53 protein-coding genes (1 of these 53 cut by a window edge) are annotated in these 54,418 nt (G+C 65.9%); 15 read left to right on the forward strand and 38 right to left on the reverse strand.

The features are described from left to right. Window positions 1-32 carry the 3' portion of a restriction endonuclease gene (locus tag HNP48_RS28035; protein ID WP_184863426.1) on the forward strand. It extends 682 nt beyond the left edge of the window, so the window shows 32 of its 714 coding nt (coding positions 683-714); its start codon lies beyond the left edge, outside the window; the stop codon is at window positions 30-32. Window positions 33-171: 139 nt separating this feature from the next. Here HNP48_RS28035 and HNP48_RS28040 read toward each other — a convergent pair whose 3' ends face one another. The 7 genes from HNP48_RS28040 to HNP48_RS28070 all read right to left on the reverse strand — a co-directional run bounded on the left by HNP48_RS28040 (window position 172) and on the right by HNP48_RS28070 (window position 6,261). Next, window positions 172-1,482 carry a citrate synthase gene (locus HNP48_RS28040; RefSeq protein ID WP_184863428.1) on the reverse strand — a complete coding sequence of 437 codons (1,311 nt, stop codon included), beginning with the start codon at window positions 1,480-1,482 and terminating at the stop codon, window positions 172-174. A 58-nt stretch (window positions 1,483-1,540) separates the two neighbouring features. Continuing rightward, the gene (locus HNP48_RS28045) at window positions 1,541-1,867 is read right to left on the reverse strand and encodes a succinate dehydrogenase assembly factor 2 (RefSeq protein WP_184863430.1); all 327 of its coding nucleotides are present in this window, start codon (window positions 1,865-1,867) and stop codon (window positions 1,541-1,543) included. Between the two features lie 35 nt (window positions 1,868-1,902). After that, complete coding sequence (locus HNP48_RS28050; protein WP_184863432.1) at window positions 1,903-2,604, reverse strand: succinate dehydrogenase iron-sulfur subunit; 702 nt, start codon at window positions 2,602-2,604, stop codon at window positions 1,903-1,905. Between the two features lie 28 nt (window positions 2,605-2,632). Continuing rightward, on the reverse strand, window positions 2,633-4,438 hold the full coding sequence (gene sdhA / locus HNP48_RS28055) for a succinate dehydrogenase flavoprotein subunit (RefSeq protein WP_184863434.1): 1,806 nt from the start codon (window positions 4,436-4,438) through the stop codon (window positions 2,633-2,635). A 31-nt stretch (window positions 4,439-4,469) separates the two neighbouring features. After that, entirely contained in the window at window positions 4,470-4,835 is a 366-nt protein-coding gene (gene sdhD, locus HNP48_RS28060) for a succinate dehydrogenase, hydrophobic membrane anchor protein (RefSeq protein WP_184863436.1), read from the reverse strand. A gap of 69 nt (window positions 4,836-4,904) precedes the next feature. Beyond that, window positions 4,905-5,339 (reverse strand): succinate dehydrogenase, cytochrome b556 subunit, encoded by a 435-nt coding sequence (gene sdhC, locus HNP48_RS28065; RefSeq protein WP_184863438.1) that lies wholly within the window; start codon window positions 5,337-5,339, stop codon window positions 4,905-4,907. Between the two features lie 133 nt (window positions 5,340-5,472). After that, entirely contained in the window at window positions 5,473-6,261 is a 789-nt protein-coding gene (locus HNP48_RS28070) for a GntR family transcriptional regulator (protein ID WP_184863440.1), read from the reverse strand. Between the two features lie 257 nt (window positions 6,262-6,518). Here HNP48_RS28070 and HNP48_RS28075 point away from each other — a divergent pair, with 257 nt between their 5' ends. The 5 genes from HNP48_RS28075 (at window position 6,519) to acnB (ending at window position 12,692) form a co-directional block, all read left to right on the forward strand. Beyond that, on the forward strand, window positions 6,519-7,505 hold the full coding sequence (locus HNP48_RS28075) for a malate dehydrogenase (protein ID WP_184863442.1): 987 nt from the start codon (window positions 6,519-6,521) through the stop codon (window positions 7,503-7,505). 20 nt (window positions 7,506-7,525) lie between these two features. After that, complete coding sequence (tam, locus tag HNP48_RS28080; RefSeq protein ID WP_184863444.1) at window positions 7,526-8,308, forward strand: trans-aconitate 2-methyltransferase; 783 nt, start codon at window positions 7,526-7,528, stop codon at window positions 8,306-8,308. Next, window positions 8,308-9,315, forward strand: coding sequence for a CoA ester lyase (locus HNP48_RS28085; protein WP_184863446.1), 1,008 nt, complete (start codon window positions 8,308-8,310; stop codon window positions 9,313-9,315). The genes tam and HNP48_RS28085 overlap by 1 nt, the downstream gene beginning before the upstream one ends. Window positions 9,316-9,336: 21 nt before the next feature. Further along, on the forward strand, window positions 9,337-10,014 hold the full coding sequence (locus HNP48_RS28090; protein WP_184863448.1) for a hypothetical protein: 678 nt from the start codon (window positions 9,337-9,339) through the stop codon (window positions 10,012-10,014). 92 nt (window positions 10,015-10,106) lie between these two features. Continuing rightward, window positions 10,107-12,692 carry a bifunctional aconitate hydratase 2/2-methylisocitrate dehydratase gene (gene acnB, locus HNP48_RS28095; RefSeq protein ID WP_184863450.1) on the forward strand — a complete coding sequence of 862 codons (2,586 nt, stop codon included), beginning with the start codon at window positions 10,107-10,109 and terminating at the stop codon, window positions 12,690-12,692. A gap of 198 nt (window positions 12,693-12,890) precedes the next feature. On the opposite strand, the gene HNP48_RS28100 is transcribed toward acnB, so the two are convergent. Both HNP48_RS28100 and HNP48_RS28105 read right to left on the reverse strand, forming a co-directional pair. Then, entirely contained in the window at window positions 12,891-13,184 is a 294-nt protein-coding gene (locus HNP48_RS28100) for a DUF4148 domain-containing protein (RefSeq protein WP_184863452.1), read from the reverse strand. 56 nt (window positions 13,185-13,240) lie between these two features. After that, window positions 13,241-13,534, reverse strand: coding sequence for a DUF4148 domain-containing protein (locus HNP48_RS28105; RefSeq protein ID WP_184859606.1), 294 nt, complete (start codon window positions 13,532-13,534; stop codon window positions 13,241-13,243). 306 nt (window positions 13,535-13,840) lie between these two features. Here HNP48_RS28105 and HNP48_RS28110 point away from each other — a divergent pair, with 306 nt between their 5' ends. Beyond that, entirely contained in the window at window positions 13,841-16,447 is a 2,607-nt protein-coding gene (locus tag HNP48_RS28110; RefSeq protein WP_184863454.1) for an ankyrin repeat domain-containing protein, read from the forward strand. 15 nt (window positions 16,448-16,462) lie between these two features. Here HNP48_RS28110 and HNP48_RS28115 read toward each other — a convergent pair whose 3' ends face one another. Further along, complete coding sequence (locus tag HNP48_RS28115) at window positions 16,463-17,602, reverse strand: hypothetical protein (protein WP_184863456.1); 1,140 nt, start codon at window positions 17,600-17,602, stop codon at window positions 16,463-16,465. After that, a complete protein-coding gene (locus tag HNP48_RS28120) occupies window positions 17,599-18,519 on the reverse strand; it encodes a LysR substrate-binding domain-containing protein (protein WP_184863458.1) in 921 nt (306 codons plus the stop codon). Before HNP48_RS28120 ends, HNP48_RS28115 begins: the two co-directional genes overlap by 4 nt. A gap of 204 nt (window positions 18,520-18,723) precedes the next feature. Between HNP48_RS28120 and HNP48_RS28125 the strand changes: the two genes are divergently transcribed. After that, window positions 18,724-19,572 carry a sulfite exporter TauE/SafE family protein gene (locus HNP48_RS28125; RefSeq protein ID WP_184863556.1) on the forward strand — a complete coding sequence of 283 codons (849 nt, stop codon included), beginning with the start codon at window positions 18,724-18,726 and terminating at the stop codon, window positions 19,570-19,572. Window positions 19,573-19,725: 153 nt separating this feature from the next. On the opposite strand, the gene HNP48_RS28130 is transcribed toward HNP48_RS28125, so the two are convergent. The 5 genes from HNP48_RS28130 to HNP48_RS28150 are packed head-to-tail and all read right to left on the reverse strand — an operon-like array spanning window position 19,726 to window position 23,298. Further along, the gene (locus HNP48_RS28130; protein WP_184863460.1) at window positions 19,726-20,715 is read right to left on the reverse strand and encodes a tripartite tricarboxylate transporter substrate binding protein; all 990 of its coding nucleotides are present in this window, start codon (window positions 20,713-20,715) and stop codon (window positions 19,726-19,728) included. Between the two features lie 41 nt (window positions 20,716-20,756). Beyond that, window positions 20,757-21,821: a maleylacetate reductase gene (locus HNP48_RS28135; RefSeq protein WP_184863462.1), complete on the reverse strand. Its 1,065-nt coding sequence runs from the start codon at window positions 21,819-21,821 to the stop codon at window positions 20,757-20,759. Continuing rightward, the gene (locus HNP48_RS28140) at window positions 21,814-22,158 is read right to left on the reverse strand and encodes a Dabb family protein (RefSeq protein ID WP_184863464.1); all 345 of its coding nucleotides are present in this window, start codon (window positions 22,156-22,158) and stop codon (window positions 21,814-21,816) included. Before HNP48_RS28140 ends, HNP48_RS28135 begins: the two co-directional genes overlap by 8 nt. Next, window positions 22,155-22,457: a YciI family protein gene (locus tag HNP48_RS28145; protein WP_184863466.1), complete on the reverse strand. Its 303-nt coding sequence runs from the start codon at window positions 22,455-22,457 to the stop codon at window positions 22,155-22,157. The genes HNP48_RS28140 and HNP48_RS28145 overlap by 4 nt, the downstream gene beginning before the upstream one ends. A gap of 4 nt (window positions 22,458-22,461) precedes the next feature. Further along, window positions 22,462-23,298, reverse strand: a complete 837-nt coding sequence (locus tag HNP48_RS28150; protein WP_184863468.1) for an intradiol ring-cleavage dioxygenase — start codon at window positions 23,296-23,298, stop codon at window positions 22,462-22,464. 123 nt (window positions 23,299-23,421) lie between these two features. On the opposite strand from HNP48_RS28150, the gene HNP48_RS28155 reads away from it, so the two are divergent. After that, window positions 23,422-24,351 (forward strand): LysR family transcriptional regulator, encoded by a 930-nt coding sequence (locus HNP48_RS28155; protein WP_184863470.1) that lies wholly within the window; start codon window positions 23,422-23,424, stop codon window positions 24,349-24,351. A 162-nt stretch (window positions 24,352-24,513) separates the two neighbouring features. On the opposite strand, the gene HNP48_RS28160 is transcribed toward HNP48_RS28155, so the two are convergent. The 5 genes from HNP48_RS28160 to HNP48_RS28180 form a co-directional block, all read right to left on the reverse strand. Then, the gene (locus HNP48_RS28160; RefSeq protein ID WP_184863472.1) at window positions 24,514-26,610 is read right to left on the reverse strand and encodes a UvrD-helicase domain-containing protein; all 2,097 of its coding nucleotides are present in this window, start codon (window positions 26,608-26,610) and stop codon (window positions 24,514-24,516) included. A gap of 88 nt (window positions 26,611-26,698) precedes the next feature. Further along, window positions 26,699-28,066, reverse strand: a complete 1,368-nt coding sequence (locus HNP48_RS28165; protein ID WP_184863474.1) for a S9 family peptidase — start codon at window positions 28,064-28,066, stop codon at window positions 26,699-26,701. Beyond that, a complete protein-coding gene (locus HNP48_RS28170; protein ID WP_184863476.1) occupies window positions 28,066-29,958 on the reverse strand; it encodes a hypothetical protein in 1,893 nt (630 codons plus the stop codon). The genes HNP48_RS28165 and HNP48_RS28170 overlap by 1 nt, the downstream gene beginning before the upstream one ends. Before the next feature lie 157 nt (window positions 29,959-30,115). After that, window positions 30,116-30,799 (reverse strand): TetR family transcriptional regulator, encoded by a 684-nt coding sequence (locus tag HNP48_RS28175; protein ID WP_184863478.1) that lies wholly within the window; start codon window positions 30,797-30,799, stop codon window positions 30,116-30,118. A 95-nt stretch (window positions 30,800-30,894) separates the two neighbouring features. Further along, the gene (locus HNP48_RS28180) at window positions 30,895-31,929 is read right to left on the reverse strand and encodes a SecDF P1 head subdomain-containing protein (protein ID WP_184863481.1); all 1,035 of its coding nucleotides are present in this window, start codon (window positions 31,927-31,929) and stop codon (window positions 30,895-30,897) included. 74 nt (window positions 31,930-32,003) lie between these two features. Here HNP48_RS28180 and HNP48_RS28185 point away from each other — a divergent pair, with 74 nt between their 5' ends. From HNP48_RS28185 to HNP48_RS28195, 3 genes are all read left to right on the forward strand, one after another. Further along, the gene (locus HNP48_RS28185) at window positions 32,004-32,417 is read left to right on the forward strand and encodes an ankyrin repeat domain-containing protein (RefSeq protein ID WP_221480380.1); all 414 of its coding nucleotides are present in this window, start codon (window positions 32,004-32,006) and stop codon (window positions 32,415-32,417) included. Between the two features lie 107 nt (window positions 32,418-32,524). Further along, window positions 32,525-33,568: a purine nucleoside permease gene (locus tag HNP48_RS28190; protein ID WP_184863485.1), complete on the forward strand. Its 1,044-nt coding sequence runs from the start codon at window positions 32,525-32,527 to the stop codon at window positions 33,566-33,568. A gap of 532 nt (window positions 33,569-34,100) precedes the next feature. Next, window positions 34,101-36,422 (forward strand): restriction endonuclease, encoded by a 2,322-nt coding sequence (locus tag HNP48_RS28195; protein ID WP_184863487.1) that lies wholly within the window; start codon window positions 34,101-34,103, stop codon window positions 36,420-36,422. Window positions 36,423-36,444: 22 nt separating this feature from the next. On the opposite strand, the gene HNP48_RS28200 is transcribed toward HNP48_RS28195, so the two are convergent. The 7 genes from HNP48_RS28200 to cyoA form a co-directional block, all read right to left on the reverse strand. Next, window positions 36,445-37,041: a response regulator transcription factor gene (locus HNP48_RS28200; RefSeq protein WP_260420409.1), complete on the reverse strand. Its 597-nt coding sequence runs from the start codon at window positions 37,039-37,041 to the stop codon at window positions 36,445-36,447. A 51-nt stretch (window positions 37,042-37,092) separates the two neighbouring features. Beyond that, window positions 37,093-38,448: an ATP-binding protein gene (locus HNP48_RS28205; protein WP_184863489.1), complete on the reverse strand. Its 1,356-nt coding sequence runs from the start codon at window positions 38,446-38,448 to the stop codon at window positions 37,093-37,095. 9 nt (window positions 38,449-38,457) lie between these two features. Further along, window positions 38,458-39,273: an SURF1 family protein gene (locus HNP48_RS28210; RefSeq protein ID WP_184863491.1), complete on the reverse strand. Its 816-nt coding sequence runs from the start codon at window positions 39,271-39,273 to the stop codon at window positions 38,458-38,460. A 116-nt stretch (window positions 39,274-39,389) separates the two neighbouring features. Next, window positions 39,390-39,830, reverse strand: a complete 441-nt coding sequence (cyoD, locus tag HNP48_RS28215; RefSeq protein ID WP_184863493.1) for a cytochrome o ubiquinol oxidase subunit IV — start codon at window positions 39,828-39,830, stop codon at window positions 39,390-39,392. Further along, window positions 39,830-40,489 (reverse strand): cytochrome o ubiquinol oxidase subunit III, encoded by a 660-nt coding sequence (cyoC, locus tag HNP48_RS28220; RefSeq protein WP_184863495.1) that lies wholly within the window; start codon window positions 40,487-40,489, stop codon window positions 39,830-39,832. The genes cyoD and cyoC overlap by 1 nt, the downstream gene beginning before the upstream one ends. After that, on the reverse strand, window positions 40,482-42,488 hold the full coding sequence (cyoB, locus tag HNP48_RS28225) for a cytochrome o ubiquinol oxidase subunit I (RefSeq protein ID WP_184863497.1): 2,007 nt from the start codon (window positions 42,486-42,488) through the stop codon (window positions 40,482-40,484). The genes cyoC and cyoB overlap by 8 nt, the downstream gene beginning before the upstream one ends. A 34-nt stretch (window positions 42,489-42,522) precedes the next feature. Next, on the reverse strand, window positions 42,523-43,599 hold the full coding sequence (gene cyoA, locus HNP48_RS28230; protein ID WP_184863499.1) for a ubiquinol oxidase subunit II: 1,077 nt from the start codon (window positions 43,597-43,599) through the stop codon (window positions 42,523-42,525). A 312-nt stretch (window positions 43,600-43,911) separates the two neighbouring features. Between cyoA and HNP48_RS28235 the strand changes: the two genes are divergently transcribed. Further along, window positions 43,912-45,252 (forward strand): MFS transporter, encoded by a 1,341-nt coding sequence (locus HNP48_RS28235; RefSeq protein WP_184863501.1) that lies wholly within the window; start codon window positions 43,912-43,914, stop codon window positions 45,250-45,252. 107 nt (window positions 45,253-45,359) lie between these two features. Here the strand turns inward: HNP48_RS28235 and HNP48_RS28240 are convergent, their stop codons facing one another. Further along, complete coding sequence (locus tag HNP48_RS28240) at window positions 45,360-45,737, reverse strand: type II toxin-antitoxin system VapC family toxin (RefSeq protein ID WP_184863560.1); 378 nt, start codon at window positions 45,735-45,737, stop codon at window positions 45,360-45,362. Next, window positions 45,737-45,940, reverse strand: a complete 204-nt coding sequence (locus HNP48_RS28245) for a type II toxin-antitoxin system VapB family antitoxin (protein WP_184863503.1) — start codon at window positions 45,938-45,940, stop codon at window positions 45,737-45,739. The genes HNP48_RS28240 and HNP48_RS28245 overlap by 1 nt, the downstream gene beginning before the upstream one ends. A gap of 152 nt (window positions 45,941-46,092) precedes the next feature. Here HNP48_RS28245 and HNP48_RS28250 point away from each other — a divergent pair, with 152 nt between their 5' ends. Then, window positions 46,093-46,704: a TetR/AcrR family transcriptional regulator gene (locus tag HNP48_RS28250; protein ID WP_184863505.1), complete on the forward strand. Its 612-nt coding sequence runs from the start codon at window positions 46,093-46,095 to the stop codon at window positions 46,702-46,704. A 55-nt stretch (window positions 46,705-46,759) separates the two neighbouring features. After that, window positions 46,760-47,047, forward strand: a complete 288-nt coding sequence (locus tag HNP48_RS28255) for a YciI family protein (RefSeq protein ID WP_184863507.1) — start codon at window positions 46,760-46,762, stop codon at window positions 47,045-47,047. 51 nt (window positions 47,048-47,098) lie between these two features. Here the strand turns inward: HNP48_RS28255 and tolA are convergent, their stop codons facing one another. The 8 genes from tolA to ribBA all read right to left on the reverse strand — a co-directional run bounded on the left by tolA (window position 47,099) and on the right by ribBA (window position 54,119). Then, window positions 47,099-48,073 carry a cell envelope integrity protein TolA gene (gene tolA, locus HNP48_RS28260; protein ID WP_184863509.1) on the reverse strand — a complete coding sequence of 325 codons (975 nt, stop codon included), beginning with the start codon at window positions 48,071-48,073 and terminating at the stop codon, window positions 47,099-47,101. 125 nt (window positions 48,074-48,198) lie between these two features. After that, a complete protein-coding gene (locus tag HNP48_RS28265) occupies window positions 48,199-48,624 on the reverse strand; it encodes an ExbD/TolR family protein (protein ID WP_184863511.1) in 426 nt (141 codons plus the stop codon). Between the two features lie 35 nt (window positions 48,625-48,659). Further along, window positions 48,660-49,370 (reverse strand): protein TolQ, encoded by a 711-nt coding sequence (tolQ, locus tag HNP48_RS28270; protein ID WP_184863513.1) that lies wholly within the window; start codon window positions 49,368-49,370, stop codon window positions 48,660-48,662. After that, complete coding sequence (locus tag HNP48_RS28275; RefSeq protein ID WP_184863515.1) at window positions 49,367-49,819, reverse strand: tol-pal system-associated acyl-CoA thioesterase; 453 nt, start codon at window positions 49,817-49,819, stop codon at window positions 49,367-49,369. The genes tolQ and HNP48_RS28275 overlap by 4 nt, the downstream gene beginning before the upstream one ends. 819 nt (window positions 49,820-50,638) lie before the next feature. Beyond that, window positions 50,639-51,823, reverse strand: coding sequence for a pyridoxal phosphate-dependent aminotransferase (locus HNP48_RS28280; protein ID WP_184863517.1), 1,185 nt, complete (start codon window positions 51,821-51,823; stop codon window positions 50,639-50,641). A gap of 88 nt (window positions 51,824-51,911) precedes the next feature. Next, window positions 51,912-52,514 (reverse strand): transcription antitermination factor NusB, encoded by a 603-nt coding sequence (nusB, locus tag HNP48_RS28285; protein WP_184863519.1) that lies wholly within the window; start codon window positions 52,512-52,514, stop codon window positions 51,912-51,914. Next, complete coding sequence (gene ribH, locus HNP48_RS28290) at window positions 52,511-52,975, reverse strand: 6,7-dimethyl-8-ribityllumazine synthase (protein WP_184863521.1); 465 nt, start codon at window positions 52,973-52,975, stop codon at window positions 52,511-52,513. Before ribH ends, nusB begins: the two co-directional genes overlap by 4 nt. A gap of 22 nt (window positions 52,976-52,997) precedes the next feature. Next, window positions 52,998-54,119, reverse strand: coding sequence for a bifunctional 3,4-dihydroxy-2-butanone-4-phosphate synthase/GTP cyclohydrolase II (gene ribBA, locus HNP48_RS28295; protein ID WP_184863523.1), 1,122 nt, complete (start codon window positions 54,117-54,119; stop codon window positions 52,998-53,000). Window positions 54,120-54,418: the final 299 nt, after the last annotated feature.

The following is a 54,418-nucleotide window of genomic DNA, read 5'->3' on the forward strand; positions in this document are numbered from 1 at the left end:
TTATTGCCTTCCAAAACCAAGCCAAAGAATAGAAAATCTGTCAGGTGCGAGAGGTTTATTGCCGACCCACCCCTCGTGCTACCAACGAATACTTGCAATAAAAAAGCCCGCCGAAGCGGGCTTTCCTGTCTGTGCCAAGAAGACCGAAGCCTTCTTCGCGCAACCAAACGCTCAGCGCTTGGCCAGTGGCGGCACGTCGCGGCGCACGGAGCCCGTGAACAGCTGGCGTGGGCGGCCGATCTTGTACTCGGGGTCGCCGATCATTTCGTTCAGCTGGGCGATCCAGCCGACGGTGCGGGCCAGGCTGAAGATGCCGGTGAACAGGTTCACGGGGATGCCGATGGCGCGCTGCACGATGCCGGAGTAGAAGTCCACGTTCGGGTAGAGCTTGCGCTGCACGAAGTAGTCGTCTTCCAGGGCGATCTTTTCCAGTTCTTTGGCCAGCTTGAACAGCGGGTCGTTTTCCAGGCCCAGTTCGGCCAGCACTTCGTTGCAGGTTTCCTGCATGAGCTTGGCGCGGGGGTCGTAGTTCTTGTACACGCGGTGGCCAAAGCCCATGAGCTTGACGCCGGAGTTCTTGTCCTTGACCTGCTTGATGAACTCGCCGATCTTTTCCACGCCGCCTTGGGCCTGGATGTCGTACAGCATGTTCAGGGCTGCTTCGTTGGCGCCGCCGTGGGCAGGGCCCCACAGGCAGGCCACGCCGGCGGCGATGGCTGCGAACGGGTTGGTGCCCGACGAGCCGCACAGGCGCACGGTGGAGGTCGATGCGTTCTGCTCGTGGTCAGCGTGCAGGATGAAGATGCGGTCCAGCGCGCGTTCCAGCACGGGGTTGACCTTGTACTCTTCGCAGGGCGTGCCGAACATCATGCGCAGGAAGTTGCCTGCGTAGCTCAGGTTGTTCTGCGGGTACATGTAGGGCTGGCCCACACCGTACTTGTACGCCATGGCCACCAGGGTGGGCATCTTGGCGATCAGGCGGATAGCGGCGATCTCACGGTGCTGCGGGTTGTTGATGTCCGTGCTGTCGTGGTAGAAGGCCGACAGGGCGCCCACCAGGCCGGTCAGCACGGCCATGGGGTGCGCGTCGCGGCGGAAGCCACGCAGGAAGAACTGCATCTGCTCGTTGACCATGGTGTGGTTGGTCACGCGGCTGGTGAAGTCGGTCTTCTGGGCTTCGTTGGGCAGGTCACCGTACAGCAGCAGGTGGCAGGTTTCCAGGAAGTCGCAGTTCTGTGCCAACTGCTCAATGGGGTAGCCGCGGTACAGCAGTTCGCCCTTGTCGCCATCGATGTACGTGATGGCCGACTGGGTCGCTGCCGTCGACAGGAAGCCCGGGTCATAGGTGAACATGCCCGTTTGCGCGTACAGCTTGCGGATGTCGATGACGTCCGGGCCAATACTGCCCTGGTAGACCGGCAGGTCCACGCTGGGGCTGCCGTTACTGAACGACAGGGTGGCTTTGTTGTCAGCTAGCTTCATTGTTACTTTCCTTGGGTAGGTTGCCGGAATTCCGGTGGTAAGGGGCCCTGTCTCCAGATCAGGCCCGGGGCCGCGCTGCGCCACCACTGAGCCGCAGCATGCCGAGTACTTCACGCACTTCTTCTGTATCGAGAGGACCTTCGGGCTCGCGGCGAGCAAGCACCAGGTCCAAAAGGTCGTTGTCTGCCAGGTTCATCAGCTCGGTCATGCCGTAGGCCTGGCGCCAGTTGAGGCTCGCCCCGTGCAGCGCGAAGAAGTTCTCGATGTAGAGATCGTTCTCCAGCAGGCCGCGCCGTGAACGCCAGTGCAGCTTGGCGCGTTCGCGGTCGTCCAGCAGGTCGGTCGGAGCCGGCGTGCGGGCGAGGGGGGGCGAGGTCTCGGACATGGCAGGGTTCGCTCGTTCGTTCGCTCTTCTTCAGATCAGACGGCGCGGCGCACCATCAGTTCCTTGATCTTGCCGATGGCCATCGTGGGGTTCAGGCCCTTGGGGCAGACGTCCACGCAGTTCATGATGGTGTGGCAGCGGAACAGGCGGTACGGGTCTTCCAGGTTATCCAGGCGCGCACCCGTGGCTTCGTCGCGGCTGTCGGCGATGAAGCGGTAGGCCTGCAGCAGGCCGGCGGGGCCCACGAACTTGTCGGGGTTCCACCAGAAGCTGGGGCAGCTCGTGGAGCAGCTGGCGCACAGAATGCACTCGTACAGGCCGTTGAGCTCTTCGCGCTCTTCGGGGCTCTGCAGGCGTTCCTTCTCGGGGGCCAGGTCTTCGGTGATCAGGTAGGGCTTGATCGAGTTGTACTGCTTGAAGAACTGCGTCATGTCCACGATCAGGTCGCGGATCACCGGCAGGCCGGGCAGGGGCTTCAGAACAATGGTGCCCTTGAGGGTGTTCATGTTCGTCAGGCAGGCCAGGCCGTTCTTGCCGTTGATGTTCATGGCGTCCGAACCGCACACGCCTTCGCGGCACGAACGGCGGAACGACAGGCTGGGGTCTTGCTGCTTGAGCTTGACCAGGGCGTCGAGCAGCATGCGCTCGTGGCCATCGAGCTCGATCTCGATGGTCTGCATGTAGGGCTTGGCGTCCTTGTCCGGGTCGTAGCGGTAGATTTGAAAGGTGCGCTTCATGTTGTTCTTTCGTGAGGCTGCTGGTTCTTCAGAACGTACGGACCTTGGGAGGCACGCTGTCCACCGTCAGGGGCTTGAGGTTGACGGGCTTGTAGGTCAGGCTGTTGTCTGCGCTGTGCCACAGGGTGTGCTTCATCCACTCCTTGTCGTTGCGGCCCAGCGGGAACTCGGCGTGGTCGGCAGGGTGCTCGTAGTCGTACACCGTGTGCGCGCCGCGGCATTCGCGGCGGGCCGCGGCCGAGGTCATCGTGGCCTGGGCCACTTCGATCAGGTTGTCGACTTCCAGGGCTTCCATGCGGGCCGTGTTCCAGACCTTGGACTTGTCCTTCAGGGTCACGCCGCTCACACGTTCACGGATGGCGTTGATCTTGACCACGCCTTCGTCCATGCTGGCCTGCGTGCGGAACACGCCGGCGTGCTGCTGCATGCTCGAGCGGATGTCGTTGGCCACGTCCTGGGCGTAGATGCCTTCGGTCGAGTCCTGCAGCTGGTTCAGGCGGGCCAGGGTGCGGTCGGCACCGTTGGCGGGCATGGGCTGGTGCTCGCCCGAGCCCTTGACGAAGTTCACGATGTGCTTGCCGGCCGACTTGCCGAAGACCAAGAGGTCCAGCAGCGAGTTCGTGCCCAGGCGGTTGGCGCCGTGCACCGAGACGCACGAGCACTCGCCCACGGCGTAGAGGCCGTTGACGATGTTGTTCTGCTGGCCGTCGTGCACCACGACCTGGCCGTTGATGTTGGTGGGGATGCCACCCATCTGGTAGTGGATGGTGGGCACCACAGGAATCGGTTCCTTGGTGATGTCCACGTTGGCGAAGTTGTGGCCGATCTCTTCCACCGATGGCAGGCGCTTGCGGATGGTGTCCGCGCCCAGGTGGTCCAGCTTCATCAGGATGTAGTCCTTGTTCGGACCGCAGCCACGGCCTTCCTTGATTTCCTGGTCCATCGAGCGCGACACGAAGTCGCGTGGTGCCAGGTCCTTCAGGGTGGGCGCATAGCGCTCCATGAAGCGCTCGCCATTGCTGTTGAGCAGGATGGCGCCTTCACCGCGGCAGCCTTCGGTCAGCAGCACGCCCGCGCCGGCCACGCCGGTGGGGTGGAACTGCCAGAACTCCATGTCCTGCAGCGGGATGCCGGCACGTGCCGCCATGCCCAGGCCGTCGCCGGTGTTGATGAAGGCGTTGGTCGATGCCGCGAAGATGCGGCCCGCACCGCCGGTGGCCAGCAGCACGGCCTTGGCCTGCAGCTCGTACAGGTCGCCGGTTTCCAGTTCGAGTGCGGTCACGCCGACCACGTCGCCCTTGTCGTTGCGGATCAGGTCCAGCGCCATCCACTCCACGAAGAAGTTGGTCTTGGACTTCACGTTCTGCTGGTACAGCGTGTGCAGCATGGCGTGGCCGGTACGGTCGGCAGCGGCGCAGGCGCGCTGCACGGGCTTCTCGCCGTAGTTGGCGGTGTGGCCGCCGAAGGGGCGCTGGTAGATGGTGCCGTCGGGGTTGCGGTCGAACGGCATGCCGAAGTGTTCGAGCTCGATCACCACGTTCGGTGCTTCGCGGCACATGAACTCGATGGCGTCCTGGTCGCCCAGCCAGTCGGAGCCCTTGATGGTGTCGTAGAAGTGGTAGTGCCAGTTGTCCTCGCTCATGTTGCCCAGCGAGGCGGACACGCCGCCCTGCGCCGCCACCGTGTGCGAGCGGGTGGGGAAGACCTTGGACAGGCAGGCCACGTTCAGGCCTGCGCGGGACAGTTCCAGCGATGCGCGCATGCCGGAGCCGCCGGCGCCGACGATGACGACGTCGAACTTGCGCTTGGTGATGTTAGCTTTGGTGTAGCTCATTGTTGTTTGCCTTCAGTCGCGGGGGGATCAATCAGAGACGCCACAGAACCTGGATGCCCCAGCCGGCGCAGCCGACGAGCCAGACGATGGTGAAAACCTGCAGCGCCAGGCGCAGGCCCACGGGCTTGATGTAGTCCATCAGGACTTCGCGCACGCCCACCCAGGCGTGCCAGGCCAGCGAAATGATCACGGTGAAGGTCAGCACCTTCATCCATTGGGCCGAGAAGATGCCGGCCCACTTGTCATAGCCGATGGGGCCCTTGTTGAAGATGACCTGCACCAGCAGGGCCAGCGTGAACAGCGCCATCAGCACTGCCGTGACGCGCTGGCTCAGCCAGTCGCGCAGACCATAGTGGGCGCCGACGACGACGCGCTTGGAACCGTAATTGACGGACATGGATGTTTTTCCTCTTGTTATGTGGGGGGCACTGGGTGGCAGCGGCCGCCGCCTTTTTTATTGGATGGGTCAGTACAGGCCGAACAGCTTGGCGCCCAGCACCAGGGCCAGGGCGATGCTGATCACGAACACGGTCAGCGCCGAACTCTTGCCGAACTGCTTGTTCACGGCGCTGTGGCTCACGTCCATCCACAGGTGGCGCACACCGGCCGTGAAGTGGTGCAGGTACGACCAGATCAGCGCCAGGGCCACGAGCTTGATGAACCAGCCGGGCACGAAGCCGATGCCGATGTTGAATGCCGCCGTGAATTTGGCGAACGAGATTTCGGACGACACCGAGGTGTCGAACATCCAGATGATGAAAGGCAACAGCAGGAACATGATCAGCCCGCTGGCGCGGTGCAGGATCGACACCCAGGCCGCAGGCGTCATGCGGTAGGTGGTGAGGTCCTTGAAGGCATTGATGTTGCGGAATTCAGGCCGTTTTTTGGCGAGCTCGGTCATGTTGAGTGCTTTCGTGGATGTAACTTCTTTGTAATTCGGACATGCAAAGAACGCAAAATTCTATTGCAACGCAACACACAGAGGGTCAATGGTCCCTAAAGATCGACATTTCCGCTCAGGTGCCAGGGTGGTGTCAGCTCAATTCATTACGGTAGTGGTGCGTGTCCGTGAGGTACAGCCCGCGCCGTAACTCCATAGGAACATCGTTGTAGGTATACGCAATGCGCTCCACGCTGAGCAGCGGCGTGCCCGGTGCCACCTTTAGCACCGCAGCCTGTTCGGGGTCAGGCAACACGGCTCGTATTTTCTCCTCGGCGCGCACCATGCGCACGCCGAAATCGATTTCGAACATCGCATAGGTCGGGCCCTGGTAGCTGGCCAGCTGGTCGGCCGTCAGCCCCTTGAAAGCCTGGCCCGGCAGCCAGATGTCTTCGAGAATGGTCGGTACGCCCACGAACGACAGCACGCGCCGGGCCTGGATCACCGGGTCGGCGCTGCGCAGGGCCAGGGCGCGCGCCACATCGGCCGTGGCGCGCACGCGCTTGCAGTCGATCACCTGGCGCTGGGCGCGGCCCTCGCCGCGGGCGTCACCGGTGTCGGGCATGAGCTTCAGAAAGCGGTACTGCACATGCTGCTCGGCATGCGTGGCCACGAAGGTGCCCTTGCCCTGGCGGCGCATCACCAGGTTCTCGGCGGCCAGCTCGTCGATGGCCTTGCGCACCGTGCCCTGGCTCACGCGAAAGCGCGCGGCCAGCTCCATCTCGCTGGGAATGGCCTCGCCCGGCTTCCATTCGCCCTGCTGCAGGCTCTGCAGGATCAGGCCCTTGATCTGCTGGTACAGCGGGCTGAACGCCGGCGTGGCAGCGCCCGTACCAGCCGCGGGCTGTGCAGGGTTGTCGGCGTTGAGCGGGATCGAGGACATGGCGGTCGGCTGGTGGGCGGTGTCGGGGGCTCTGTGGGGCTCGGTGCGGGTGCTGCGAACGGGCAGGCGCACACCTTGCCCAGTTTCTTTTTCAGGGCTCCGATCATATCTTATATAAGACATAAGACAAATTGACCGGGGTATTGAATCGGCGGTACACTCCAAGGCTGTTTTGCGGGGCACGGGCTGCTGGTAACAGGCGCTGGTGCTTGCGTTGCACACACCCCTGATTTCCTCACTTCCCTGGAGTTCTCACCATGAGCAAGAAGCCCGTTCGCGTTGCCGTCACCGGCGCCGCTGGTCAAATCGGTTACGCACTGCTGTTCCGTATCGCCTCCGGCGAAATGCTGGGCAAGGACCAACCGGTCATTCTGCAACTGCTCGAAGTGCCTGTCGAAGGCCCCCAGAAGGCGCTTAAGGGCGTGATGATGGAGCTGGACGACTGCGCGTTCCCGCTGCTGGTCGGCATGGAAGCCCACAGCGACCCGATGACCGCCTTCAAGGATGCCGACTACGCGCTGCTGGTCGGCTCGCGCCCCCGCGGCCCTGGCATGGAACGTGCCGAACTGCTGGCCGTCAACGGCGCCATCTTCACGGCACAGGGCAAGGCCCTGAACGCCGTGGCTTCGCGCAATGTGAAGGTGCTGGTCGTCGGCAACCCTGCCAACACCAACGCCTACATCGCCATGAAGTCGGCACCTGACCTGCCACGCAAGAACTTCACCGCCATGCTGCGCCTGGACCACAACCGCGCTGCCAGCCAGATCGCTTCCAAGACCGGCAAGGCCGTGGCCGACATCGAGAAGCTGACCGTCTGGGGCAACCACTCGCCCACGATGTACGCCGACTACCGTTTCGCCACCATCAACGGCGAAAGCGTCGCCAAGATGATCAACGACCAGGAATGGAACGCCAACACCTTCCTGCCCACCGTGGGCAAGCGCGGCGCCGCCATCATCGAAGCACGCGGCCTGTCTTCGGCTGCCTCGGCTGCCAACGCCGCCATCGACCACATGCGTGACTGGGCCCTGGGCACCAACGGCAAGTGGGTCACCATGGGCATCCCATCGGACGGCCAGTACGGCATCCCCAAGGACACCATGTTCGGCTTCCCTGTCACCTGCGAAAACGGCGAGTACAAGATCGTCGAAGGCCTGGAAATCGACGCCTTCTCGCAAGAGCGCATCGACAAGACCCTGGCCGAGCTGCAAGGCGAGCAAGACGGCGTCAAGCACCTGCTGTAATCCGCAGACCAAGTCCTTCAATGGCCGACTGGAACCCCGCGCTCTACCGCCGCTTCGAGGACGAGCGCACGCGCCCGGCCGATGAGCTGCTGGCGCGTGTTCCCCTGGCCCAGGCCACCCACGTGGTGGACCTGGGCTGCGGGCCGGGCAATTCCACCGAGCTGCTGGTGCGGCGCTTTCCACAGGCGCAGGTCACCGGCATCGATACTTCCGAAGCCATGCTGGCCAGCGCGCGCGAGCGCCTGCCCGGCACGGCCTTCGAGCGTGGCGACATCGCCACGTGGGTGCCCGCCGTGGCGCCCGACCTGATTTACGCCAACGCTGCCCTGCAATGGGTGGCGGGGCACGAAACCCTGGTTCCCCGGCTGTTCAGCCTGCTCGCCCCCGGCGGCGTGCTGGCCATCCAGATGCCCGACAACCGGCAGGAACCCTCGCACCGCCTGATGCGTGCCGTGGCCGGCGAAGCGCCCTGGCGCGAGCCCATCGGCGACGCCGATGCCGTGCGCACCGAGCTGGCCACCATCGCCGGCTACTACGACATGCTGGCCCGCGATGCCGCCAGCGTGGACGTGTGGCACACGGTCTACCAGCATGTCATGCCCTCGGCCGGCTCCATCGTCGACTGGCTGCGCAGCACCGGGCTGCGCCCCTTCCTCGATGCGCTGCCCGATGACGCGCTGCGCGCCGGCTTCCTGGCCGAGTACGAGCGCCGCATCGCCGAGGCCTACCCCGAGCGCAGCGACGGCAAGCGCCTGCTGGCCTTCCCGCGCATGTTCATTGTGGCGCAACGCCGCCCCGCATGATGACGAGCAACGCTACCTCCGCGCACCCCGCCACTGTACTGCTGGGCGCCCAGGCCGCTGCCAGCCGCCTGCCCGTGTGCGACCACTACAGCGGTGTCGAAGCGCGCATGAAAAAAAGCCTGCAGCTGCAGGCTGAGATGGCGGCCGAGTTCGGCCACTGCGTGTTCGACGTGACGCTCGACTGCGAAGACGGCGCCCCTGTGGGCCAGGAGCGCGAGCACGCCCGCCTGGTCGCATCGCTGGCGCTGAATGCCGCCGAGGGCGCGCGCGTGGCCGCCCGCGTGCACACCGTGGACCATGCGGCTTTTGCCAACGACATGGCCACCATCGCGGGCGAGGCCGGCCACCGGCTCTCGCACATCATGGTGCCCAAGGTCGAGTCGGTGGACGACGTGCTGCACGCCGAGAAGGCGCTGCTTGCCGCATCGGCCGGCCACCTGCCGCTGCATGTGCTGATCGAATCGCCCGCCGCCGTGCACCGCGCCTTCGAGATCGCTGCGCACCCGCGCGTGCAGAGCATCAGCTTCGGGCTCATGGATTTCGTCTCCGCGCATGGCGGGGCCATCCCTTCGTCGGCCATGGGCTCGCGCGGCCAGTTCGAGCACCCGCTGGTGGTGCGCGCCAAGCTGGAGATCGCCGCCGCCTGCCACGCGCATGGCAAGGTGCCCTCGCACTGCGTGGTGACCGAGTTTTCCGACACCGCTGCCATGCAGGCCGCCGCCACCCGCGCCAGCGCGGAGCTGGGCTACACCCGCATGTGGAGCATTCACCCCGGCCAGATCCGCCCCATCCTGCAGGCCTTTGCGCCGCAGCAGGACGAGATCGCACTGTCCGCCCGCATCATTGCCGCTGCCGCGCAGGCCGACTGGGCACCCATCAGCCACGATGGCAGCCTGCACGACCGCGCCAGCTACCGCTACTACTGGCAGGTGCTCGAACGTGCCCACCAGACCGGGCGCACGCTGCCGCCCGAAGTGGCCCACTGGTTTGCTTCCCCCCACGCCTGAAACCTTTCCAGGACCTTTCCCATGAAATCTCTGATTCTCACCTCCGCCCTGATGCTGGTGGCCCCTGGCCTTGCCCTGGCGCAGGCCGCTGCAGAGCCCGCCAAGAAGAGCGCGCCCGCCGCCAAGAAGGAAGCTGCTCCCAAGAAAGAAACCGCCGCCGCCAAGCCGGCAGCCAAGCCCGCCACCAAGTCGGCCGAGGCCAAGGACAAGGCCCCTGCCAAGAAGACCGCCAAGGCTGAGCCCACGAGCAGCCGCCAGCAGCTGAACACGGCGGCCAACCAGGTGGCCTCGGGCCTCATCGCGGCCGATGCCGCCCTGAGCCCTGAAGAGCAGGCCATTGCCCAGAAGGTGCACACGGGCCGCATCGCCTGCGAACTGGGCGCCGTTGTCAACGTGACGGCCGACCCCGCCATCCCCGGGCGCTTCCACATCGAGGGCAAGGGCTTCAAGTACCACATGACTCCCGTGGTCACCAGCACCGGCGCGGTGCGCCTGGAAGACCAGAAGGCCGGCGCCGTGTGGCTGCAGATCGCCAACAAGTCCATGCTCATGAACCAGAAGCTGGGCCAGCGCCTGGCCGACGAGTGCATGAGCGCCGAGCAGACCCTGGTGGCCGAGGCCGCCAAGAAGGCGCCGCCCCAGAGCGTGTTCGATCCCGCGCCTGCCGCCACGGCAGCGACGGCCACCGCCACCAAATAACCAGAGCCGACGAGACACGGTACCCCCGCGCCGCCTGGCCCTAGCAGCCCCGGCGCAACCACCCCACTTTAGAACGCAACCGGAGAAAAATGATGTTGAAAGCCTACCGTGACCATGTGGCCGAGCGCGCCGCGCTGGGCATCCCGCCGCTGCCCCTGACGGCCAAGCAGACGGGCGAGCTGATCGAGCTGCTCAAGAACCCGCCTGCAGGCGAAGGCGAGACGCTGGTGGACCTGATCACCAACCGCGTGCCGGCTGGTGTGGACGATGCCGCCAAGGTCAAGGCCAGCTACCTGGCTGCCGTGGCGCACGGTACCGAAGTGTGCACGCTGATCGGCCGCGAAAAGGCCACGCAGCTCTTGGGCACCATGCTGGGCGGCTACAACCTCACCCCCCTGATCGACCTGCTGGACGACGCAGCCGTGGCCTCCGTCGCTGCCGAAGCGCTCAAGAAGACGCTGCTGATGTTCGATCAGTTCCATGACGTCAAGGAAAAGGCCGACAAGGGCAACACCTTCGCCAAGGCCGTGCTGCAAAGCTGGGCCGATGCCGAGTGGTTCACCAGCCGCCCCGAAGTGGCCCAGAGCATCAAGCTCACCGTGCTCAAGGTCACCGGCGAAACCAACACCGACGACCTGTCGCCCGCGCCCGACGCCTGGAGCCGCCCCGACATCCCGCTGCATGCCCTGGCCATGCTCAAGAACAAGCGCGACGGCATCACGCCCGAAGAAGACGGCAAGCGCGGCCCCGTGAAGTTCATCGAAGACCTGCGCGCCAAGGGCAACCTGGTGGCCTACGTGGGCGACGTGGTGGGCACGGGCTCCAGCCGCAAGTCGGCCACCAACAGCGTGCTGTGGTTCACGGGCGAAGACATCCCCTTCGTGCCCAACAAGCGCTTCGGCGGCGTCTGCCTGGGTGGCAAGATCGCCCCCATCTTCTACAACACCATGGAAGATGCCGGCGCACTGCCCATCGAGCTGGACGTGAGCCAGATGAACATGGGCGACGAGATCGAACTGCTGCCTTACGCCGGCAAGGCGCTCAAGGACGGCCAGGTCATCGCCGAGTTCGAAGTCAAGAGCGACGTGCTGTTCGACGAAGTGCGCGCCGGCGGCCGCATTCCGCTGATCATCGGCCGTGGCCTGACGGCCAAGGCCCGCGAGGCCCTGGGCCTGGCGCCTTCCACGCTGTTCCGCCTGCCGCAAGTGCCTGCCGCCACCGGCAAGGGCTTCACGCTGGCCCAGAAGATGGTCGGCCGCGCCTGCGGCCTGCCCGAAGGCCAGGGCGTGGTGCCCGGCACCTACTGCGAACCGCGCATGACCTCGGTCGGCTCGCAGGACACCACCGGCCCGATGACGCGCGACGAACTGAAGGACCTGGCCTGCCTGGGCTTCAGCTCCGACCTGGTGATGCAGTCCTTCTGCCACACGGCCGCCTACCCCAAGCCCGTGGACGTGAAGATGCACCACGAGCTGCCCGACTTCATCAGCACGCGCGGCGGCATCTCGCTCAAGCCCGGCGACGGCATCATCCACAGCTGGCTCAACCGCATGCTGCTGCCTGACACCGTCGGTACCGGCGGCGACTCGCACACCCGTTTCCCCATCGGTATCAGCTTCCCCGCCGGCTCCGGCCTTGTGGCGTTCGCCGCTGCCACGGGCGTGATGCCCCTGGACATGCCTGAATCGGTGCTGGTGCGCTTCAAGGGCAAGATGCAGCCCGGCGTCACGCTGCGCGACCTGGTGCACGCGATTCCGCTGTACGCCATCAAGGCCGGCCACCTCACCGTGGCCAAGCAGGGCAAGAAGAACATCTTCTCGGGCCGCATCCTGGAAATCGAAGGCCTGCCCGACATGAAGGTCGAGCAAGCGTTCGAGCTGTCCGACGCATCGGCCGAGCGCTCTGCCGCCGGCTGCACGGTGCGCCTGAACAAGGAACCCGTGATCGAGTACATCAACTCGAACATCGTGCTGCTCAAGAACATGATCGCCCAAGGCTACGCCGACGCACGCACCATCGGCCGCCGCATCAAGGCCATGGAAGCCTGGCTGGCCAACCCCCAGCTGCTGGCCCCCGATGAGAACGCCGACTACGCCGCCATCATCGAGATCGACCTGGCCGAGATCACCGAACCCATCGTCTGCTGCCCCAACGACCCCGACGACGCCAAGACGCTGTCGGACGTGGCTGGTGCCGCGATCGACGAAGTGTTCATCGGTTCGTGCATGACCAACATCGGCCACTTCCGCGCAGCCTCCAAGCTGCTCGAAGGCAAGAAGGACATCCCCGTCAAGCTGTGGATGGCCCCGCCCACGAAGATGGACGCGCACCAGCTCACCGAAGAAGGCCACTACGGCGTGTTCGGCGCGGCCGGCGCCCGCATGGAAATGCCCGGCTGCTCGCTGTGCATGGGCAACCAGGCCCAGGTGAAGGAAGGCGCTACCGTCATGTCCACCAGCACCCGCAACTTCCCCAACCGCCTGGGCAAGAACACCAACGTGTACCTGGGCTCGGCGGAACTGTCGGCCATCTGCTCCAAGCTGGGCCGCATCCCCACCAAGGAAGAGTACCTGACCGACATCGGCGTCATCAACCAGAACGGCGACAAGATCTACCAATACCTGAACTTCGACAAGATCAGCGAGTTCAAGGAAGTGGCAGACGGCGTCACCGCCTGATCGGTTGACGGATCGCCCGGCCCCATTCGGGGTTGGGCGGGTACGTTCCCCAAAGCAAAACGGGCTCCCAGATGGGAGCCCGTTTTGCTTTTGGATGCAGGGGAAACACTTCCACATGGTGGCGGTGCCCACGACCGTGAAACACCACCACCATGGGAAGGCCCGCAACTGGCGAGCCTTGCTTGAAGGCCCTTGCTCTTACAGGGCGCTGATCTCGCCCGAAGGGATCTGGCCGGTGCGCACGGCTTCGGCAGCCGCAGCACGCACGGCAGCGCGGTCAGCCGTGGACTTGTAGGTCACGACGCGCGAGCCAGCAGGTTCCAGGCTGCGGGTCTGGGCAACCGTAGCAGCTTCGGCAGCCACTTCGGCACGGGTGCGGTTCGTGTCGAACTTCAGCGCGAACTGCGAGGCATCGGCTTCGTCAGCGTGGGCGCCAAAGGCAGAGAAAGCAGCCACAGCGGCGATGGACAGGAAACGTGCGGTCTTGTTCATGGTGATACTCCGATCGAATTCAAAAAATGAGGGGGCTGGTCTGTTCAGGCAGGTGCTTACAGGGCACCGATCTCGCCGGAAGAGATCTGGCCGGTGCGCACAGCGTCAGCCGCCTGGGCACGCACGGCAGCGCGGTCAGCGGTCGACTTGTAGGTCACCACGCGGGAACCAGCGGGTTCCAGGCTGCGCGTCTGGGCGACGGTGGCGGCTTCAGCGGCCACTTCAGCGCGGGTGCGGTTGGTTTCGAACTTGGTGGCGAATTGCGAAGCATCGGCTTCGTCGGCGTGGGCGCCGAAAGAAGCGAAAGCGGCTACAGCGGCGATGGAGAGGAAACGTGCGGTCGTGTTCATGATGAAAGTCCTTTGGGTAGAAAAAGCGTCTCAAAAAAACCGGAGCGAAAACAACTTCAAACCGGGTTCGGTGAGTCGCCTTGCGGGTTCGGCTCATCGATGGGTTGAACTGTACGCCTCGTGTGTTCAGAGAAAAACTACCCAGTCACGAACTGTCTGTTCCAGTTTTGGAAATAGTTGCGGGCATGGAGGAGGCCAGCCAGGTCATGTTGCAGACACGCCATTGCCTTGTGTTTGTCATGCAAATGTCATGATGGCGGCGCATTCTTGGCCCATAACAACAACAAAGGAAATGGAGGTACATCCATGGCAAGAGAGGAAAATTCCACCAGCGGCAAGGCCGCAGACAGCCTGGGCAAGCGCCTGGTGCTGCTGCTGTTCAGCGCGGTGTTCGCAGTGGCCTTTGGCCTGGGCGGCTACGCCGCCGGCCTCAAGCCCCTGGTGCAGACGCTGCGCCTGGCGCTCGACGCACGCAGCTGGCAGCCCGTGCAGGCCCAGGTGCTGTCGGCCGAGCTCAAGACCCACACCAGCAGCGACGGCCCGAGCTACGAGGCCCTGGTGCGCTACCGCTACGAAGTGGGTGGCCGCTCCTACCAAAGCACCCAGCTGGGGCTGGACCCCGCGGGTTATTCCGACAACATCGCCGCCGACTGGTCGCGCGACTGGGCCCGGCGGCTGCAGGCCGCGAAGGAGCGGGGCCAGCGCATCACCGTGCTGGTCGATCCGCACGACCCGGCGCGCGCCCTCATCGACCCGTCCATCCGCTGGCAGCTGCAGCTGTTCCGCCTGCCTTTTGCCCTGGTCTTCACCGGGGTGGGGGTGGTCGCAGCCGGCTTCTTCGTGGTCCTGCTGCTGGGCCTGGGCCGAGGCCGGGGTGGCGATGGCTCCGAAGCGCCGCGCTCCTCCCTGGGGGCTGCCCCCGGCGCTCTGGTGAAGGGCGGCGCCAGCAAGTCGGTCGGGGCCATCTGGTTCTTCGCCTTCTTCTGGTGCGGCATCGCCTTCCCCATGGCGGGCATGCTGTGGACCAGCAGCGGCGCGCCCTGGTACGCCAAGGCCTTCATCTCGATCTTCGTGATGGTGGGGGTAGGCCTGATCGGCCTGGCACTGCACCAGACCCACATGGCCTGGCGCTACGCGGGCTCGGTGCTCACGCTGCTGCCCTCGCAGCCGCGTGGTGGCCACGCGCTGGAGGCCACCCTGCTGCTGCCCGAGCGTGCCGCGGCCTACCAGCAGGACCAGGCCCTGCAGCTGCGCCTGGCCCAGTACCGGGTGGACGAGTCGAGTTCGGGCTCGCCCGAGCGCTGCGTGGAGTCGTTCACCGAGGCCGCACGCGTGCAGCGCACGGCCGATGCCGGCCTGCGCGTGAGCGCTCGCTTCAACCTGCCGGCCGATGCACCCCCGCACGGCGCGCAGCGCTCGGGCGAACGCGTGGACTGGCGGCTGGAGCTGCTGCACAGCCCCGGGGGTGGGGTGGAGCTGACCTACGACCTGCCCGTGCAGGCCGCGGTGCATGGCTTTGGCGGCGTGGACAGCGAACTACCCGACCGCTTCGACCGGCGCGCCGCCTGGAAGCAGGAGACCCCCATCCCGCCCGCCCATGCCACCAGCGGGGAGCAGGGCGACGCAGACGAGGACCGCGATGAGCACGCTCCGGTGATCCTGCCCGCCTCGGTCACGCTGCACGAAACCGCCGAGGGCTGGCACTACCGCTTTGCCCAGACCGGCTGGCGCTGGGCGGCCGGCCTGGTGTTGGCCGGCCTGGTGGTGGAGGGTGCCATCAACGGCCGCTGGGGTGCCCAGGGTTTGGTGCTGCCGCGCTCCTTCCTGTTCGCGGGGCTGGCCTGGTGGGCGTTGGCCGCCTTTGTGCTGCACGCTGCCACGCGCCGCTGGGAGTTGGCGGTGCGCGACGAGGGCATTGTGGTGCGCTGCCGCTCCTGGCTCTGGTCGCGCACCCGGGCCCTGCCGGGCCAGACCAGCCAGCAGTTGGTGCACAAGCTGCTCTACTCCACCGGCAGCGGTGGCAGTGAGGAGCGCTACTACGCTGTGTACGCCCGCGAAGCAGGGGGCGCGCTGGTGCGGCTCACGCCCGGCGTGGCCGGCGATGCGGCCGCCACCGCCGTCGGCCAGTCCATCGCCCGGGCCTGGGCGCACCGCCAGGGGCGCTTCAGCCCGGGGGCCGTGCGGTCGGTGCGCAGCGCGCATTCGCGCCCGGCGTGGGGGGCGCTGCTGCTGGCTGCTGCGCTGGCCTGGGCGTTGTGGGGGCCCCGGCCTGCAGACAAGGTAGCCGGTGCCCAGCCTTCGGTCACCTACTCCACCGTGGATGGCCGCCTGCTCGATGCCCAGAACGCGGGCGATGCCCCGGCCCTGCGCGCCGCGCTGGCCGCAGGGGCCAACCCCAATCTGCTCGCGCCCAATGGTTCCAGCGTGCTCATGCTGGCCGCGCACCGCGGGCAGATGGAGCACATCGAGGCCCTGCTGGCCGCCGGTGCCCGGCCCGACCTGCGCCAGACCCAGAAGGACAGCGAGCGCGGCGACACCGCCCTGCTGCGCGCCTTCTATGGCGGCCACCTGGCCGCGGCCGAGCGCCTGGTGCAGGCGGGGGCCAGCCTGTCGGCGCGCAACCGCTGGGACTGGGGCCCCATGCACATGGCGGCGCAAAGCGGCTGCATCGCCTGCCTGGACTGGCTGGCCGCGCGCGGCCAGGCCATCGACGAGCCTGCCCCCGCCAGCCGCGGCGAGACCCCCACCATGCTGGCCGCGGGCCGGGGCAGGGTGCAGGCGCTGCAATGGTTCGAGGCGCGCGGCGTCGACCTGGCACGCCAGGACCCGCATGGCAAGACCGCGCTCGACTGGGCGCGCTTCAAGCAGCAGGCCGAAGCCGAGCAGTGGCTGCTGCAGCGCACCGCGCGCTGAGCACGCGCTGACCGTCTACGCCTTGCGCAGCACGTTCTTTTGCAGGTAGTCCAGCACCCGGTCCACCCGCTGGACCGCCGTGGCTTTCATGGCGGGTGCCGCCGTGCGCTCGTCGCTCGCGCGCTTGTACTGCGCCACCGCCTGGAACTGCTTGCCGCCATACAGCCAGGCGCTGATGAGCGCTGCGTAGCCGGGGCTCTGGTGCACGTGCTCGGCCAGGCTTTTGGCCGCCTGGGGATTCTTGGGCGCAGGCAGCGGGAAGGCGGGCGTTCCCGACATCACGGCGTGCAGGTCCGGTGCCGTGCGGGTCATCTCCAGGATCGGACCCACCGGGTCCTGCACCTCGTTCACCATGCGCTGCAGTTCGGCCTGGGTGCGCACGGGCACATAGGCATAGACGCCCTGGAAGATGCCGACCCAGAAGCTCATCTGGCGCCGGAAGAACATCTCGTCCTGCTCCGGAAAGATGGCCCGCTGGATGGCGGCGATCTCTTCGCTGAACACATTGATGTCGACGGCCAGACAGGGCACGTTGTTGACCGTGGTGCTCAGCAGGGTGACGCTTTGGCCCCCGACCGGGGTGGCCCGGAAATACGTGGCTTCCGCCTGCGCGCGGTAGTAGGGCAGGCCCAGCGCCAGCCGGGGCGCAATGAAGCCATGCTGCAGCAGCAGGGCGTTGAGCGCGGCGCGCATTTCGTCGCGCGATGCCTGCAGCGCCAGGGTCAGGGGCGCCGCCGCCTCGCGGGTGGGTTCCTCCACGGCCTGGGCCGTCTCCAGCCAGAAACCGGCGCGCTCGGGCGGCAGCACGCGGTCGGGCGGCACCAGGGCCAGGCCCTGCTGGTCATCCAGCACCGTCAGGCCCAGCGCATTGGCGTGCTTGGCCACCACGCGCAGCAACTGCACGCGGTGGGCCTCAGGCAGCTGGAAGGTCCACACGGCCTTGGTGCAGGCCTTCGCATCGGCCACCGGATCGCTGGCCCAGGGGGCCTCGCCGCAGCCCTTGTAGGCCGCCATCTGAGTGGCCAGGGCCGCGAAGCGGGGGCGGGGCGCCGGGGCCTCCAGTTCCAGCGAAAACCAGGTGCGCAGCACTTCCTCGAAGGAGGCCGGGGTGGCCTGGCCGGCAGGTTGTTCCCAAACGCGAAGGTCGTAGCTCATGGTGCAGGTGTGAAAGAGGATGCGGCATTGTGCGCAGCGGGTAGCAGATGGTGCACCAACTGCTGCGCATGTTGTGGCAAATCTTGCAGCGTGCGCAGGCACAGCACCAGGCTGCGCTCGGCCCAGGCATCGGTCAGGCGCACCGCCTTCACACGTTGGGCGCGGGCGTGGCGCGCAGCGGCGGCACGGGGGATGATGCCAACGCCCACCCCCAGGCCCACCAGTTGGCACACGGCCTCGAACTGGCGCAGCCGCACCCGGTAGCGCAGGCGCCGGCCCTGGCGCTGCGCGTGGCGCACCACCAGGGCCTGCAGCGCGCTGCCTTCGGCCAGGCCGATGAAGTCCAGGTGCGCCACCTCGGCCAGCGCCACACTGCGCCGGGCCGCCAGCTCGTGCCCCTGCGGCACCACCAGCACCAGCGGGTCGGGCCGCAGCGCATGGGTGGCCAGGCCTCCCAGGTCCACCGCGTCGGACACCAGGCCCATGTCGCACAGGCCGGCGCGCACGGCGTCGGCCACCTCCTGGCTGGAGCGTTCGTCCACGTCCACCGAAATGCGCGGGTGCCGCGCCAAGAAGCCGGCTATCGCTTGCGGCAGGTACTCGCTGAGCGCCGAGCTATTGCACAGCACGCGCACATGGCCCGCCAGGCCCGTGCCGTATTCGCCCAGGTCGCCGCGCAACTGTTCCATCTGCTGCAGCACCAGCCGCGCATGGTGCAGCAGCGTGTGGCCCGCGGGCGTGGGCTCCACGCCGCGCTGCGCGCGCAGCAGCAGGGGTACGCCCAGCGCGTCTTCCATGCCGCGGATGCGCTCGCTCGCCGAAGCCAGCGCCATGTGGCTGCGCTCGGCCCCACCGGTGATGGTGCCGGCCTCGTGCACGTTCACGAACAGCCGCAGATCGGTCAGGTCAAAGCGCATGGCCACAACGTACCACAGTTGCGCGCTGCCTTCGGCTCCGCCTGAGGCTGGGTGGGGCGCATTCCGCATTTTCAGCGCCCCGCATCTTGCCAAGAATGGCTGGCACGACCCGCCGCATCGAGCGGGCTGTGAAGGAGGCACCCCCATGGATCTGATGCAATTTCACAATTGTCCTGCATTGCACGCTTCTGGCGGGTGGCAGGCATGACGGGCGGCTGGCTGCTTGGCGCCGCGGCCGTCTTTCTGCTGGCCGGTGGCATCAAGGGCATCGTCGGCCTGGGGCTGCCCACCGTGTCCATGGCCTTGCTGGCCCTGATGATGGTGCCGGCCGAGGCGGCGGCCCTGCTCATCGTGCCCTCGCTCATCACCAATGTCTGGCAGCTGCGGCCCTGGTCCACGCTGGGCCCGCTGCTGCGCCGCCTCTCGGGCATGCAGGCCGGCGCCTGCCTGGGCACCTGGCTCGGGGCCTGGGTGATCGGCGCGCCGGCGGGCGCCTGGTCGCGCGCGCTGCTGGGCATTGCGCTCATCGCCTATGGCTGCTGGGGCCTGGTGGGCGCACGCCTGCCGGCCGTCACGCCAGCGGTGGAGCGCTGGCTCTCGCCCGTGGTGGGTTTCCTCACGGGCTGGGTCACCGCCGCCACGGGTGTGTTCGTGGTGCCGGCCGTGCCCTACCTGCAGGCGCTGGGCCTGCACAAGGACGCGCTGGTGCAGGCCATGGGCATCTGCTTCACCGTCTCCACCCTCGCGCTGGCGGGCGGGCTGGCGCTCAACGCCAGCTACCCGGCCAGCACCCTGGTGCTCTCGGCCTGGATGCTGCTGCCCGCGCTGCTGGGCATGGCCCTGGGCACGCGCATCCGCCAGCGCCTGCCGGCCGTGTGGTTCCGCCGCTGCCTGATGGTGGGCCTGCTGGCACTGGGCGTCTACATGGTGGCCGATGCGCTGGCCTGGCACGGCTTTGCCTCGCACAGCGGCGAGAGCGAGGGCGCGCTGCGCCTTGGCGGCCGCGGAGCAGCGCTCTCCTCCATGGCCGAACAGCCCGCTCGCGGCATGTGAAACTGGCGCGGCCCAAGCCAGTGCCCCTGCGCAAGGGCCGCCCTGCCGCGAAGGCGGCGTATCCATCGACTGCGCTGGGGGCGTCCCCCTCCCGACTCGCGCAGCGAGTCGAGAGAGGGGTGAAGGCGCGAAGCGACTCAGGGGGTGCTTTGCCTAATCCAGCGTGATGTGGTTGTTCTTCACCACATTGACCCAGCGCTTGCTGTCCGACAGCAACACACTCGCAAACTGCTCCTGCGTGCCGCCAATCGGCACCAGGCCCATGCTGGCGAGGTACTTCTTGTACTCATCGGAGGCCACGATCTTCTGCGACGCAGCCGCCACCATGTCGATGGCGGCCTGCGGCGTGCCCTTGAGCGCAAACACCCCGTGCCACGAATCCCCCTCGAAGCCCGGGAAGGACTCCGCCACCGTGGGCACCTGGGGCAGCGAGTCCAGCCGCTGCTTGCTCGACACCGCCAGCGCCCGCACCCGGCCCGTGCGGATGAACTGCAGCACGTCCGCGATCGGGCTGAAGGCGGTGTTCACCGTGCCGCCCACGATGTCGTTGAGCCCGCCGTCGCGGTAGGGCACATGGTTGAGCGCAATGTTCGCGCTGTTCGCAAAATAGGCCATGGACACATGCGGCGCGGTGGCCACGCCGTAGGAGGCATAGCTCAGCTTGCCGGGGTTGTCCTTGGCATCCTTGATGAGGTCGGGCAGCGCCTTGTAGGGCGAGCCGCTGGCCACCGTGATCACCAGCGGAATCGACAGCGTCTGTATCACCGGCACCAGGTCGGCCACCTGGTAGGGCAGCTTCTTGTACGCAAAGGGGTTGATCGACACCGTGCCGCTGGCCGTGTACAGAAAGGTGTAACCATCGGCCGGCGCCGCCACGAACTGCTGCGTGCCCACGATGGTGCTGGCGCCTGGCTTGTTGTCCACGATCACGCTCTGCCCCAGCGCCTTGCCCAGGCGCTCGCCCCAGAAGCGCGCCATCACGTCCGGCGCCGTGCCGGCCGGGAAGGGCACGATCACCTTGATCGTGCGGCTCGGGTACTTGTCTTGCGCCTGGGTGGGCGCGGCCAGCCCCGAGGCCAGGCCGATCAGGGCCAGGCCCAGCAGGCGGCGGGTGCGTTGGTGCTGTGGTGCATGCGTTGTCATGGCTTTGTCTCCTTGGGAATGGTTGTCGGTTGTGTGCTCGCTCAGGGCCTCTGGCCTTCGTAGGCGCGCTGCAGCAGCGCGCGCAGCGGCGCCTTTTCCAGCGGCCGCGGGTTCGGGTACTGGTGCGTCAGGGCCAGCTCGCAGGCGCGGTCCAGGTCGGCCTCGCGCAGGCCCAAGTCGCGCAATGCCACGGGCGCGCCGACGGACTGCGCCAGGTCGTACAGCACGCCCGCCACGGTGTGCGGCGCCACGCCGCCCAGCGCGCGGGCGATGCGCGCTGCGGCCGCTGGCACCTGCGGCAGGTTGAAGGCCAGAGCGTGCGGCAGCACCACGGTGTGCGTCTCGGCGTGCGGCAGCTTGAAGCTGCCGCCCAGGGTGTGGCACAGCTTGTGGTGCAGGGCCACGCTCACATTGCCCAGCACGCTGCCGCACAGCCAGGCGCCGTACAGCGCATCGCCACGGGCCTCCATGTCGTCGGCGCGTTGGTGGATGGCGGGCAAGGCCCGGGCCAGCGCGCGGATGCCTTCCTCGGCCATCAGGTCCATGATGGGGTTGCCGTCCGGTGCATACAGGCCCTCCACCGCATGCGCGATGGCGTTGATGCCGCTGGTCATGCTCAGCGGCACGGGCAGCGGCAGGGTCAGCGCCGGGTCGTAGATCACCGTGCGCGGCATCACGCGCGCATCGCGGCCGGTGGTCTTGAGGCCCGCCTCGGTGATGCCGTAGATCGGCGTCATCTCGCTGCCCGCATACGTGGTCGGTATCGCCAGAATGGGCAGGCCCGAGTCGAGCGCGATGGCCTTGCCCAGCCCGATGGTCGAGCCCCCGCCGATGGCCACCGCGCAGTCCGCCCCCAGGCGGCGCGCCTCGTCCCGCGCCGCACGCGCGGCCTCGATGGGCACATGCATCTCGGCCCGCGCAAAAATGCCGGCCGCGCGCGCGCCCAGCCGTTCGGCCACCTGCTGCGCCTGCGCCACCTGCCCGGGCGTGCACAGCACCAGCGCGCGCTGCGCGCCCAGCAGGTCGATTTCGCGCTCCAGGTGAACCAGTGCACCCGCGCCGAACACCGTGCGCGGCGACTGCGGGCGGTAGGTGAAGTCATGCATGGCGGCTGCTCCCTGCTGCAAGCACGCGGTAGTCCACCTGGTGGCGCGCTATGCGCATGGCGCCCAGTTCGCGCTTCACGCGCAGGTGCTCGGGGTGCTCGGCATACGCGGCCAGCGCCTCGGACGACTCGAATTCGCTGTACAGCACCACGTCGCAGGCATAGTCGGTGCGGCTCACGTCCACGCCGATCTCCAGGTGCCGCAGCCCGGGGATGCGGCCCTTGAGGCTGTCGAAGCTGGCGCACAGGCGCTCGATGTTGTGCTGCCGCTCGGCGGGCGTGCCGCCCTGCACGTTCCACATCACGATGTGGCGGATGGTCTGGTGGTGGATGGTCATGCGGGGAACCCGGCCTTCTGGGGCCAGAGGTTGATGAAGGCGTGGATGGCGGTGCTGGCGTACAGCCCGGCCTGCGTGAAGGGCTCGTTTGCCAGCCAGGCCATTGCTGCTTCACGGGAGTCGAAGTCGATCACCAGCAGGCTGCCCAGCATCGTGCTGCCGTCGCCGTCATGCACCAGCGGCCCGGCAAAGGCGATGCGCTCCTGCACCCGGGCCAGGTACTCCTTGTGCTGCGGGCGCACGCGCTGGCGCAGGTCGCCGGCACCGGGCCGGTCGGTGAGCCAAAAGACGAACAGCATGGCCTCAGCCCTTCCTGGCGGGGTTCAGCACGAAGTCGTAGGTCAGCAGGTAGCTGCCATCGGCCTGCTGCGTCCAGTCGCACACCAGCGACTGGCGCACGCCGAACACGGCGTCCGAATCGAGGTAATCGCTGTCGCTGCGGAACACATGGGTGATCAGCGTCTCGTAGCCCGGTGCCTGCACCATGAAATGCAGGTGCGCCGGCCGCCAGGGGTGGCGGCCCGTGGCCTGCAGCATGGCGCCCACCGGCCCGTCGTGCGGAATGGCATAGGGCACGGCCACGATGGAGCGAAAGTGGAAGGCACCCGCCCCATCGGCCTGCAATTGCCCGCGCGCCTGGGCCTGCGCCAGCGCCGTGTGCTGCACGTCGTACAGCCCGTCCTCGTCAGACTGCCACACATCCAGCACGGCCCCGGGGATCGCCTCGCCCGCGGTGTTTTTCACCGTGCCGCGCACCACGCAGGGCGTGCCCTTGGCGCCGTTGGCGATGTCGGCGCCCAACTCGTACTGCGGCGCGTCCTTCACGTAGAAGGGCCCGAACACCGTGGCCTCCGTACAGCCCTCGGGCTTGTGGTTGTTCATGGCCACGGTCAGCATCGACAGGCCCAGCACGTCCGACAGCAGGATGAACTCCTGGCGCTTGTCGTCGGTGATGTGGCCGCAGCCGGTGAGGAATTCGATGCCCTTGAACCACTCCTCCTCGGTCAGCTCCACCTCGCGGGCAAAGGCATGCAGGTGCTGCACCAGGCTGATCAGTATTTGCTGGAGGCGCGGGTCCGCCGTCTGCGAAAAGCTCGCGATCACCGCCTGGGTGATGTTGTCCTGGTTGAGGTTGCGCATGGGGTCGTGTCTCCTGGGTCACGCAGGCCACGTGGGCCGCTGGTTCTGGGAGCCGACTTTATGATTTCCATAATTAAGAATAAATACGCAATAATGGAAACCAGTTTTCCGTGAATTGGAAATATGGACCGCCTCACCGAGCTGGAGCTGTTTGTCAAAGTGGCCGAGGTCGGCAGCGTCAGCCGCGCGGCCGAGGCGCTGGGCCTGTCCAACCCCGCCGCCAGCCGCCACCTGGCCGCGCTGGAGGGGCGGCTCAAGACCCGGCTGGTGGAGCGCAACACCCGTCGCCTGTACCTGACCAGCGAGGGCCAGGACTTCCATGAACGCGCCCGCACTGCGCTCACCGAGCTGCAGGACGCCGAGGCCGCCCTGCACTCCAGCACCTTGAACCCCTCGGGCGTGCTGCGCGTCAGCGCCTCGCTGTCGTTTTCCATGCAGCAGATCGCGCCGCGCCTGCCCCAGTACCACCAGCGCTACCCCAAGGTGCGCGTGCACATCGAGGCCGCCAACCGCTACCTGGACATGATCGAGAACGGCATCGACGTGGCCATCCGCAACCGCGAGTTCGAGCCCGACAGCAGCATCACCATCCGCAAGCTCGCCTCCACCCGGCGCCTGCTCTGCGCCTCACCCGCCTACCTGGCCGCGCGCGGCACGCCGCAGGAGCCCGAGGACCTGGCGCGCCACGATTTTTTGATCTACGTGCTGGCCAACCATGCGCACGAACTGCGCCTGTCGAACGGCGCCGAGACCCGTGTGGTGGGCATCCAGGGCCTGCTCGAATCCAACGATGGCCAGGTGCTGCGCGCCGCCGCGCTGGGCGGCCTGGGCATCCTCGTGCAGCCCAGCTACATCGTCTACGACGACATCGTCGCCGGCCGGCTGGTGCCGCTGCTCAACGACTGGGACCTGCCGCGCATCCAGATCAACATCGCCTACCCCAGCCGCAAGCACCTGTCGGCCAAGGTGCGCTCCTTCATCGACTTCATGGCCGAAGAGTTCGCCAGGAACGATTACGAGCGCAAGTGGACGAGCTACCTCGGCTTGAAGTGAGCACCCCCTGAGTCGCTTCGCGCCTTCACCCCTCTCTCGACTCGCTGCGCGAGTCGGGAGGGGGACGCCCCCAGTGCGGCGGGGCGGCCCTTGCACGGGGGCACTGGTATGGGCAGCGCCAATTGCATCCGCTGCGGGCGGCGCTCAGCGCATTGGAGCTGCCTACACCGGCCCTGGCCACACTGGCTTGGCAGCGCTCTCCACCAGCCACAGCGCTGCGCGTGCGCGCGTCATGGCCACGTAGAGCATGTTGCGCTCGCGATAGGCCTCCTGGTGCGACGCGGGCCCAGGAAAGCGCCCGCGCTCCACAAAGGGCACGGCCACAAAGGTGAACTCGCGGCCCTTGCAGGCCTCCACGCTCAGCAGGCGCAGGCTGATGGGCTCGTTGGCCTGGTGCATGGCGATGCTGGCCGTGGCCAGCAGCGTGAGGCGGCCCAGCAGCTCGGCCACGGGCAGGCCGTGGGCCAGGCCCGCCAGCGCCTGCAGGCTGGCCAGGCAGGCGCTGCGCTCGGCACCATTGATGGGCGCCTCGGCAAAGATGCGGCGCACCAGCGGGTGGGCGCAGAACAGGCCCGCGTCGGCTAGCAGCGGGGCGCACGCATTGGGCGCCAGCGCCATGAGCTGGGCGCAGGCATCGGCCAGCTCGGGCGCGCTCGGGTCCAGCGTACCGTGGGCAATGTAGCGGCGCATGCGCGTGGCACTGCTGTGCAGCGTGGCCGCCAGCTTCTGCCCTTCCTGGGCGCCGGGCAGGTCGGTCCAGCCGGCATCGTCGAAGCGGCCCTGGGCCAGCAGGTCCACGTCGGCCGCGCCGCCGCGCGCCGCGCGCCGGCCATAGTGCAGCAGGCCTTCCACCGCAGCGCCCACGATGCCCGGGGTCAGGTGGCGCTCGCCGCCATCGCCCTGCAGCGCCCACATCAGCGCCAGGGCCAGTGCCACCTCACGGCGCAGGTAGAACGGGCTCATGCCCTGGCAGCCATAGTGCACGCCCTCGTGGCCGAACACCCATTCGAGCAGGATGCTGTCCTGCGGGCTGCGCAGCACCACGTTGAGCGAGCTGTTGTTCTGGCCTGTGCCCTTGCCGTCGCCCTTGGCGTCCTGCAGCGCGCCCCAGGCATTGACGATCTGCCCGTGCAACTCCACCAGTTGCGCGGCGCAGTGCTCGTCGCTGTCGTAGGTGAGGTGCGCAAACGCATCGGAGCTTTGCGCCATGGGCGCAAACGCCACGCCGAACAGCGGGTTCAGCGCCGCGCAGATCTCCGCGCCGAAGCGCCGCGTGGTGTTGATCGCCAGCACCTCGGTGTCCGCCGGCAGGCACTCGCGCATGCGCTGCAGGCCCGAGCCGAACACCGAGAACGAGCCCTCGTGGATGTGCTGGTTGAAATCTCCCGCGCCCACGAAAAGGCCGTTGCCCCCTTGCACCAGCTTGCGCAGCACCATCAGTGCGCCCTCGTCCAGGTCGTGCAGTTCGTCGAACAGCACGGCGCTGTAGCGCTCGCGCAGGGCATCGAGGGGTTGGTCCCAGTCCAGCGCGCCCAGTTGGCGGCACAGCTCGAAGGTGCAGTCGCCCTCGGCATAGAAGCGCGGCTCGTGGTTCATGCCCACGCGCATGCGCTCGTACTGGCCGTACAGGCGGCACAGGCCGTAGTCCAGGCCCTGGTCGTCGCAGAAGGCACGCAGGTCCAGGCCCGAATCCTCGATGTCCCGGTGCAGCAGCTTCTTCTTGGCCAGCGCCTCGAAGGCCAGGAAGGCATCAATGTCCACGTTCTGCGCCAGCAGTTCGTCATCGTCGCTGCCCCCGCCATGGTCATTGCGCTCCAGCTCCAACCGCAGGGCCTGCTGCGCCTGCAGGATCAGAAAGCGCCGGCGCACCGGGTCGTCGAGCTTTTCCACCGGGTCGCCCTGTTCCTTGAGCACCACCTCGCACAGCTGCTCCATGGTCAGGATCTGCATGCTCGCGGGCACCTTGCCGTGCAGCTGCAGCATGCGGTCGCGGATGGCCGTGACCCCGGCGCGCGAATACGCCAGGAACAGGATGGGCGCCGGTTCCCGGGCCTGCCCCGCTTTGCCTGCCTGCAACAGCAGGTTGCACGCCTTCATGCACAGCGTGGTCGTCTTGCCCGTGCCCGCCAGTGCGCTGATGACGATGGCTGGCGCCGCAGAGTCGAGCACGCGCCGCTGTTCGACCGTGGCCGTGATGCGGGCGTGGGCCCAGCTGCGTGCAGGGGAGGAAGCGGGGGCGGCAGAACGTGGGGAGGGCATGGAGGCGGTTTGCAGGGCAGGCCGCCATTGTCCCTGACTGCACCCAGCCCTCGCGCCACAAGCCCCTGTAGCACTTGGGGGGCCCAACCTACCGGCACCCCGCCGCCCGCATGTCCTCCGACCCCACCCGCAGCGTGCTGCCCGGCTGGGTGATCGCGCAGCGCGACCGGAAGTAGAACGACAGCCGGTCGCGCACCGGCGTGCCGGCGATCCGGTACGGCCGGTTGCCCTGGGTGATGGCATCGCCCGCTGCCACCGCCTTGCTGTCGTACAGCCCCTGGCTGATGTTGTGCCGGTCGGCCGAGTCGTCGAAGCTCTGCGCCGTGAGGCGCTTGAAGGCATCGGTCGCCAGCGCGGGGTCGTGCGCGCCCTTGAGGTAACGGTCGAACCAGGCCAGCGTGTAGTAGTTGATGACGCCCTCGCCATACCGGCTGGCCGGCCCGCCAAACAGCGAAAAGTCCAGGTGCGTGCCCGCGCGCAGCATGACCAGCATGGTGTCTACCCCGGCTGCCTTGAGTTCCTGGTAGCCCGGGTCCTTGGGGTGGGCCTCCGTGCCCCGGCCGCGGCCGCCCTGGGTGTTGGTCTTGGCGGGTTCGGGGGGCTCGGTGGTGGGCACCACCTTGAAGTAGTAGTCCGCGCCAATGCCCAGCGCGGGCGTGCGGATCGCCAGGTCGGCGGCCGGGTCCATGCCGATCTTGTCCACCCAGCCGGTCTTCAGCGCCGTGAGGTTGTCCCATGCCACGATGGCACCGATGCGCTTGTCCGTTTGCCCGATCAGGCTGGCCGTGCTGCCGCCTTGGGAGTGGCCGGCAATGCCTACCATGCGCGCATCGAGCTGGTCCCAGTGCGGGAAGAACCGGGCGGCATCGCCCGCCAGCGGCGCTTTGGGTGTGGCAAAAAGCCAGTCCACCACGCTCTGCGCATCGGGCCCGTGCGTGCCCATGGGCGCGGTGGTTTCCAGTGCGATGGTCATGTACCCCGCCTCGGCCAGTACCTGCGCGGCCGAGCGGTGCAATCGCTTGGAGCTGTAGCCCCCGTGCACGATCACCACCGCAGGGTAGGGCGGCTCGAAGGTCTTGAGCCCGGCCGGCAGGCCCGTGCAGCTGCCTGCGGCGCAGGGCCGGTAGATCTCCACGGCAATCGGCTTGCCCGATGCAGACGGTGTGCTCGCCTCGGTGTACCGAAAGCGCTTGCCGGCATGGCTGGCCGGGTTGCGGTAGGCATCGAGCGCGGGCGTCTTGCCGGGGGTGAACAGCGCGGCGGGTTGCTGCGCAAAATCGTCGATGCGCTGGCGTGCGCAGGCCATGTTGTCGGCATCGCGCTGCGCCCACTCGGCCGAGCCGGGCGCGGGCGATTCGTGCCGTACCGGGCCCAGGCAGTCCAGAGCGGCAGGGTCTGCGGCATGGGCAATGGTGGTGGCGCCACCCAGCGCCAGCGACAAAAGCAGGCCCCGCATCACTTGCCCGCCCCCGCGCTCACGTTGCGCTGCAGAAAGGCCGCCAGCGGCCGGATCACGTTGTTCGTCGCATCGTCATCCGCAGTGACGATGTCCACGTGCGAATAGCCCTCGCTCATGTGCACCTCGAAGCCGCCATCCACACCGCCGTACTGGCGGTTGGCTACCAGCGTGGCCTGGCCTGCGGGCGTGCGCGCAATGCCGACCTTGCAACTCGCAGCAGCGCAGGGCGCAATGGCCTCGGCAAAGCCGCGCCAGATGCCGGCCACGGGCGTGAGGCCGTTGGTGCCGCCAAAGGCGATGACGGGGATGTTGATCTTTTTCGCCTGTGTCTGGTTCACGATGTCGGCGCGGCCGCGCCCGCCCTGGGCCACGGGCAGCGACAGGGCGCTGGTATCGAGCCCCAGGTTGGCGCCGCCGCTGCCCTCTGCATTGGCCAGCAGCAGGCCCGAGCTGGGGTAGTACCAGTCGCTGTAGGTGGTGTTGCCCAAGTACAACGCGCGCGACAGGCGCTTGAGGTTGGTGGGCTCCACCTCCTTGCCCCAGGCCGGCGGGCTGGCCACCAGCGTGGCGGGCTGCGGGCCGAAGTCGCGGTAGGCCGCGGCGGGCAGCGGGTCGGTATTGTCCAGCCAGGTGCGCAAGCCGTCGGCGCGCGCCGGGCCCAGGGCGCCCATCGACACGGAATAGAACACCGTGCGCTGCAGGTTGTCATCGTCCATGAAGGTGCCGATGGCCGCGCCCGCCGTCACGGGAAAGTCGCGCTTGCTGAAGTCGGCCAGCCGCGCGTACACGTTGTTGCCCGCCACTCCCCCCTGGTCCTGCTGCAGCAGCGCCTGCGTGCCGTTGATGGTGCCTTCGAAGGCCATCTGCATGCCCGCGATCTCGGTCGATGCGCTCACGCGCGGCGTAAGGCCCGGGCGCGAGACAAAGCCCGGCTCCGCCCCCGAGGCCACGGCGGCGTACAGCCCGCCATCGGCCGCGCGCTCCACCGCATCGAGCTGCGCCGCCGTGGGGGCGCTGGTGGCCAGCGCACCGCCCGGCCCCTCGAACAGCACCAGCCCCTTGAGCTTGGCATAGCCCGGCTGCGCTGCGCCTGTGCCGCTGAGGTTGAAGTCCGTGGCCGCATAGCGCGCCACAAAACCCGTGCCCGCCGAATGCCCGCCCAGAAACACATTGCCATCGCGCGCCACCGTGTGCGCTGCGGTCACCACCGCATCCAGGTCCAGCGAATGCACCTGCGGCGTCCAGTCCGCGAGGAAGGGGATTTCGCGGCTTTCATGGAACACCGCGCGCCGCGCCAGCTTGGCCGGCAGCGGCAGGCCCAGCTCGGCGCCGTACAGGTAATTCAGGCCCAGCGCGGCATCGCGCTCGCGCTCGGCAATGTTCAGGCCCTCCATGTCCTGCAGTGCCACGGATCGGCGGTCCACGCCCCACACCTCCACCACCGCCTTGTGGTCGGCCCACATGCGGCGCACCAGGTTCTCGGCGAGGATCAAATAGCTGTGCGACGCGGCCAGCGTGCCCGGCATCGCTACCAGCACCGCATCCACCGGCTTGCCCGCATGGGCCGCCAACCCGTAGCGCGTGTAGCGCACCCGGTTCAGGTCTGGCCCCGCCGCGCCGAACTGCACAGCCAGCTTGCTGCCCGGCGCCACGGTGACACCCGCCGTGCCCGGTGTGCGCGCGGCCTTGGCGCGGCTGGCCAGCTCGTGCGTGCTGATGGTGAACTCGCCCGAGCCGGCGCCGCCGCCATCCACCAGCGCCTGCCCGCCACCGCCGCAGGCAGTCAGAGCGGTGGCCACGGCCAGGCCCAGCAGGGTGCGGCGCCAGGGCATGCCGGGCTGGGCAGTGTTGGTGTTGTTACTTGGGTGTGTCGTCGTCTTTTTCTTCATCGTTGTCTCCACAGGGTTGCAGTCAAAAATGGGCGCAGGCTGGCGCTGCAGGTGCGTTGCCCAGGCAACGCACACGCGTGGTTCATCAGCAGGAGGAAAGTGGCTAAGAAAGCGCTCTGGCCGGGCGTTCGTCAGCAGCCAGGCCAGCAGCGCTGCCTTAGCCGCTCAGGCCGGCCACCAGGTAATCGAGGAATTCAGTCTGTTGGCGTTCCTCATCGCCCGGCATCGCCAGCTCCATGGGGCCGAACGGCGAGCGCCGCATGTAGCTGCGGTACGAGATGCCGTAATACACCGCGTTCATGGTCAGCAACAGGCGAAACTGGATGGTCTCGCGCCCCACGCCGGGCATCAGCGCCTGCAGCCGCGCCAGCGTCAGCTCCAGCGTGCGGCGGTGCAGGGCGGCCGAAATCTCCTGCCCCTTCTCGCCATAGTCCCATCCCAGCCGCCCGATGAAGTTGACGGCATCGCGCCCCAGCGCGGGTTCGCTCAGCATGGCGATCACGGGGCCAAAGGCGGCCTCCACCACATCGCGCACGGTGTAGCCGGGTTGGCCGGCCAGGGCTTCCAATCGCGCGCAGGCACGGGGTTCCAGCCATTGCTGCAGGTAGCAGGAGATGGCCGCCACCAGCTCATCGCGCCCGCCAAAGTGGTAGTGCAGGGCCGAAGGATTCTGCGCCCCCGCCGCGATCACGATGCGCCGCAGCGACACGGCATTCATCCCCTCGCGCGCCATGAGCTGCATGGCCTCTTCGATCAGGCGGGTGCGGGTGGCTTGCGGGTCGGCGGGGGAGGGGGAGGGCGATGGCGAAGGGTCGTCGGCGGGCGAGGCAAGGGCAGGCATCATGGGCTCCATAATGCACTTGAATTAATTCAGGTGCATTAGGGTTGGCCCTCAATGGGCCGTATTGCCGTTCTGCAGGCTCGCTCCCCCGGGGGTTACCTGGGCGTTCCCATCAGGTCGTTCGCCAGTGCCTGCGCCTGCTCCAGGCTGGCGCCCGGCAGGCACATCTGCAGCTTCGACCCCAGCACCCCGGCCACCCGGGCGATCACCGCGACTTGCCCGTTCACGACCATGGCCAGGGTGGCGCCGTGGTGCGAGCGCGTCCATTCCGTCAAGGCGTTCGATCCATCGGCCGACAGCGTGAGCCAGATGGCCGGATCTTCAGGGCCCGCGAACGACGCCTCGCAGTCCCACGCGGCACGGGCACCCACCAGGTCCTTTGCGGTGAGCAGCGCCGCCCCCATGTCCACCCAGGCGGGGGAAGAAGATGAACCTGCTTCACCACGGTGTGCCAGCTCTTTCATGCCCGGCTTGGGGGTGTAGCTGGCAGGCGCCACCAGCCAGTCGGCCCGGGCCGGGCCCGCACGGGCAATGTCCACCTGCGGCCGTGAGGCCTTCAAGGCCTGGGCGATCTCGTCCAGCCGCACCCGCGATTCGGTCGGCATCTGCACCAGCCAGCACTTGTTGCCAGGTGAGGGGTGTGCGGTGAACGTGCGCTTCTGCGTGCTGCTGCCAAGGGTGGGGCTCTCCACCTGGTAAGACACCGTGACCTCCCGGCCATCGAGCAGGCCGCGCTGGCTGTCGATGGCGCGCACGCCGGAGATTTTCCAATCGCGGCGCAGGGCCTGGCCCCCCGCCAGGAACTGGCCCACGAGCTCCTTGTCGGTCGCTGCCGCCATGCGCTGCGCCGTCCAGCCCGGCCCCAGCAAGCGCTCCCTGAAGGCCTCGGAATCGGGCGAGTACCGCGCGTCCATCAGCTGCGCCAGCCGTTGCTTGAACGGTGCAAGGCTGCGCGGCTCGATCAGCTCGGCGGTGCGCCGTGCCTCTGCGCCACCACTCCACTGGACAAAGCGCACCGCGGCTTCTTCAGGGCTGGGGGCGCACAGGTCTTCGGCCCACGCGGTGCCTGCCGGCAGCAGGGCAAGAAGAAGGGCAAGGCCGCTGGCGAGCATGGTGCGCAAAGGGGGCATGGAGCCGGATTGTGCCGTTGGATTGACTGGCGAGCCCATGGCTGCGCTGGCGGGTTACCCTCGGGGCCATGCCCATGGATGACGATTGGTTCGAGAAAGAGCGCCTGCACCGTGCGGCGGCCGATGGCGACCAGGAAGAACTGCTTCGATTGCTGGCCGCAGGCAACCACGCGCTCGGTGCATTCGATGACCTGGGCCGTACCTCGCTGCACTACGCCGTGGAGGGCGAGCACTACCGGGTGGCTGAGTGGCTGATCCTGCAAGGTGCCAACGTCAACGCGCATGACGAGGCCACGATTGGCGAGACACCGCTCTCGTTGGCGGTGCAGCGCGACTATCCGGAAATGGTGGAGCTGCTGCTCAAACACGGCGCAGATCCCGACATCACTGGGTGGATGGGCAACACCGCGCGCATGCGTGCCGAGCGCCGAAAAGACGACGACGGTAAAGCGATTGCCGCCCTCATCCAGCGCTACCGGCCACACTGATCCGGCACGGATTGCCGGGCGCACAATGGCGTAATTCTTGCGGTGCCGCTGGCATGTGCCGCCCACAAGGCACAGCCACTTATCTTTCCCTTGCCAAGGTGTCTTCCATGCTTTTCAACCACCCCTGTTTTCTCCGTCCCGCGCGCTGGCTTGTGCCGGCCCTGGCCGCGGCCTCCATCATGGGCTGCGCCACGGCACCCTCTGCGACGGCCACTGCTACTGCACCCATCCGCGTCAAGGTCTTCGTCGCCGCCATGTTCGAAATCGGCAAGAATACCGGCGACCGCGCGGGCGAGTTCCAGCACTGGTACGAGCGGTATTGGAAAGACGCCACCCCCATCACCGTGCCCGGTGCCCTGGGCCCCGTGTACTGCAATGCGGATGGCGTGTGCGGCGCCGTGCTGGGCATGGGCAAGGTCAACTCGTCCTCGTCCATGCAGGCCATTCTGCTCAACCCGAAGTTCGACTTTGCAGAGGCGTACTACGTGATCTCCGGCGTGGCCGGCACGCCGCCCCAGCGCGGCACCATTGCCGATGTGAGCTGGGGCACCTGGCTGGTGGACTACGACCTGGGCCACCGCTGGGCGCCTGAAGAAAACACCCCCGGCGCACCCACCTTCATGCCGCGCAAGGGCTATGAGGAATACCGCCGCTTCCAGCTCAACCCCCTGCTGGTGGACTGGGCCATGAACCTCACGGTGGACGTGCCCCTCAAGGACTCCGACAGCGCCCGCACCTACCGCCTTCGCTACCCCGACACAGCGGCCCGCCGCAGCCCCGCCGTCACCAGCGGCACCCACATGACCGGCGACACCTTTTTCCACGGCCCCGGCATGTCGCGCCAGGCCCAGTACATCGCCAAGCTCTACGGCGCCGATGACTATGTGATCACGGAGATGGAAGCCGCCGCCATCGCCCTGGTGGTCAAGCGCACCCACGGCACCGACCGGCTGATGAGCCTGCGCGGCGCGGTGAATTTTGACCAGGGCAACCCGAACGAGACCACGCTGCAGCACTTGGACCCTGCGCCGGGTGAGACGGCAGGGGGCTTTGCGGAGACGGTGGAAAACGTGGCGCTGGTGGGCACGCGGGTGGTGGACCACATTGTGCGGAACTGGGGGCAGTGGCAGGGTGGGGTGCCGGCGCGGTAGAATTTTTTCTGCCTGGTGGGTCGGTCAGTTTTTGCTTTGAAACTCCATGGCTTTGTGCTGCACCTAACCGTAACGTACCACTTCAGGTGAAATTTGCAGCCGGCACGTCAACGTATTGTCCGATGCAATCGCTTCTTGACGCTCTTGGTGGCACTAGGACAGGGAATGCCAAAGCGCTGGATTAAGACTTTGGCGGTCTCGTATCTCTGGATGCACAGCGGGCGTGGTGCGTGCGCTCTTGTGTAGGACTATCAACACGGCGTCACCTGATGGCTCGATTGCAGAGACTCTACCAACTCCCGCAGGACCTCTCAGGCCACGGGGAGAGGATCGTGTCTGGCGTCTATGCAGTTGCCCAGGATGCGACGACTAAGTCCCTTGGACGCTCAATGTCGTTTGTGCATCGCCCTGAAATACCAAGGAGGCCCAATTACTTCACACAGATAGGTGCTTCTATGGCAAAGTTATTTGAGCGAACTCGGCGAGGGACCGAGCTTAGTCCGAAACTTAGAGCGCCTTGAATCATTGAAAAATGCCAAACTACAACTACGACGCACTATCGCCGCAAGACTTCGAAGAAATTGCCCGTGATTTACTACAAGCCGAATGGGGTGTTGCGATTGAGGCATTTAAGTCTGGCCGCGATGGCGGTATAGATCTGCGCTATGCAACTAGCCCGCAGAGTTCGATAGTCGTGCAGTGCAAGCATTATTTTCAATCGGGATTCGCAGCATTACTCCGGCACTTGAAGGCCTCGGAGCTTCCTAAAATTATCAGGGTAAATCCAGCGCGTTATGTCTTGGTGACAAGTGTTCCGCTAAGTCCTGCTAATAAAGATGCGATCATGGAAGCGCTGGCTCCGCATATCAAATCTACTGCCGATGTCATTGGTGTTGATGACTTGGACGGACTGCTCGCCAGACACCCGGCTGTTGAACGATCCAACTTCAAGCTATGGCTGACGAGTACCAGTGTTCTTGAACGAATTATGCACAACGCAGAGATTTGTCAAACTGAGTTCGAGGTGCAAAGAATTCGTCGAAAGCTTCCACTGTTTGTTCAAAACAATGCATACCCACGTGCAAGGCAGATACTTGATGCGAATCGAATAATTGTGATATCCGGTGCGCCAGGAATTGGAAAGACGACCTTGGCTGAACTTTTGCTCTATTCTAATCTTGAAGAGGGATATCAGCCGGTGGTGATGGCTGGAGATATTTCAGAAGGCAAGAAGCTATATCGCCATGAAGAAAAGCAGGTATTCTACTACGATGACTTCCTTGGTCAAACATTTCTTGGGGATCGGAGGGACTATTTTGGAAGAAATCAAGACAAGGCAGTAGTTGATTTCATGGAGATGGTACAAAGCTCTCCATACTCCAGATTCATTCTCACCACACGGGAACACATCTTAGGAGGCGCTATTCAGCTCTCTGAGCGGCTGAATAGCAGTACAGTGGTCAGGGACCGAGTTGTGCTTGAGCTTGGGGATTACAATTTTGGTGATCGTGCGCGGATGGTATATAACCATCTCTACTTCAGTACATTGTCTCGGGCACACAAAGATGAAATGCTTCGAGATAAATTTTATCTTCATGTCATAAAACATCCTCACTTCAATCCGCGCTTAATTGAATGGCTTGCTAGCTTGCAACGTGTAAATGATGTTGCCCCGCCTTTTTATCAACAATTCGTGAAAGATCTTCTGAGGGATCCAACGAAAATATGGGGTCACGCTTTTAGAAATGATATACCGGAGAGTGGCAAATCTCTCCTGTTGGTTTTATATACTGTCTATGCGGCAAATGACGTCAAAGAATTTGAGGTGGTTTTTAATAAATTTCACTCTGCCAGGGCGGAGAAATATCATTTCAAATGCAGTCCTTTGGATTTCAAGGAGGCATTGCGCTTGCTGGAAGGGGCTTTTGTTGTAATAGATTTCGATAATGTTGATTTTTTAAATCCTTCGGTGAAGGATTACGTTTCTTTGCAAATTTCAGAAACTCCAGAAATATTCGATGATCTCCTGAATTCTGCGGTTCGCTTCGAACAAGTTGTTGCATTGTGGCGCTTGGTGAAAGCGAAGCCTGAGTTGCGAGCTCATCCAAACTACAATAGCAGGCGGAGCTTGATTCTCGAAAAAATTGCAGAACTTCTTTCAGCGCCACATGTTCGCTGGTCCAGATCTGATGACGGACAGACTATTGGATTTCCCATTGATGCGGGGCGAGAAAATCGACTTGCTTTTCTTGCGGATTTCTTTAATGATGAAAGATCGCAGCATATAAAGCAGGCGGTTTTTGACGCAATGGGGCAACTGATTGACCAAATTCCCCAGCAGGGAGTGAATTTTTGGAGAGTTCCAGATTTGATTTTTGAATGGGCTGGATTGGAATGGTTTGTTGAAAATGGCGGAGATCAAATCCGACTGCGGCTGCTAGAAAAATTGCTACTCGCTTTACCTAATGCGACTGCAGGTGTTTGGCGTCGAATGGTAGATTTTCCTGGCCAAGTTCAAGGTTGGCGCCAGCGTGACACGAGAAATTTAAATAAGGCGCTACGCTATTATAAGGAAATTGGCTGGCGAGAAGAGTGGGATTCTTGTGGTGACTATGATGAGCGGCAAGATATTATCGATAATCTAACGGAGTTGGTTGACGGTGGAAAATGGAGGCACCATTTTTCGGAGGCGCTGGAAACACTGAGAGTAGAGCTTGCTAACTACTCTGACGATGCCGATGAGCCAGATGAGGGTGAAGGAGCGCCGATTCCAACAGCCAATGAAATAGAGCGCCAATCGATGAGTGAGGATGAGGTACGCAATATGTTCCAAACACTTTTGCCAAGCGAATGATGCACCAAACTAGGTGCTGTGCTCAACTCACCTGCTGCTTTTCCAGCTTCCGCGCCAACGTCCTCCGGTGCATCCCCAGCCTCCGCGCCGTCTCCGAGATATTGAACCCCGTTTCCGCCAGCACTTCGTGGATCCGCTCCCACTCCAGCGTCTTGAGCGAGCTGGAGCGGTTGGTCACATCCACCTCGGTATCGCCCTCGCGCAGGCCGAAGGCGGCCTCGATGTCGTCGGTGTTGGACGGCTTGGCCAGGTAGTGGCAGGCGCCCAGCTTCACGGCCTCCACGGCGGTGGCGATGCTGGCAAAACCGGTGAGCACGACGATGAGCATGGCTTCGCTGGCGGCGTGCAGCTTTTGCACGCAGGCCAGGCCCGATGCGTCGCCCTTGAGTTTGAGGTCCACCACGGCGTAGCCGGGGGTGTGCTGGGTGAGCAGGGCTTCCACCTCGGGCAGGCTGGCGGCCTGGAGCACGCGGTAGCCGCGGCGTTCGAACGAGCGGGCCAGGGTGCGGGCAAAGGCCTCGTCATCTTCCACGATGAGCAGCTGGCGCTTGGTTTCCTTGGCGTCCTTGGGCGCGTCTGCGGTTGCTGCTGCGGGGCTGCTGGTGGTGGTGTCGTCCATGGCGGTCTGGTCCGAGGTTTGTTCTAGTACAAAGTCAACTTTGACTGGGCATCACGCCGGCCGGTGACCGCGGGGCAGGGCGATGGCGGCCAGGGGCAGGCGAATGCTCACCTGGGCGCCGCTGCCTTCGCCGTTGCCGGCCCGGTTGCGCGCGGTGACGCTGCCGCCCAGGGTGCGGGCCACGTTCATCACCAGGTACAGGCCCAGGCCGCTGCCGGGGCGCTGCTTGGTGGACTGGTAGGGCTCGCCCAGGTGCTCCAGCATCTGCGGCGCAAAGCCGGGGCCTGCGTCGTTGACGGTGATGCACAGCGCAGGCGCCTCGGCCGTGTCGTCGCGGGTGATCACCAGCTCCACCCACTGGGGCGATGCGTCGCGTGCATTGTCCAGCACATTGAAAGCCATCTGCTTCAACGTGGTGTCCGACACCATGGGCGTGTCTTCGCCAAAATCATTGCGGTACGAAAACGCGGGCATGGTGCGCGTGGTGCGCCATTCTTCGGCCAGGGCGTCGACAAACTTGCACACGGTGGTCTGTTCGGACTCCTCGCCGCGCGCCTCGCCGGCCGATAGCAGGATGCCGCTCACGATGCTCTTGCAGCGCTGCACCTGGGTGCGCATTTCGGTGATGTCTTCGCCCAGCACCTCGTCGCCCATCAGCTCTTCGTCGTGCGCCCAGTCGCCCAGGATCACGGCCAGGGTCGATAGCGGTGTGCCCAGCTCGTGCGCCGCGCCCGATGCCAAGAGGCCCATGCGCACGATGTGCTCTTCTTCCACCCGGCGGCGACGTGCGGCGGCCAGGCGGGCGTCGCGCTCGCGCAGGTTCAGGCTGATGCGGGTGATGAATATGACCACCAGAATGGCGTTGAGCACAAAGCACACCAGCAGGCCCAGCACATACAGGCTCGACAGGCCCTGGTGCAGGTCGTGCGGCAGCTCCAGCGGCAGGTGGTAGTTGGCCAGCAGGGCAAAGCATGCGGTGGTGATGCCCACCATGCTCCAGATGTAGGCGCCGCGCAGCAAGATGGCGCCCAGCGCAATCTGCAGCAGGTACAAAAAGACAAACGGGTTGCTGGTGCCGCCGCTCAGGTACAGCTGGGTGGTGAGCACGGCCACGTCCACCAGCAGGGCCAGAAACAGCTCCACATTGCGCACCTGCACCCCCGTGCGCAGGCGCAGCAGGCTGACCACGTTGAACACGGCCAGGCAACCCACCACGAGCAGCATGGGCTGCAGCGGGATGGCCAGGCGCAGGCTGTGGCTGGCCACCTCGATGGTGAAAATCTGGCCGATGACGGCCATCCAGCGCAGTTGGATCAGCTGCTGCAGGTTCTTGATGCCGGCAGCGGCATCGGCGGCGCGCGGGTTGCGCAGGAACTCGGCGCTCTTGGCGAGGCGTTGCAGAGGCATGGGGTGAGTCTAATGGCCCGCGCCTTGGCTGTCCTGGCGCCGCTCGTAGCGCGCCACGAACCAGCCCGCGCCCAGCACCATCAGCGCCAGCCCATACCAGGTGAGCGCATACACCGCATGGCTGTTGGGAAAGCGGATGGTGGTGAGCCCTGCGCGCGGCCAGGTGGTGCCGGCAGTGGCGGCTGCCGCGCCGTGCACTTCCACGGCCTCGGCCGTCGGGTTGGCCACGCCGCGCTGGGGCAGGCCGGCGTCGATGAAAAACGGCGCTGCCTGCGGCAACTGCAGCGCCTGGGCCATGGCCGCCACGTCGCGCGAGAACCAGCGCTGCGCCGCAGGTTCGTTGCTGCGCAGGAAGCCGCCCTTGGGCTCGCTCATGCGCACCAGGCCCTGCACGGTGACGGGGGCGGTGCCGCTGTCGGCCTTGTTGCCGGTCCATTCCGCGCGCTGGTCCTGCGGGATGAAGCCGCGGTTCACCAGCACCTGGGTGCCGTCGGCCTGCTGCAGGGCGCCCATCACCCAGAAGCCCGAGCCCAGGGCCGTGACGGCCTGGGTGAGCACGGTCTTGCCGGGCAGCCAGCGGCCGGTGACGGCCACGGGCAGGTATTCATGCGTGTCGGCCGTGATGCCGGGCCAGGCGCTGGCCGGGGGCAGGGCCACGGGGGTGGCGTGCACGCGCTGGTCCACGCGCTCGATGAGGTCGAGCTTCCACACCCGGCGCTGCACCTGCCAGGTGCCCAGGGCGATGAAGCCCAGGAACAGGGCCGCGCCCAGCACCAGCAGCACGGCCCGGCGCAGGCGGCGGGAGGTGGCCTTGGTTGCAGACATCGAAAACTCCTTGTCGGGACCCCTGGCGCACAGGCCAGAAACAGATACGGCCGCTGGAGGCGGCCGCTGTGCAATCAAAAGCAGGCCCACCGCTGCCGGCGGGGCTGCCGTCACCCTCAAGGGGTGTGGTGGCCTGCGGCGCCGCCTTCGGTCTGCGTGGCCGGCGTGCTGGTGGCCGAGTTGTGGCCGGGCATCATGTTGGCGTTCATGTGGAACATGACCCAGAGCGTGCCGCTGATGGCAATGGCCACGAACACCACGGTGAAGATGGTGGACAGCAGGGTCCAGCCGCCTTCGATCTTGCCGTTCATGTGCAGGAAGCAGACCATGTGCACGAGGATCTGCACGATGGCGAAGGCGCCCAGCACCAGGATGGCGGTGTTGCGGTCCGAGATCACCTTGGCCATGACCAGCCAGAAGGGGATGGCGGTGAGGATGATGGACAGCACGAAGCCGACCATGTAGCCCGAGAACGAGCTGTGCGGGCCCACGTCGCCGTGGTGGTCGTCGTGGCCGTGGCTGTCATGGCCGTGTGCAGTGTGTTGTGCGGCGCCCATTACAGAACTCCCATCAGGTACACGAAGGTGAAGACGCCGATCCAGACGACGTCCAGGAAGTGCCAGAACATCGACAGGCACATCAGGCGGCGCTTGTTCTCATGGATCAGGCCGTGCTTCTTGATCTGGATCATCAGCACCACCAGCCAGATCAGGCCGAAGGTGACGTGCAGGCCGTGGGTGCCGACCAGCGTGAAGAAGGCCGACAGGAAGGCGCTGCGCTGCGGGCCCGCGCCCTGGTGGATGAGGTGGTGGAACTCATACAGCTCCAGCCCCAGGAAGCACAGGCCGAACACGCCGGTGATGGCCAGCCACAGCAGCGTGCCGTTCACGTTGTTCTGCTGCTTCTTGATCATGGCGAAGCCGAAGGTGATCGACGACAGCAGCAGGAAGGCCGTGTTGATGGCCACCAGCGTCAGGTCGAACAGCTGCGCGCCGGTGGGGCCGGCGGCGTAGCTGCGGCCCAGCACGCCATAGGTGGCGAACAGCGCGGCGAAGATGAGGCAGTCGCTCATCAGGTAGAGCCAGAACCCGAGGGCGGTGCCGTTCTCGGGGTGGGGCTCGTGCGCCAGGTGGTACTCGCGGCGCGGCAGTGTGGCGGCCGTGGGGCCGCCCGCCGTGGTAGCGGCAGCGGCAAGGTTGTAGGTGATATCAGACATGGGCGGCGCGCAGTTGTTGGGTACGCAGGTTCTCGGTCTCCGTCACCTGGGCGGCGGGGATGTAGAAGTCACGCTTGTAGTTGAACGTGTGGACGATGGATACCAGCACCACGCCCGCGAAGGACAGGATGGCCAGCGGCCACATGTGCCAGATGAGGGCAAAGCCCAGCACCAGCGACAGCGCCGAGATGACCACGCCCGAGCCGGTGTTGGCCGGCATGTGGATGGGCTCGAAGCCGGTGAGCGGGCGCGCGTAGGCGTGCTTCTTCATGTCCCACCAGGCGTCGATCTCATACACCTTGGGGGTGAAGGCGAAGTTGTAGTCCGGCGGGGGCGAGGAGGTGGCCCACTCCAGCGTGCGGGCGTCCCATGGGTCGCCGGTGTGGTCGCGCAGTTGCTCGCGCTTCAAGTAGCTCACCACGATCTGGATCAGCAGGCAGCCGATGCCCAGGGCGATCAGGCCGGCGCCGATGGCGGCGATGACGAACCAGATCTGCAGCGAGGGGTCTTCGAAGTGGTTGGCACGGCGCGTGACGCCCATCAGGCCCAGCACGTACAGCGGCATGAAGGCGACATAGAAGCCCACCACCCACAGCCAGAAGGAGCACAGGCCCCAGAAACGGTCGAGCTTGTAGCCGAAGGCCTTGGGGTACCAGTAGTTGATGCCGGCGAACAGGCCGAACAGCACGCCGCCGATGATCACGTTGTGGAAGTGGGCGATCAGGAACAGGCTGTTGTGCAGCACGAAGTCGGCCGGGGGCACGGCCAGCAGCACGCCGGTCATGCCGCCGATGGCGAAGGTGACCATGAAGGCCACGGTCCACATCATGGGCAGCTCGAAGCGGATGCGGCCCTTGTACATGGTGAACAGCCAGTTGAAGATCTTCGCGCCCGTGGGGATCGAGATGATCATCGTGGTGATGCCGAAGAAGGTGTTCACGCTGGCGCCGGAGCCCATGGTGAAGAAGTGGTGCAGCCACACCAGGTACGACAGGATGGTGATAACGACCGTGGCGTACACCATGGAGGTGTAGCCGAACAGGCGCTTCTTGCAGAACGTGGCCACCACTTCGGAGAAGATGCCGAAGCAGGGCAGGATCAGGATGTAGACCTCAGGGTGGCCCCAGATCCAGATCAGGTTCACGTACAGCATGGCGTTGCCGCCCAGGTCGTTCGTGAAGAAGTTGGTGCCGGCATAGCGGTCCAGCGACATCAGCACCAGGGCTGCGGTCAGCACGGGGAACGAGGCGACGATCAGCGCGTTGGTGCACAGGGCCGTCCAGGTGAAGATGGGCATCTTCATCAGGTTCATGCCGGGGGCGCGCATCTTGATGATGGTGACGATCAGGTTGATGCCCGAGAGGGTGGTGCCCACCCCCGCGATCTGCAGCGCCCAGATGTAGTAATCGAGCCCCACGCCCGGGTTCTGCGCCCCCAGGTTCGAGAGCGCCAGCCAGCCGGCGGTGGAGAACTCGCCCAGGAACAGCGACACCATCACCAGCACGGCGCCGGCGGTGGTCATCCAGAAGCTGAAGTTGTTCAGGAACGGGAAGGACACGTCGCGCGCGCCGATCTGCAGCGGCACCAGGTAGTTCATGAGGCCCGTGACCAGCGGCATGGCCACGAAGAAGATCATGATCACGCCGTGGGCGGTGAAGATCTGGTCGTAGTGGTGCGGTGGCAGGTAGCCCATGTTGTCGCCAAAGGCCATGGCCTGCTGCAGGCGCATCATGAGCGCGTCGGCAAAGCCGCGCAGCAGCATGACCACGCCCAGGATCATGTACATGATGCCGATCTTCTTGTGGTCGATGCTGCAGAACCAGTCGCGCCACAGGGTGCCCCACAGGCGGAACTTGGTGATGGCGGCCAGCACGGCCAGGCCGCCCAGCACGACACCGATGAAGGTGATGAGCACGATGGGCTCGTGCGCCATGGGTATGGAGTCCCAGGTGATTCGGCCCAGGGCCCAATGCGTTTCGGTTGCGGGTGATGTAGACATGTCAGTCAGTCAATCAATCTGTCTTGGGCGCGGGTCATTGGCGCGAGAGGGTGCGGTCGTAGACCGTGGCGTGGCGCGCTTCGAGGGCGGCGACGATCTGGCCGGCGTTGTCCACGGTGCACACGTCCTGGGGCAGGTTCAGGCCCTGGGCCTTCATGAAGGCTTCGCCACCGCGCTCGTCGATGGACATCATGTGGTGCATGCACATCTTGCCCTCTTCGACGCAGCGGTTGAGCACCTTGTCGTACAGGCCTTCTTCCACGCTGGCAAAGCGCTGCACGGGGTCGCGCTCGCTGGGCTTGACCAGGTTCAGGTAGGTGGCCTTGTCCAGGGGCTTGCCCTCGGCTTTGTTCTTGGCAACCCACTGCTCGAAGTCGCCCTGGCTCAGGCCATGGAACTTGAAGGTCATGCCCGAGAAGCCCGAGCCGCTGTAGTGCGAGGCGATGCCGGGGTACACGCCCGGCTTGTTGATCACGGCGTTCAGCTCGGTCTGCATGCCGGGCATGGCGTAGATCATGCCGGCCAGGTCGGCCACGTAGAAGGCGTTCATCGTGGACGTGGCGGTCAGCTTGAACAGGATGGGGCGGTCCACCGGGGCGGCCAGCTCATTGACGGTGGCAATGCCTTGCTCGGGGTAGAAGAACAGCCACTTCCAGTCCATGGCCACGACCTGCACCACCATGGGGGTGGACTGGGGTTCGAGCGGCTTGGTGGCCGAGACGCGGTCCAGCGGGCGGTAGGGGTCGAGCTTGTGGGTGCCGATCCAGGTGAGGGCCCCGAGCGCGATGATGATGAGCAGCGGCACCGTCCAGATCACCAGCTCCAGCGTGGTGGAGTGGTGCCAGTCGGGGTCGTAGTCCTCTTCGGTGTTGTTCTGGTTGTTCTGGCGGTACTTCCAGGCGAACCACAGCGTGAGGGCGATCACCGGCACGATGATGATCAGCATCAGCAAGGTGGCCTGCACGACCATGTGGCCCTGCTGGGAGGCGATGTCGCCTGCGGGGTTGAGGACGACAGCCTTGCTGCAGCCGGTGAGGCTGGCGGCCAGTGCGGTGAGTGCTGCCGTTGGCAGCCACGCAACAGACCCGCGAAGTCGGGGAGGATTTGGCATATGAAGGACCCAAAGTTGCGTTCGGTGCCTGCTCGGCGTCTCTTTGTTGTTACAAAGGATGCCCTGCAGGTTCTTAGGGGTAAACGCGAATGACAATTTGGCGCTCAATGTAATAGAGCGGGTAAATTTGTCCATTGGACATTTTGTCCAAGGTCAACTTTTTGCTCCTTTGGAGGCGTCCCGGTCAAGACCGTTGATGCAGGTAGAGGGTTTGTCCTGCAGTGATCTGGGTGAAACCGCACTTGTCGGGGGCGCAGGCTGGGTGTAAAACGTGGGTGTATCAGTTACACAACACAAAAGGAGCCCCTGTTCATGAGCAGTACCGCATCTGCCACCCTCCCCTCGATGGGATATGAAGAGAACTCCGCCTCCCTGTCGCATGCAGACACGCATGAAGACGTCACCCCCAGTGAAATCGCCGTCGGCGTGATCATTGGCCGTTCTTCCGAGTATTTCGACTTCTTCGTTTTCGGGATCGCCTGCGTGCTGGTCTTCCCGTCGTTCCTGTTTCCCTTCATGTCGCGCCTGGACGGCACGCTGGCGGCCTTCGCGCTGCTGGCCGTGGCCTTCGTGGTGCGGCCCATCGGCACCGCCATCTCCATGGCCATCCAGCGGCGCTGGGGGCGGGGTACCAAGCTGACCATCGCGCTGTTCCTGCTGGGCGTGTGCACGGTGGGCATGGCGTTCCTGCCTGGCTACAAGGACCTGGGCACCACCGCCATCGTGGCGCTCCTGATCCTGCGCATCGGCCAGGGCCTGGCGCTGGGCGGCTCGTGGGACGGCCTGCCGTCGCTGCTGGCCATGTCGGTGCCCAAGCACCGCCGTGGCTGGTACGCCATGATCGGCCAGCTGGGCGCGCCCGTGGGCTTTGTGCTGGCGGCCGGGCTGTTCGCCTACCTGTACAGCAACCTCACGGTGCAGGAGTTCCTGGCCTGGGGCTGGCGTTACCCCTTCTTCGTGGCCTTTGCCGTGAACGTGGTGGCCCTGTTCGCCCGCCTGCGCCTGGTGGTGGGCCAGTCCTACACCGAGTTGCTGCAGGAGCGTGAGCTGCAGCCCGTGCCCGTGAGCGACGTGATGCGTGACGAAGGCAGCAATGTGCTGCTGGGCGCGTTCGCGGCGCTGGCCAGCTTTGCGCTGTTCCACCTGGTCACGGTGTTCCCGCTGTCGTGGATCACCCTGTATTCGGACCAGCCCGTGACCCAGATCCTGGGCGTGCAGATCGTGGGCGCCTTCCTGGCGGCCGGGGCCATCATGATTTCGGGCTGGCTGTCGGACCACCTGGGCCGGCGCAAGCTCCTGGGCGGCATGGCGGTGATGATCGGCGTGTTCAGCTTCATGGCGCCGGTGCTGCTGAACACCGGCGAGGTGGGCAGCACCATGTTCCTGCTGCTGGGCTTTGTGCTGCTGGGCCTGTCGTACGGCCAGGCCTCGGGCACGGTGACGGCCAATTTCTCGCCCAAGTACCGCTACACGGGCGCCGCCCTGTCGGCCGACCTGGCCTGGATCATCGGCGCCGCCTTCGCCCCCCTGGTGGCGCTGGGCCTGTCGGCCCAGTTCGGCCTGCTGGCCGTGACGGTGTACCTGCTGTCGGGCGTGGCCTGCACGCTGGGCGCGCTGAACCTGAACCGCCGCATGGAGCGGCGCGACCGATAACGGAGAGCGGGTGAGCGGGCCACGCCTCGAAGGCGTGGTCCTCTAGAGAAGCGATGCAAGAACCCGGTGGCTGCCTTGGCGGCCACCGGGTTTTTTGTTGTCTGCTCTCAGTGCACCGCAGGGCGGTGCGCGGCTCCAAAGCGCTCGGCCAAGGCGGCCAGCCGCTTGTCCAGGGTCCAGAGCCTGGCGCCCGGCGTCAGCAAGGTGGAGGCCAAAAGGGTCAGGTCGACCAGACCACAACCCAGGCCGAACAGCTGTTCTCTTTCCACAAAAGCCAGCACCTCCGCCAAACTGGCTTCGGATGCAGGCTGCAGGCGCTGCAGGTCGGCGATGGTGGTGGCCCGGGATGGCGGGGTGCCGCAGGCGATCTCGCCCAGCACCATCGGATGCATCAAGGCCGAATCCAATAACAACAATTCCACCAGGGAGGTGTTGCGCTGGCGGAAGTGAGCGACCCAGACAGAGGTGTCGACCAGCACGCGTATCACTGCGCAGGGCCTTCGCTGCGCCGGGGAATGTCTGCCATGTCGGGCGCCGCGCCGCCCAGGGATGCAAGCCGTTTCGCGGCCTGCACCCGCACAAAAGTCTTCATGGCCTCGCGGATCAGCTCTGCTTTGTCCATCCCGGGCTCTGCAACTTCCAATGCCTCTTCATAAAGGGCATCGTCAATGGTGATGGTGGTGCGCATGGTCAATGCCTTCATCAAGGTTGATGCAATTTTTCATCGATTCATGCATCTGCGCAAGTGAGTCATCTTGCGTGCAAAGGAGGCATTGATTGTTTGGGTCAATTGTCCTAATAATTAGGATGTATGACCTAATCGAGGTGGAAGACCGCAACATGACAAGCCGTGCGCCCGCCGCGCCCAGCACCCGCCAACGCATCGTGGAGCAGGCCGACCGCCTGTTCTACGAGCGTGGCTTCGAGAACACCGCGTTTGCCGACATTGCAGGGGCGCTGGGCATCTCGCGCGGCAATTTTTACTACCACTTCAAGACCAAGGACGAGATCCTTGCTGCCGTGATTGCGCACCGCCGGGTGCAGACGCAGGCCATGCTCGATGCCTGGGCGCAGGCGGCACACACGCCGGCCGACCGCCTGCAGTGCTTTGCGCAGATGATGGTGGACAACCGCGAAGCCATCCAGCGCTTTGGCTGCCCCGTGGGCACGCTGTGCGCCGAACTGGCCAAGCTGGACCACCCGGCCCAGGCCGATGCGGGCATGGTCTTCGGCCAGTTCCGCCAGTGGCTGCGGGTGCAGTTCGTCGCGCTGGGGCGCTCCCACGATGCCGACACGCTGGCCATGCACCTGTTGGCACGCAGCCAGGGCATCGCCTCGCTGGCGAATGCCTTCCGCGATGAAACCTTCATCCACCGCGAGGTGGCGCAGCTGACAGCGTGGATCCTTGCCATTGCCGATGGTGGACCGGGGCTGGGCGCGGCAGCCCGTTGAGGGCCTTTCCTTCTCTTTTTGTCGTCAACAACCCATCACCATGAAGGGGCCAGCCATGCACGTCGTATTCCTGAAGTTCGGGCCGAACAAGGCCCAGGCCAGCCAGTGGATGGCTGGGCACAAGCAGTGGATCCAGGACGGCATCCGCGACGGCGTGTTTCTGCTGGCCGGCTCGCTGGACAGCGCCCAGGGCGGCGCCATTCTGGCGGTGAAGCTCACCACGGAGGAGGTCGTTGCACGCGTGCAGGCTGACCCGTTCGTCGCGCATGGCGTGGTGGTGCCGGAGATCCATGGCATTGCCCCCTCCAGCATGGCCGAGGGCTTTGCGGCGCTGGCGGCTTAGGGTGCGAGGCCTGGCGCCGGCCTGCGGCCTCTGAAGGGCCCGAAGCGGTGCTCAGTCCTGCGGCCTGAACCCGATGGTCAGCGAGGGCGGCACGCGTCCGTCCACATCGCGCGGCAAGGTCTCGGTCTTCTCCAGGGCGCGCAGCACGGCTTCGTCCCAGGCCTTGTTGCCGCTCGATTGCACCAGGCGCTTGCCGACAATGGTGCCGTCGGGCGCCAGGCGCACCTCGACCTCGGCGCGCGGGTTGCCCGAGATGGCGTCGGGGTAGACGATGTTGGGCTTGACCTTGGCGGCCACGCGGCCGCCGTAGCTGCCTGAAGGGCCGGAGTCGCGCTGCGCTGTGCCGGTGGAGCGCTCATTGCCCTCGGAGCCCGCCAGCCCCTGCATGCGGCGCAGGTTGGCCTCGCGCTGGGCGGCGAGCTGCTTGGCCTCGGCCTCGGCGCGCTGCTGCTTCTTCGCAGCGGCTTCTTTCGCCTCCTTGGCTTCCTCGGCCTTGCGCTTTTCCTCGGCCAGTTTCTTTTGCCGTTCCTTTTCCTGCTCGGCCTTCTTCTGCTCGGCGAGTTTTTCTTTCTTTTCGCGCTCCAGGCGTTCCTCGCGCTCTTCTTCCTTGCGCTCACGCTCGCGCTTTTCGCGTTCGAGCTTCTCGGCGCGGGCCTTTTTCTCCTGCTCCAGGCGCTTTTTCTCGCGTTCGATGGCGATGTCGGCCTCGCGTGTGTCGGGCTCCACGGCGCGCGGCGGTGGGGGAGGCGGCGGCGGCGGTGCTGGCGTGGGGGCGGGCCGGGGCTCGGGCGGCTGCGGCGGGGTGGGGGGCGTGGGCGGCGTCACCTCGGGCGGCGCGGCCTGCTGGGGCACGGCGGACCACAGCTCGGCCTGCACGGCAGGCTGGTCGGAGCTGGCCTTCCAGTTCACGCCCCAGGTCAGTGCGCCGATCAGCGCCAGGTGCACCAGCACCGCGAGCGAAATGGCGCGCAGGCGTGCGGGTGGGGCGGGGGGCGCAAACTGGTCGCGGTCGTCGTGGGCGTGCATGGAAGGGGTGGAGCGCTTTCTCGGTCGTCGGTTCCGTGGATGGGTGAAAGGAGCGTCGGTGGTTTACCGCTTGCGGTGCATACACATACACACAACGTGCCAGGCACCCAAAGCGTTGTCGTCGTCTAGCCGCCCTGCTTGACCGAGAGGCCCACGCGCTGCACGCCGGCGCGCTGCAGCGCGTCCATGGCCTTGACCACGCTTTCGTACTGCACGCCCTTGTCGGCGCTGATGACCACGGCGGTTTCCTTGTTGGTCTGGTCCTTCTGCCAGCGCGCTGCGGCGTCGCCGATCTCGCGCTGGGACATGCTGCGCGTGGCCTCGGGGGTCTTGAGCTGCAGCGAACCGTCCTTGTTCACGATGACCTGGGCGAAAACCTTGGGTGGCTTGGTGCCCTTGCCGACCTTGGGCACGTCGATCAAGCCGGGGGTGAGCATGGGCGCTGTCACCATGAAGATGATGAGCAGCACCAGCATCACGTCGATGAACGGGACCATGTTGATCTCGTTGATGGTGCGGCGGCCTCGGCCGCGGGATGCCATGGCGGGCATGGTGCTGTTTCCCTTTCTTCCTTGCCTGCTTGCGGTCAGTGGCCGGACGCCGACGACGCGGCGTGCTGCTGCACACCCAGGTTGCGTTGCAGGATGTTGGAGAACTCTTCGATGAAGGTCTCCTGGTGCGTGGCCACGCGGTCGATGTCGCGGGCAAAGCGGTTGTAGGCGATCACGGCCGGGATGGCGGCGAACAGGCCGATGGCGGTGGCCACCAGGGCCTCGGCGATGCCCGGGGCCACGGTGGCCAGGGTCACCTGCTCCATGCCGGCAAAGCCTGTGAAGGCGTGCATGATGCCCCACACCGTGCCGAACAGGCCCACGTAGGGCGAGACGGAACCGACGGTGGCCAGGAAGGACAGGCTGGATTCGACCACGTCCATCTCGCGCTGGAAGCTGGCGCGCATGGCGCGGCGGGCGCCATCGAGCAGGGTGCCGGGGTCGGCGATGCGGCGCTCGCGCAGTTTCTGGTACTCGCGCATGCCGCTGGCGAAGATGCGTTCCATGGGGCCGGCGTTCTTGGCGTTCTGCGCGGCGCTGGCGAACAGGTCGTTCAGGCTGGTGCCGGACCAGAAGTCGCGCTCGAAGTCTTCATTGAGCGCCTTGATGCGCTTGAGTGCAAAGACCTTGCGGAAGATGGCCGCCCAGCTGGCAACGGACACCGCCAGCAGCAGTGCCATGACGAGTTGCACCACCCAGCTGGCCTGCAGCACCAGGCTGATGATGGACATGTTTTGCGAATTCATGTTGCGGTGTTTGAAGTCGATGAGAGTTGGTCCAGAAGGGGGCTCGGTATCCGCGCGGGCTTGAGGGTGGCGGCATCCACCCAGCCGATGCGGATGGTGCCTTCGCTGAGCAGCACGGGAGCATTCTCGGTCATTCCGCTTCCATCATGCTGCTCTGGTTTCAGGAGCGCACGCTGCAGTATTGTCAACGATGCGCGGCCTGCCTCTTGCAGCTGGGCGGTAACAATGAGTTCGTCGTCGAGCCTGGCTGGCCGCAGGTAGCGGACCTGGCTGTGGGTTACGACAAACATCCCGCCGGTTTGTTCCCGGAGTGTTTGTTGGCCTATGCCGAGGGAGCGGAGCCATTCGGTGCGGGCGCGTTCGAAGAATTTGAGGTAGTTGGCGTAGAAGACTATTCCGCCCGCGTCGGTGTCTTCCCAGTAGATGCGGATGGGGAATTCAAAGGGCATTTTTGTGCCTCTTGGTTGGTGTTCTTGGGCTGGCTTCCATGGCTGCCGTTTGCTTTTGCAAAGGGCGGGAGCCGGGATGTGCGCCCGGCGGCGCACCTACTTTCTTTTGCGTCGCCAAAAGAAAGTAGGCAAAGAAAAGGCGACCCCCAGTCTGCGTCCCCCGTTCGCCCTGTCGGGCGAACGGGGGCAGCCTGCGATGCTCGGTCCTGGGGTGGCGTCGCGGAACTCGCTGCGTTCTTCGAACTTCGCTCAAACATCCGCGACGAGTCAGATCACGAAGTGCGTGTGTCCTGCGGCACACGCACCCACCCCAGGCCCTGCGCTTCTCGGCGCAGCCAGCAGGGGTGGGGAGCGGGGTCAGGGACGGCTGCTGCTTCGCAGCTGCGCCGGGTGTTGGTTCGCGCTGCGCGCTGCCGACGAGCGGCGCAGCCGCCCTGCCCAGGCCGAGCGCAGCGATGGCGCACCGGGCCGAGCGAAGCAATGGCCCGTGTGGAGTCCGTTCCCACCCCCTTCTGACCGTGCCGAGAAGCGCAGGGCCTGGGGTGAGCGCGTGCCGAAGGACACGCGCATCGTTGTCTGACTCACCGTGGATGTTTGAGCGAAGTTCACCCGCAGGGGGAACGCAGCGAGTTCCACGGTGCACCCCAGGACCGAGCATCGCAGGCTGCCCCCTCGCCCCAGGCGAGGGGGACACGGGCAGCGGGGTCGCCTTTCTTTTGGGTACTTTTCTTTGGCGAAGCAAAGAACAAGTACCTCGGCCGCCGGGCCGAGACCCGGCCTCCGCCGTCAACAAAAGAACAGAAGCAACCACCAACCAGATCACCCCAACAAACGACGCAACCGAGAAACCGACTCCTCCAACTGCGCCATCGAATTCGCAGTAGAGAACCGCACAAATCGTTCCGTCTCCGCAGTCCCAAAATCCCGCCCAGGCGTCACCGCCACATGCGCCCGCTTCATCACCTCAAACGCAAAATCCCAGCTGCCATTCACACCCAGTCGCGATGCAGCCTCGGTGCAATCCGCCCAGGCATAAAAAGCACCATCCGGCATTACAGGCACCGACAGCCCCATCGACTGCAAGGCCGGGATAAAGAAGTCACGCCGTGCCTTGAACTCCGCCCGCCGCCGCTCATACTCGGCAATGCTCTCGGCCTCGAAACAGGCCAGCGCCGCATGCTGCGACACGGTGCTGGCGCAGATGAACAGATTCTGCGCCAGGCGCTCGACCACCGGCACCATGGCCTCGGGCACCACCATCCACCCCAGGCGCCAGCCGGTCATGTTGAAGTACTTGCTGAAGCTGTTGATGCTGACGATGTTCTCGTCGATGGCCAGCGCCGTGTGGCCAAACTCTTCTTCGTACGACAGGCCCAGGTAGATCTCGTCGATCAAGGTGATGCCGCCGTGCGCGCGCACCACCTCGTGGATGCGGCGCAGCTCATCGGGCGCGATGGATGTGCCCGTGGGGTTGGACGGCGAGGCCAGCAGCACGCCGCGGGTCTTCTCGGTCCAGGCGGCGCGCACCTTCTCGGCGCTGAGCTGGTAGCGCTCGGCCGCGGTGGTGGGCAGCAGCACGGCCTTGCCTTCTGCAGCGCTCACGAAGTGGCGGTTGCAGGGGTAGCTCGGGTCGGGCATCAGAATCTCGTCGCCCTGCTCGATGAGCGCCAGGCAGGCCAGCTGCAGCGCGGCCGATGCGCCGGCCGTGACCACGATGCGCCGGGCCGGCACGTTGACACCGAAGCGCTGTGCATACCAGGCGCTGATGCGCTCGCGCAGGGGCTCCAGGCCCAGGGCGTTGGTGTACTGGGTGGCGCCGTCGCGCACGGCGCGGGCCGCGGCTTCCTGCACCAGGGGCGGGGCGGTGAAGTCGGGCTCGCCGATGTTCAGAAAGATCATCGGCTCGCGCGTGCCGGCCACCTCGCGCGCCAGGGCCTGGGCGGCCTTGGCCACCTCCATCACGTAAAACGGTTCGATGCGCTCGGCGCGCGTGGAGAACTTCATGGGAGAGTGTCCTGCCCGCACGGGGCATTCAGTCATTCATTTGCGAGGGAGGGGCGGGGGCTGCGTGCAGGCCCCCAGGGAGCGGCGCTCAGGCCTCGGCGTCGTCGCCCGCTGGCGTTGCCGCTGCCGCGTTGGCTGCACCCTTGTCGGCCGCGACTTCGGCGGCGCGCAGGCGCGGGGCCAGGCCGTTGAGCACGGCGTTCACGTACTTGTGGCCGTCGGTGCCGCCGAACTCCTTGGCCAGCTCGATGCACTCGTTGAGCACCACGCGCCAGGGCACATCCAGGCAGTGCTGGAACTCGTACACGCCGATCCACATCACCGCATGCTCGATGGGCGAGATCTCGGCCATCTTGCGGTCCAGCAGCGGGGTGATCAGCGCGTCCATGTCGGCGGCCATGGTGATGCTGCCGTGCAGCAGCGCGTCGTAGTGCACCGAGTCGGCCTTGTGGAAGCCTGCCAGGTCGCGCGTGAACGCATCGATGGCCTCGGGCGCATTGCCGCCCACCAGGTGCTGGTACAGCGCCTGCAGCGCGAATTCGCGCGCGCGGCTGCGCGCCGATTTGGAGGCCGCCTTGCGCGCGCCGGTGCTCTTGAGGCCGGTGCGCGACTGCTTGGGCGGGCGCTTGGTAGGGTGGCTGCTGCTGGCGGCGGCGCCGCTGTCGTCGTTGCCGTAGTCGTTTTCGCTCATGACAGGTCTTCCAGCAGGTTGGCCATCTCGACCGCCACGCGGGCCGCGTCCGTGCCCTTGTCGGTCTGGCGGGCAATGGCCTGTTCCATGTTCTCGGTGGTAATGATGGCGTTGGCAATCGGGATCTGGTAGTCCAGCGACAGGCGCGTGACGCCCGCGCCCGATTCATTGGCCACGAGTTCGAAGTGGTAGGTCTCGCCGCGGATGATGCAGCCCAGGGCGATCAGTGCGTCGTATTCGTCGGCCTCGCACATCGCCTGCAGGGCCACGGGCACTTCGAGCGCGCCGGGCACCAGCACGTGCTTGATGTGCTTTTCCTGCACGCCCAGGGCCAGCAGCTCGGCGCGGCAGGCCGCCGCCAGGCTGTTGGTGATGCTTTCGTTGAAGCGGGCCTGCACGATGCCGATGTGCAGCTTCTTGCCGTCCAGCTTGTCCGCTGTTCCTTTTTCTGCGCCAAACATGATAGGTGTCCTGTTCTCGTATTTATTCTTTGGGGATGAAGCCAGTGATTTCGAGGCCGTAGCCGGCCATGCTGGGCATGCGGCGCGGCTGGCCCATCAGGGCCATCTTGTGCACGCCGCACTCGCGCAGGATCTGCGCGCCCACGCCGTAGGTGCGCAGGTCCATGCGGCCGCGCTCGGGCGCCTGGGCGGCGCGCGCCGTGCCTTCGAACTGTTCGAGCAGTTGCTCGGCCGTTTCGCCGCAGTTGAGCAGCACGGCCACGCCCTTGCCCTGGGCCGCCAGGTACTGCAGGCTCGAATCGAGGCCCCAGGAGTGCATGGAGCGGTTGACTTCGAGCGCGTCGAACACCGACAGCGGCTCGTGCACGCGCACGGGCACCACGTCGTCGGTGCTCCACTGGCCCTTGACCAGGGCCAGGTGCACGGCCTGGCTGGGCTTGTCGCGGAAGGCGTGCACGGTGAACTCGCCGGCCGCGGTCTGCAGCGTGCGCGTGCCGACCTTCTCGACCAGCGATTCATTGCGGCTGCGGTACTCGATCAGGTCGGCGATGGTGCCGATCTTCAGGCCGTGCTCGGCCGCGAAGAGCTGCAGGTCGGGCAGGCGGGCCATGGTGCCGTCGTCCTTCATGATCTCGCAGATCACGGAGGCGGGGCTGCAGCCGGCCATCACGGCCAGGTCGCAGCCGGCTTCGGTGTGGCCGGCGCGCATGAGCACGCCGCCGTCCACCGCCTGCAGCGGGAAGATGTGGCCGGGTTGCACCAGGTCTTCGGCACGGGCACCGGGGGCCACGGCGGCCTGCACGGTGCGCGCGCGGTCAGCGGCGGAGATGCCGGTGGTCACGCCCTCGGCCGCCTCAATGGAGACGGTGAACGCCGTGGCGTGCTTGGTGCCGTTGCGCGTGACCATGGGCGGCAGGCGCAGGCGCTCGCAGCGCTCGCGGCTGAGCGTCAGGCAGATCAGGCCGCGGCCGAAGCGCGCCATGAAGTTGATGGCCTCGGGTGTGACATGGTCGGCCGCGAGCACCAGGTCGCCTTCGTTCTCGCGGTCTTCTTCATCAACCAGGATGACGATGCGGCCGGCGCGCATTTCGGCCACGATGTCCTCGACGGGCGAGATCGGCACGGGGGTGAGGGGGGTGTTCATGGAAGGCTGGGGCTTTCTGTGGGGACGGCTGGCAGGCGGGTGCAGCGCAGGTTCCTGTGGCTGGAGGCTGCACCGCAGTGTTGTGCACCCCCAAGAAACCGCCCAAAGAACATGCGATGCGGCGCTGCCGCACGTCGACGGGGCTTATTGCCCCACAAGGCTCCGATTTTAATGCACTCGGCGCGCAGATGGCTTTGTCGAATCTCAGTTATCCCACATCGCACGAAACTGGCGCGGCCTAGGCCAGTGCCCCCGCGCAAGGGCCGCCCCGCCGCGCTGGGGGCGTCCCCCTCCCGACT

It is taken from the genome of Acidovorax soli (assembly GCF_014207955.1).
GTDB classification, from domain to species: Bacteria; Pseudomonadota; Gammaproteobacteria; order Burkholderiales; family Burkholderiaceae_C; genus Acidovorax; species Acidovorax soli_A.

What these genes read in the sequence shown, in the direction of transcription:
- HNP48_RS28280 (WP_184863517.1), bottom strand. Translation starts at nt 51,823, where the DNA reads ATGAAGTTCTCCACGCGCGCCGAGCGCATCGAACCGTTTTACGTGATG.
- HNP48_RS28235 (WP_184863501.1), top strand. Translation starts at nt 43,912, where the DNA reads ATGAGCAGTACCGCATCTGCCACCCTCCCCTCGATGGGATATGAAGAG.
- HNP48_RS28245 (WP_184863503.1), bottom strand. Translation starts at nt 45,940, where the DNA reads ATGCGCACCACCATCACCATTGACGATGCCCTTTATGAAGAGGCATTG.
- tolA (WP_184863509.1), bottom strand. Translation starts at nt 48,073, where the DNA reads ATGCACGCCCACGACGACCGCGACCAGTTTGCGCCCCCCGCCCCACCC.
- HNP48_RS28180 (WP_184863481.1), bottom strand. Translation starts at nt 31,929, where the DNA reads ATGCCCCCTTTGCGCACCATGCTCGCCAGCGGCCTTGCCCTTCTTCTT.
- HNP48_RS28085 (WP_184863446.1), top strand. Translation starts at nt 8,308, where the DNA reads ATGACGAGCAACGCTACCTCCGCGCACCCCGCCACTGTACTGCTGGGC.
- HNP48_RS28050 (WP_184863432.1), bottom strand. Translation starts at nt 2,604, where the DNA reads ATGAAGCGCACCTTTCAAATCTACCGCTACGACCCGGACAAGGACGCC.
- ribBA (WP_184863523.1), bottom strand. Translation starts at nt 54,119, where the DNA reads ATGAACACCCCCCTCACCCCCGTGCCGATCTCGCCCGTCGAGGACATC.
- HNP48_RS28145 (WP_184863466.1), bottom strand. Translation starts at nt 22,457, where the DNA reads ATGCTGTTCGTCTTTTGGCTCACCGACCGGCCCGGTGCCGGCGACCTG.
- cyoC (WP_184863495.1), bottom strand. Translation starts at nt 40,489, where the DNA reads ATGTCTGATATCACCTACAACCTTGCCGCTGCCGCTACCACGGCGGGC.
- HNP48_RS28255 (WP_184863507.1), top strand. Translation starts at nt 46,760, where the DNA reads ATGCACGTCGTATTCCTGAAGTTCGGGCCGAACAAGGCCCAGGCCAGC.
- HNP48_RS28205 (WP_184863489.1), bottom strand. Translation starts at nt 38,448, where the DNA reads ATGCCTCTGCAACGCCTCGCCAAGAGCGCCGAGTTCCTGCGCAACCCG.
- sdhC (WP_184863438.1), bottom strand. Translation starts at nt 5,339, where the DNA reads ATGACCGAGCTCGCCAAAAAACGGCCTGAATTCCGCAACATCAATGCC.
- nusB (WP_184863519.1), bottom strand. Translation starts at nt 52,514, where the DNA reads ATGAGCGAAAACGACTACGGCAACGACGACAGCGGCGCCGCCGCCAGC.
- HNP48_RS28045 (WP_184863430.1), bottom strand. Translation starts at nt 1,867, where the DNA reads ATGTCCGAGACCTCGCCCCCCCTCGCCCGCACGCCGGCTCCGACCGAC.
- HNP48_RS28160 (WP_184863472.1), bottom strand. Translation starts at nt 26,610, where the DNA reads ATGCCCTCCCCACGTTCTGCCGCCCCCGCTTCCTCCCCTGCACGCAGC.
- HNP48_RS28070 (WP_184863440.1), bottom strand. Translation starts at nt 6,261, where the DNA reads ATGTCCTCGATCCCGCTCAACGCCGACAACCCTGCACAGCCCGCGGCT.
- HNP48_RS28195 (WP_184863487.1), top strand. Translation starts at nt 34,101, where the DNA reads ATGCCAAACTACAACTACGACGCACTATCGCCGCAAGACTTCGAAGAA.
- HNP48_RS28130 (WP_184863460.1), bottom strand. Translation starts at nt 20,715, where the DNA reads ATGACAACGCATGCACCACAGCACCAACGCACCCGCCGCCTGCTGGGC.
- sdhD (WP_184863436.1), bottom strand. Translation starts at nt 4,835, where the DNA reads ATGTCCGTCAATTACGGTTCCAAGCGCGTCGTCGTCGGCGCCCACTAT.
- HNP48_RS28265 (WP_184863511.1), bottom strand. Translation starts at nt 48,624, where the DNA reads ATGCCCGCCATGGCATCCCGCGGCCGAGGCCGCCGCACCATCAACGAG.
- HNP48_RS28120 (WP_184863458.1), bottom strand. Translation starts at nt 18,519, where the DNA reads ATGCGCTTTGACCTGACCGATCTGCGGCTGTTCGTGAACGTGCACGAG.
- tam (WP_184863444.1), top strand. Translation starts at nt 7,526, where the DNA reads ATGGCCGACTGGAACCCCGCGCTCTACCGCCGCTTCGAGGACGAGCGC.
- HNP48_RS28275 (WP_184863515.1), bottom strand. Translation starts at nt 49,819, where the DNA reads ATGCCCTTTGAATTCCCCATCCGCATCTACTGGGAAGACACCGACGCG.
- cyoB (WP_184863497.1), bottom strand. Translation starts at nt 42,488, where the DNA reads ATGTCTACATCACCCGCAACCGAAACGCATTGGGCCCTGGGCCGAATC.
- HNP48_RS28110 (WP_184863454.1), top strand. Translation starts at nt 13,841, where the DNA reads ATGGCAAGAGAGGAAAATTCCACCAGCGGCAAGGCCGCAGACAGCCTG.
- HNP48_RS28150 (WP_184863468.1), bottom strand. Translation starts at nt 23,298, where the DNA reads ATGCGCAACCTCAACCAGGACAACATCACCCAGGCGGTGATCGCGAGC.
- tolQ (WP_184863513.1), bottom strand. Translation starts at nt 49,370, where the DNA reads ATGAATTCGCAAAACATGTCCATCATCAGCCTGGTGCTGCAGGCCAGC.
- HNP48_RS28155 (WP_184863470.1), top strand. Translation starts at nt 23,422, where the DNA reads ATGGACCGCCTCACCGAGCTGGAGCTGTTTGTCAAAGTGGCCGAGGTC.
- HNP48_RS28250 (WP_184863505.1), top strand. Translation starts at nt 46,093, where the DNA reads ATGACAAGCCGTGCGCCCGCCGCGCCCAGCACCCGCCAACGCATCGTG.
- HNP48_RS28175 (WP_184863478.1), bottom strand. Translation starts at nt 30,799, where the DNA reads ATGCCTGCCCTTGCCTCGCCCGCCGACGACCCTTCGCCATCGCCCTCC.
- HNP48_RS28040 (WP_184863428.1), bottom strand. Translation starts at nt 1,482, where the DNA reads ATGAAGCTAGCTGACAACAAAGCCACCCTGTCGTTCAGTAACGGCAGC.
- HNP48_RS28200 (WP_260420409.1), bottom strand. Translation starts at nt 37,041, where the DNA reads ATGGACGACACCACCACCAGCAGCCCCGCAGCAGCAACCGCAGACGCG.
- HNP48_RS28135 (WP_184863462.1), bottom strand. Translation starts at nt 21,821, where the DNA reads ATGCATGACTTCACCTACCGCCCGCAGTCGCCGCGCACGGTGTTCGGC.
- HNP48_RS28165 (WP_184863474.1), bottom strand. Translation starts at nt 28,066, where the DNA reads ATGCGGGGCCTGCTTTTGTCGCTGGCGCTGGGTGGCGCCACCACCATT.
- HNP48_RS28090 (WP_184863448.1), top strand. Translation starts at nt 9,337, where the DNA reads ATGAAATCTCTGATTCTCACCTCCGCCCTGATGCTGGTGGCCCCTGGC.
- HNP48_RS28140 (WP_184863464.1), bottom strand. Translation starts at nt 22,158, where the DNA reads ATGACCATCCACCACCAGACCATCCGCCACATCGTGATGTGGAACGTG.
- HNP48_RS28105 (WP_184859606.1), bottom strand. Translation starts at nt 13,534, where the DNA reads ATGAACACGACCGCACGTTTCCTCTCCATCGCCGCTGTAGCCGCTTTC.
- HNP48_RS28170 (WP_184863476.1), bottom strand. Translation starts at nt 29,958, where the DNA reads ATGAAGAAAAAGACGACGACACACCCAAGTAACAACACCAACACTGCC.
- HNP48_RS28100 (WP_184863452.1), bottom strand. Translation starts at nt 13,184, where the DNA reads ATGAACAAGACCGCACGTTTCCTGTCCATCGCCGCTGTGGCTGCTTTC.
- HNP48_RS28075 (WP_184863442.1), top strand. Translation starts at nt 6,519, where the DNA reads ATGAGCAAGAAGCCCGTTCGCGTTGCCGTCACCGGCGCCGCTGGTCAA.
- HNP48_RS28115 (WP_184863456.1), bottom strand. Translation starts at nt 17,602, where the DNA reads ATGAGCTACGACCTTCGCGTTTGGGAACAACCTGCCGGCCAGGCCACC.
- acnB (WP_184863450.1), top strand. Translation starts at nt 10,107, where the DNA reads ATGTTGAAAGCCTACCGTGACCATGTGGCCGAGCGCGCCGCGCTGGGC.
- HNP48_RS28210 (WP_184863491.1), bottom strand. Translation starts at nt 39,273, where the DNA reads ATGTCTGCAACCAAGGCCACCTCCCGCCGCCTGCGCCGGGCCGTGCTG.
- HNP48_RS28190 (WP_184863485.1), top strand. Translation starts at nt 32,525, where the DNA reads ATGCTTTTCAACCACCCCTGTTTTCTCCGTCCCGCGCGCTGGCTTGTG.
- cyoA (WP_184863499.1), bottom strand. Translation starts at nt 43,599, where the DNA reads ATGCCAAATCCTCCCCGACTTCGCGGGTCTGTTGCGTGGCTGCCAACG.
- sdhA (WP_184863434.1), bottom strand. Translation starts at nt 4,438, where the DNA reads ATGAGCTACACCAAAGCTAACATCACCAAGCGCAAGTTCGACGTCGTC.
- HNP48_RS28185 (WP_221480380.1), top strand. Translation starts at nt 32,004, where the DNA reads ATGGATGACGATTGGTTCGAGAAAGAGCGCCTGCACCGTGCGGCGGCC.
- cyoD (WP_184863493.1), bottom strand. Translation starts at nt 39,830, where the DNA reads ATGGGCGCCGCACAACACACTGCACACGGCCATGACAGCCACGGCCAC.
- HNP48_RS28125 (WP_184863556.1), top strand. Translation starts at nt 18,724, where the DNA reads ATGACGGGCGGCTGGCTGCTTGGCGCCGCGGCCGTCTTTCTGCTGGCC.
- ribH (WP_184863521.1), bottom strand. Translation starts at nt 52,975, where the DNA reads ATGTTTGGCGCAGAAAAAGGAACAGCGGACAAGCTGGACGGCAAGAAG.